A 48468-nucleotide genomic window follows, 5' to 3' on the forward strand; every position below is an offset into this window, starting at 1 on the left:
AATCACGATCTGCATCTCTTGGCTGTGGTTCTTGGTGGTCACGCACCAAAGCGTAAAGATACCCTCACCGAAATACTGAATGCCCCGGATTGTGACACGCTGGTGCATTGGCTGCGCCAACAGCACCTGTGTGTGCATGACTCCGAGCGCAACCTGGTCATGGCCCACGCGGGGCTGCCGCATATCTGGAGTCTTGAGCAGGCCCTGGCTTATGCCCGGGAAGTGGAAGAGGTGATTCGTGGCGACCAGGCTTCGGAATACTTTTCCCTGATGTACGGCAACAAGCCTGAAGGGTGGAATGGAAATCTCACCGGTATGGATCGTTGGCGGGTCATCACCAACTATTTCACCCGTATGCGTTTTATTGCCAGCGATGGCAGGCTTGAGCTCACCGCTAAAGAATCTGTTGGGACCGCACCCAAAGGCTTCGCCCCTTGGTTTGAGTTTCCCCGCAGGGATGACCTGCGAGTGATCTTCGGGCACTGGGCGGCTCTTGAGGGCCAGACTGGTATTGAGCGATTTATCGGCCTGGACACCGGCTGCGTATGGGGTGGTACGCTCACCATGATGAACCTGGATACCGGAGAAAAAATCCACTGTGACTGCTGAATCCGAAAATATGCAGGCACCCGGCCTGATACGCTTCCCTATCATTGTCGGCGCTTTTTTTGCTCTTACGGCTGTGATGGCGGGGGCGTTTGGTGCCCACGGACTGCGTAATCTGGTGAGCGAGCGTAGTTTGGAGGTTTTTCAGACAGCGGTTACCTATCAGATGTACCACGGGATTGCGCTGGTGCTTGTTACGCTGTTGTCTGGCCTTGGCCTTTCAAGGCGTTTGCTGGGATTTTCCGCCGGATTCTTTCTAGTGGGCATTCTGCTGTTCAGTGGCAGTTTATATACACTGGTACTGACAGATATACACTGGGTTGGCCCGATTACGCCCTTGGGCGGCCTATGCTTTATGATTGGCTGGGCATTATTGCTGGTGGCGGGCGCATGCCTGTCAGTGAATAGAAACAGAGGATAAAATGCTATGCAGGTTCAGGTAAATGGTGAAGCTCTTGCGCTTCCTGCCGGGGCCACGGTTGCCGCCTTGGTGGAAAAAATGGCCCTAACGGGTAAGCGGTTGGCGGTGGAGGTTAACGAAGACATAGTGCCCCGAAGCCAGCACCCAACATTTGCCCTAAATGACGGCGATCGAATTGAAGTTGTGCACGCCATCGGCGGCGGCTAATGCCGTTCGGCCAGACAGAAAGTTGGCCGAGATGCACCCGTTTTGAAGCACTTTCATTATCACGTTCTACCAACCGGAAACACCATGACCGAGAAATCAGCGATCCAGTTACCCGAAGACAAACCCCTTGAAATTGCGGGCCGCATTTACCAGTCGCGGCTGCTCGTGGGCACGGGTAAGTACCGCGATCTGATGGAAACCGGCCACGCTGTCGAAATGAGTGGTGCCGAAATTGTGACTGTCGCCGTTCGTCGTACCAATCTGGGGCAGAATCCCGACGAACCCAACCTGCTGGATGTGATCTCACCGGATAGCTACACCATTTTGCCCAACACGGCTGGCTGTTTTACGGCCAAAGACGCCGTGCGCACCTGCAAACTGGCGCGTGAACTGCTCGACGGCCGCGATCTGGTTAAACTGGAAGTGTTGGGCGAAGACAGAACCCTTTACCCAAACATGCTTGAGACCTTGGCCGCCGCCGAAGAGCTGATCAAAGACGGCTTCAAGGTAATGGTTTATTGCTCTGATGATCCCTTGTTGGCCATGCGTCTTGAGGAAATGGGCTGCATTGCGATCATGCCGTTGGGCGCGCCTATTGGCTCCGGCCTGGGTATCCAAAACCGCTACAACATCCGGCAGATTATCGAAAACGCCAAGGTGCCCGTGTTAGTGGATGCCGGTGTTGGCACCGCATCCGATGCCACCATCGCCATGGAATTGGGTTGTGATGGTGTGCTGATGAACAGTGCCATCGCCCACGCCAAAGAACCGATCAGAATGGCCAACGCTATGCGCTTGGCCATTGAAGCAGGGCGTGAATCGTATCTCGCAGGCCGGATGCCCAAAAAGCTCTACGGTAGTGCATCATCGCCCCTAGATGGCACCTTCTTCTGATTCCGATTCTGATAAAGAGCGTTGCAGTCTTGCTATGACGGACCAGAAACCCAGTCGCAGAGAAACCATTCTCCATGCTCTTGTGCAGCTCCTGGAAAACGATCCAGGAGCTCGAATCACTACCGCTGTTCTGGCTAAATCCGTTGGCGTAACAGAGGCTGCGTTGTATCGTCATTTCCCCAGCAAACGGAAGATGTTTGAAGCGCTTCTGGAGTTTGCTGAGGAGGCTGTGTTTTCCCGCTGCCAGGTGATCCTGCAGGAGCGCGAAGATGTGCGAATGCGGTTGCAACAGTTGATGCACTTGGTTTTGGTATTCGCCGAGCGCAACCCAGGGTTGTGTTGTGTGCTTACCGGTGATGCCTTGGTCGGTGAAAACGAGGCATTGCGAAAACGCGCGTCTCAGTTCTTCGAGCGCCTGGAAACCCAGGTGCGGCAAACCCTGAAAGAAGGCGAAATTCGCCAAGGCTTGCGTCCACGCACCAGTGCGACTCGGGGTGCCGATTTTGTTCTGGTGTTCATGGAGGGCCGGATTCAGCGGTTTATTCGCTCTTCCTTTTCGCGGTTACCCTCCACAGACTTTGACGAAAGTTGGGAGTTAGTTGCTGATGCTGTTTGGAGCTGACTGTTTTGCTCTCACTCATACCCAGAAGCAGAGCGGAGAATTTGGCGTATAGGCTCCCAAATAGCAGGCGCTGAAATCAGGATGTCTCGGCCCCAAAGGTCGGCGGGATAACCATCAGGGACTTCGCTGAAGTGGCCAGCAGTCGCACCTGCTTCCAGGGCAATCAGGCGGGCGGCGGCGAAATCCCAAGGGCTGACGTTTTCGTAGTAGATGTCCAATCGACCGCAAGCTACCCAGCAGATATCCAGCGCGGCAGAGCCTATGCGGCGTAGGTCGCGGCACTGGTGGATCATTGCATCCAGGCGGCTCATCAGCGGGGCCAGGTTGTCTTTGGTGTAGGGAAAGCCGGTGGCAAAGAGTGAATCCCGTGGAACCGTTGCACCGCTGTGGCTAATGGCGCTGCCGTTGAGTGTGGCGCCTTCGCCTCGGGTGGCGCGAAACGTTTCACCGGGGAAAGGCGCATGTACTACGCCCGCTTGTACGCGGCCGTTTTCAGCGTAAGCAATGGATACCGCAACCTGCGGGTGACCATAGGCGTAATTTACCGTGCCATCGATGGGGTCGATGATCCACAGAGGTGTGTCCAAATTCTCAGCCTGGCTGAGGTCAGGCATGGTTTCTTCTGACAAGATGCGGTGGTCGGGGAAGCGCTTGCGGATGGCATCGGTGATGAACTCATCAGCCATGATGTCGGCATGGGTGACCAGCTCGGTCTGCTGTTTGTAGTCGGTGCGTAGGGTGTTATTGTCACGCTCCCTGCGAATCAGTTCACCGGCCTCCAAGGCCAGATCTTCAGCGAAATCGGTAATACCCTGCAAGGAAACAGAATCAGACATAGCGCCCCCGTTAAGACTCTAAAGAGTGAGGGCGCTAGTCTACCATGGGGCTGGATTAGAGGCTGTTCAGCCAAGCCTCCATCTTGTCCATGGCTTTCACAAGGCGCGGGCCTGCCTGCGCCACAAAGTCATCAGCCAGTTCCTGGTCGGCATAATCGCCGCCGGCCAGTTGCAAGGCCCGAGCACCGTCGAAATCCACGAATGCCAAGCGCGCGGCCAGGTGATCCGGCACAAAGCCGAAGTCGCTGGCGGGCAGAATCGCAACGCCCGTGTTCTCCAGCAGCGACTGGCAAAACGCTTGGCTGGTTTTGATGTCTTTTCTGAGGAGTTGATCGCGGAAGCTTGAGAAATCCGGGAACAGATAAAATGCGCCTTCGGGCTTTTGTACAACCGCACCCATGTCGTTCAGACGGCGGTGCATGTACTCGCCAATCACTTTAAGCACTCGGCGTGATTGCTTGAGGTACTCGTCTATGTCCTCACCACCGTTAAAGGCTGTGATGCCAGCATGCTGTATGGGTGCGCTGGTGGCCGTATAGGTTTCGCTGGCAATGATCGCCATGGCGTCCTGCAAGGGGCGCAGTTCTTTCGGGAAAATGAAGGTGCCCAACCGCCAGCCGCCGGCACCTGCCCATTTGCTCAAACCGGTGCTGACAATGGTGCCTTCGGGATAGTAGCGAGCGATGGATTTGTGCTTTCCTTCGAAGTGCACTTCGCCGTAGATCTCATCCGAAAGCAGGATCAGCTTGTACTTGCGGGCCACGTTGGCGATGGCGAGCAACTGGTCGTCTGTGTAAGTACAACCGGTAGGGTTGGACGGGTAGTTAAGAATCAGAATGCGCGGGCGGGAAACGTCGTCTCGACACACGATGTCCAGTTCTTCAGCAGTCAACTGCCAGTTGTTATCGGCGTGTGTGGGAAGCCAGTGCACCGAGCGGCCAATAATACGGGCCTGGGGCGCGTAGGAGACCCAGCTTGGGCGCGGAATAAGCAGGTCGCCGTAGTAGGCCAGTTGTAGGATGAACAGCAGTTCCTTGGAGCCAGGACCAATCAGCACGTCTTCCCAAGAGCTCCGCATACGTTCACTGCGGTTGATGTAGCCAGAAATGGATTCGCGCAGGCTTTTAAGGCCCTTAACGGGAAGGTAGTCCTTTTCGTGGGCGTGCTCTTTGAGCGCATCCACCACACGGTCAGGCACAGGGAAAGGTGACTGCCCAAGCCCGAGCTTGATAATGTCTTTGCCTTCGGATTTGAGCTGGTTACTTAGCTCGTTAATGCGCAGGGTGGCGGAGGGCTGAATGCCCCGAACGTTCAGGTTGATCGCAAAGCGTTGGTCGTTTTGGATGTCCATTTTCCCGGTCTGTTGGTTGAGAGTGGCCCGAACAGTATAGGAAACCCAAACATATTTGTGGGCGTTGTGCGGATAGGTGATTGCCGAAGCAGCATCTTCCCTAGTGATCGCGAACCCAGACCTCTACCCGTCCGTTGCGCCTTTGGCCGCTTGTGCCCCCAGCCATGCCAACGGGCATGTACTGACCATATCCGGTGTAACGGACATCATGGACACTAAAATCCGAGAGCGCTTTGCGTACTGATAGCGCGCGTAATTCCGAGATCATCTGGGCTCGTAGCTCGTTGGTTTGTTGATCGGCAAAGCCAATAAGCATCAGATCATCGGCACTGCGTTTTTCCCTGTTGAGATACCCGGCAACCCGCCTCAAATCTCTTTGTGCCTTGTTGTCCAGTTTTGTGCGTCCTTCCGAGAACCGGAAATTGACCGTTAGTCGCTTATAGTTTTGTGTCAGTAGTTTGAAGGTGGGTGGTGTGTTAGCGGCCAAGTCGGGTTTGACGGCCATGGGGTTCTGGGAAACAAACCCCGATTCCGCAACGATGGTTTGGCCCTCCGCATTCAGTACGAATTCTACAAAGTCTTTCGCTACAGCCGTTGTGGCATCGCCAGGCGTATACATGAACAAGCGCCTGGAAAGCGGATAATCTTCACTGGCCACGGTGAGCCGTGATGGTTTCAATGCCGGCGCGTCACCATCTGAAATCGCCAGCACTTTGCTTTTGCGTACCGAAGCCAGGCCAGAGAAGCCAATGCCGCCGGGATCCGAGCTGACATCGTCAGAGAGCCGGTCGTTTGATTCGTAGCGCCTGGAGGAAGCATGCAGGGGGTAATGTTTGCCCAGCACCAGGCTCTTGAACGTGTCCCAGGTGCCAGAGCGATCATCTCGCGCGTACAGATTAATGGGTAAATTGGCGCCGCCGACCACTGACCAGTTTTTGATCTCTCCCGAGAATATCCTGGCCAGCGAGTCGATACTCAGTTGATTGACCCGATTTGCCGGGTGAACCAGTACTGCGAGGCCGTCAATGGCAACCACATGTTCGCTTCCGGGATCTCTCAGATTGGCTCGCCCAGCCATTAGCTGCACTTCTGCGGGTTTGACCGAGCGGGAGGAGGCCCAGATATCGGCATTTTTGGCCGCCAGCGCCTTGAAGCCTGTACTGGAGCCGTGGGCCGCAACCAGAACTTGAAGGGGCGTGTTTCCCAGGCTTCCAATCAGGAGCTTTTCGTTGGGTTTGTCATTGCTAAGGTGTTGGACAGGATCCTTGCCTCGACTTCTGAGAAAGCCCTCGACAAGCATGGGGGCCAGCCTTGCCCCAATCGTATTGGAGCCGTGAATCTCCATTTCTTCGGCGTAGCCAGCAGGTGTATTAAAAATCAAAAGCAGGCAGAGCATCCCCGTTAAAGTGCTCTGCCGAGCCCGGGGTGAGGGGCATTTTTTCATCATAAAGCCTCATGGCAACAAATAATTAACGTTGCGGGAAGAATGAGGCAGAATTATTACAGGAATGTTTCAGTGGCCATTGGTGGTGATAACAACTGGGATCGAGCACCCGAGAGGTCAGGAGAACCGGTGAGGGTCCAGATCCATATGCAGTATTCGAGGGCCTAGCATGATAACCCGGCCGCTGTAGCGCTCTTCGCCGGTGGAGGTGAAATCAAACATGAAGCGACGCCATACGCGTATTTGGCCTTGGTCGTCCCGCTTGAACCAGATGCCCCTTAGGTAGATGGCATCATCAAGCAGCATCACGTCCATGGTTTTGCAGTAGCGGTGTGCGGCTTGGAGCACGGAATCCTTTATGGCCTTGGCGCGCCACCAGTACCAAATGGTAAAGCCTGCAACAAACAGCCAGAACAAGGTTCCCAGAGTCATGATAAAGCTACGATGGCGGCAATCTTCCAATATGAATAGCGGGTCAGGGTGTCAGATTACCCGGATGCCTGCCTGAATGCCAAAAAAACCCGGTTCACCATAAGGTGAACCGGGTTTTTAGTTTACCGGTTGGCCGTTAAGAGTTCGTTGGCGCCGGTGTTTGAGCTTCGATCTGCTTCTCTTTGTGTTCGTGGTGATCGCGAGCCAACAAAATGTAGAACGCTGGCAGAACGAAGACCGTGAACAGAGTGCCTATGCCAAGCCCGGCTGTGATCGTTAGGCCAATGGCAAAGCGGCTCTCGGCACCTGGGCCGGCGGCTATCAGCAGTGGCACCATGGCGAAGATCAACGCCAGCGATGTCATGATGATCGGCCGCAAGCGAATAGCCGCAGCTTCAATAACAGCCTCTACTTTGTTCAACCCTTTGTCTTTTTGCAGTAGGTTGGCAAATTCCACAATCAGTATGCCGTTTTTAGAGACAACCCCAATCAGTGTAATCAGACCTACTTGCGTGTAGATGTTCATAGTGGCGAAGCCAAGCACGATAAACGCCATGGCACCTGCCACCGACATGGGAACCGAGACTAGGATAATGATCGGATCCCTCCAGCTTTCGAACTGCGCTGCAAGCACCAGATAGATAACCAACAGCGACAGGAAGAAGGTGACGATCAGTGCACTGCCCTGGTTTGCCAGCTGCCTGCTCTGGCCAGTGTAGTCGTGGGTGAAACCTTGTGGGAATATTTTCTCCGCGGTTGTTTCGATATATTCCATGGCTGCACCGGCTGATACACCCGGCATAACAACACCTTCCAATGTGAGGGAGTTCTGCTGGTTGAACTGTGTACGATCTGATGGTTCTACACCGTGCTCAAAGCTAACAACGCTACCAAGCGGTACCAAAGTGCCTTTGCTTGTGCGGATGTAGTAATCGTTCAGCGCTTGCTCGTCGAGCCGGAACTTCTGATCTACTTGGGGGATAACCTGATAAGACCGGCCTTCCATACTGAAGCGGTTAATGTAGCCACCGCCAAGCATGCTGGAAAGTGATTGCCCCACGTCCTGCATAGAGAGCCCAAGGTCGGCGACCCGGTCTCTATCAACTTTCACACGTGTAACCGGGCGATCAAAGTTGATCGACTTCTTCAGGAACATGAAGTTACCACTGCCCATGGCCTTGCCAAGCAACTGATCGGCCACTTCGTCGAGTTGCTCATAGCTGCTGCCAGTGGTGATAACGAACTGGAACGGTAAGCCGCCTCCGGAGCCAGGAAGGGCTGGCATCGCGAATGCTGCAGTTTGCAGGCCGGTCACGTGTTTCAGCTCTGCGTCCAGCTGAGGCTGAACCTCAAACTGAGAAATGTCGCGCTTACTCCAGGGTTCCATTTTGAAACCGCCAAACACCGCGTTGGGCGCGGTGATGCCGATAATCATGAAGTCTTCTTGGTAACCTGGCACCGTTGCTATGCGATTTTGAACTTCGCTACCGTGTTCTGTCAGGTAGTCCATAGTTGCCGTTTGTGGCCCAAGCCCCTGATAGAAAAGAATGCCCTGATCTTCCGTGGGGGCCAGTTCGTTCTGGCTCATCATCACCATGAAGTAAATTGAGCCCAAAATGACCAGTGCAAAGAACACGACGACGGATTTGGTTTGCATCAGCGAGCCGAGTACCGCTTTGTAGCCCGAAGAGATATGTTCGAAGGCATTCTCAACCAAGGTTTCAAATTTGCCCGGGTTACCGTGAGGTTTGAGTACCATGCCGGAGAGCATCGGCGAAAGCGTGAGGGCAATGATGCCCGAGACGACAACTGTGCCGGCCAGGGTGAAGGCAAATTCGGTAAACAGCGAGCCCACCAAGCCGCCCATAAAGCCGATGGGTGCATAGACGGCAACCAAGGTTGTGGTCATGGCGATAATCGGCACAGCCATCTCCCGAGCACCGTGTATCGCCGCATCAAGCCGTGATTCGCCTTCCGCAATATGCCGGTGTATGTTCTCCACCATTATGATGGCATCGTCTACCACCAGGCCGATGGCTAGCACCATGGATAAAAGGGTGAGCAGGTTCAGAGAGAACCCGAAAAGCAGCATGATAAAAGCACCGCCAATCAGCGACAGCGGAACCGCAACCGAAGGCACGATGGATGCCCGGATTGAGCCCAAGCACAGGAATACCACTACGAGTACGATCCCCATGGCTTCCAGCAGGGTGCGGATAACCTCGTTGATAGAGTCTTCAATGAAGTCAGACGAGTCGTACGCAAGCCGCACCTTCATTCCCGCAGGCAGCTGGCTTTCTATATCTGGCAGGTCGTCTTTAACCAAGCCCGCGACTGTTAGTGGGTTGGCACCTGGGGCCAGGTCGATCGCCACAAATGTGGCTTGTTTGCCTTTATACAGTGCCAGTTTGTCGTAGGTTTGCGATCCCAGTTCTACGCGTGCAATATCTTGAAGGCGAATCTGAGTACCGTTTTTCTCCTTAACAACAAGATTCCGGAACTCGTCCGGGTCAGACACGTCTGTGTCGCTGGTCATGCTGACTTCGGTATAGGTGCCTTTGGTGTTGCCTACAGCTGCTTGGTAGTTGTTGGCGCGTAGCTTTGCTACCACTTCCTGAGGCGTCATATCGACGGCGGCCAGGCGCTCTGGATCAAGCCAGATTCGCAGCGCAAAGGGGCTGCCCAATATGTTTGCTTTACCAACACCGGCCAAAGCCTGAATTCTAGGCTGCACAACCCGCGTCAGATAATCGGTAATCTGCGGGACCTCGAGGTCGTCGCTGTAGAAGGCAATGTACATCAGTGCCGTGGAGTCACCCGTTGTGGATGTGATAACAGGGTCTTGGGACTCTGCAGGCAGAACGTTGCGCTGGCTGGCCACCTTTGCCTGGATTTCTGCCAGTGCCGCGTTGGCGTCGTAGTTCAGGTTCATCTTGGCTTCAATGGTCGACACACCCTGAGAACTGGTAGACGTCAGGTAGTCGATGCCACTGGCCTCGGCAATCGCCTGTTGCAAGGGTGTGGTGATGAAGCCCTTTATCAGATCGGAACTGGCGCCAGGATAAGCTGTTGTGACTGTAACGGTGGTGCTCTCAAGCTCAGGATACTGCCGGATTTCCATTTCCATGGCAGCCCGGACACCGAGCAACAGAATAAGAAGGCTAACCACCGTCGCCAGTACGGGACGGTGGATGAAAATGTCGGTGAATCGCATTACTCAGATGCCTCCTGCGGCTGCTTTTCTTCGGCCTTGACGTCATCCTGAATGACAACCTTCTGGCCAGCGCGGAGTCTTAGCAATCCTTTGGAAACGACTTGATCGTTTGCTTCAAGGCCGGAAACGATCGCAACCCGGGTATCTCTGGTTTCGCCGGTTTTAACAGACTGGCGGCTGACGATAAGATCACCTTCGTCGTTTTCTTCCACAATAAATACGAAGTCCCCGTAAGTGTTGTAGGAAATCGCGGTGCGTGGAACGGTAACCACCTCATCGTCTTTGGGCTGCTTTGTACGGATGGTTGCAAACATGCCAGGCCGCAACAGTTTGTCTGGGTTGGCGAGGGTGGCGCGAACACGTACGGTGCGGGTCTCCGGATTGATGGAGGTGTTAATAGCGCTAACCTTACCCTCAAACTGCTGGTTAGGAACGGCGGCAACGGTGGCGACAACGGAATAATCTCGGACAACGTTCGCCAGGTTTTTTTCCGACAGGGTGTAGTCCACATAAATCGGGTCGAGCATATTCACTTCAACAATTGGCGTGCCGGTGGCGATGTACTCGCCCTGATCCACCATGCGAATGCCCAAGGTGCCGTCAAAGGGCGCACGGATCACTTTTTTGCTCAATTGAGCATCTGCCTCATTTACACGGGCTTCGGCGGCGTCGAAATTCGCCTTGGATTCGTCGTACTGGGACTGGGATACAGCACGCTTGGGTAGCAGATCGGAAATGCGTTTGAATTCCTGCTCCGCCAAGTGAGCTTCTGCCTTGCGAGTGCGCACAGCCGCTTCATCAATTGCGGTGTTCAGACGGATGAGAATATCGCCTTTTTTAACCGTGTCTCCAGATTCAAAGTTAATGCTCGCAATAACCCCCGGAACCTCATTGGCTACCTCGATGCCATTAACCGCTTTGATGCTGCCCACCGCCTTGATAGAAGGTGTCCAGCTTTCTGTCCGGGCCACCGTGGCTGCAACTTCCGCTGGCGGCTGGGGCTTGGACAGCTTTTCTCCCATCTGGCCAAACTGGTAGAACTTGTAGCCGAAGATGCCGCCAAGCACCACGCCAAGGAAGATGATTGCAATCAGGAAGCGGGAAGCTGTGCGCATAGTTCAGGTCCTGGAAATCTCTGTCTGGTCCGGGGTTTGCGGTGAGCGGGAAGGGAAACGAAGTTGCTCGGTTTCCCCGCCAGGTCGTTGCATAACAACAGACTGTTTGGATGCGGGAATGATTGATTCACGACAAAACGTAGCATTCTACAAAATTTAGGGTGTCGTTGTCACCGGATTGTAGGCATTTATGGCTAGCATTGTTGTTACATTGAGTGCCAGACTTACGATCTTTTTGCAGTAAGGGATCAATCATGCATTGGATACTGGGAATCGCGCTGGCGGCAACCGTCTTTGTGGTTCTGAAACAATGGGGCGGATTGTCGGCGGAAAAGAAGAAAGCTGCAACCTGGAAGCTGATTCTTATTGGCGGCGGCGTCATGCTACTAGTGATGGTTTTGACGGGCCGAGTGCATGTGCTGACTGCCACCATAGCCGCATTGATCCCCCTGCTGCGCAAACTACCGGAGCTTGTAAGGTTCTTCCCAGCGCTGAATCGTATTTTTACTGGCAATGCTAATGCAGAGCCGGGCAGCGGGGCAGGGCCAGATTCGGGGTCGACTGGGCAGGCACAAGGTCATGGCATGACCGAGCGTGAAGCCTGCGAAATACTGGGTGTCACAGCGGCCTGCTCAAAAGAAGACGTTGTTATGGCGCACCGCCGCCTGATACAAAAACTGCACCCGGATAGAGGTGGCAATGATTACTTGGCTGCCAAGATCAACGAAGCCAAGAGTGTACTGATTCGTACCAAGGCGTAGGCTTCAGTGTACTACCTCAACTTTTACCTCAAAGCTCCGGTTGTCCGACCGACTGCTTTTAACACTGTAGGTAATACCTGACTGTTTACTGGTGGATTGAGTTGAGGCGCTGCCTAAAGAGACCCATTGGCCAGGTTCCACTCTGCGAATCGTGACCAGCGCCTGGGTTTCATACCCGTCAAGTTCTGCGGGGTCCGCCTCAAAAGACGTGATGTTCAGCTCTATAGCGCGGTCTGAAATAACCTGCGGGCTGACAACAAACCCGCTGCGAGTTTCCACCTGTTCAAAAATGGCGGCGGGGTTTCTGCCACCACGTACCGCAAAGGGTAGCGTTCGCACTTGGCCCGAGGTGATGTGGGCAGACTGGCCATCCATCACCATCAAGCTGCGCTCCTGGGTGCCACCGGTGCTTGTAACCCGGCGTTCCACCGTTACGCCAAGATTGTTTCGTGTTGTGGTAACCCCTCCACCAGAGCGTTTGCCGCCGATGTCTTCCGTAGATCGCACGGTGATTCGAAGCTGGGCTTGGGCTACGTCGAGGGTTTCAATTAGGGTGCCGATTTCATCCAGCAATTGCTGGTTGCCGCGAATCACAAGTTGCTGGCCCCGGGCAGTGATTGATACAGGTTCGCCTTGATACAGTTCCCGCACTTGGCTCGCCACATCGTCACCTGGCCGGTTGTTGAGCTGGTAGGCACGGGATTCAGCGTGGGCAGAACCGGTACCGGAGATGAGTGCCAGCACGAGCGTAAAGAAGAACAGAACGGCAAAACTCCGTAAGTTCAGTGTCATTTCTGGTTCCCTTGCATCAAAAAATATCCGAAAAATCCAGTCTACGGGTTGCCAAGTTGAAAACCCGGGGTATATATTGTTTAGCATGAAGACGACACAAGCGATCTGTCAATTGAATGTTCTGCAAGCTTTCGGCCAAAAACCGATGGCGGCAGTCGCTGCTGTTTTTTGCTGGTGGTTTGGTTATGGCTTTTATTTTAGCCAGCGCCAGGGCCGCCCATAGCATCTTCAAAAAACGAACAACGAGGATGGCAGCCCGGCGAAAAACCAGGCTGCCGTCGGACTCAGAAAGCCCCGACTGGTAGCCCAGCCGGGGCTTTTTTGATTCTGACGCAGGGAAATGGGAACACAGATATGAACACGCCTTTGAACACAGCCGGAGAACGCCAGATGATGGGCTCCGCGATAACGTATCGGCAGGAAATCGCACTGCCAACGCCGGCTGAATTACGGGCACGTTTGCCTGTCGACGAGGGGTTTGCTGAGCAGATAGATGAGCACCGACAAGCCGTCCGGAGCGTTCTGCATGGTACAGACGAGCGCACGCTGCTGGTGGTTGGGCCTTGCTCCATCCACGATGAGGTTGCAGCACTAGAGTACGGCAAAAAGCTGAAAACCCTGGCGGATGCAGTTAGCGACCGGTTTCTTGTTGTGATGCGCGCTTACTTGGAAAAGCCCAGAACCACGGTGGGCTGGAAGGGGTTGTTGTACGATCCAGAGCGGACAGGGGCGGGCGACCTTAACGAGGGCCTGTTGCGTTCACGCCGCTTGCTTTTGAACTTGACTGAAATGGGCCTGCCATTGGCCACTGAGGCTTTGAGCCCTTTTGCTATGGATTACCTCGGAGACTTGGTGAGCTGGACAGCCATTGGTGCCCGCACCACCGAATCCCAGATTCACCGCGAGATGGTCAGTGGCCTGCCTATGCCGGCGGGGTTCAAAAATGGCACTGATGGTGGCACCGCCGTGGCCATCAATGCCATGAAATCTGCTGCTCACGCACACCATCATATTGGTGTATCCAGTACTGGCACACCGGTTATGGTTAGCTCTCGGGGCAATCCGGATACTCATCTGGTGTTACGTGGTGGCCGGGGGATAACCAATTACGATGCCGCCAGCATTGAACGCGCGGTGCAGAGCCTTTCCGGTGCAGGCACTTGTGCTGCAATTATGGTGGATTGTAGTCATGACAACGCCTGCAAGCAGGCCAAGCGGCAGATCGATATTGCCCGTGAGGTGATGCAGCAAAAAAGGGCTGGCAATAGTCAGATTCGTGGGTTGATGCTGGAAAGCTTCTTGGAGCCGGGCCGGCAAGACGATGGCGACGACCTTCGCTACGGTTGCTCTATTACCGACCCATGTTTGGGCTGGGAACAAACAGAGGTTTTGCTTCGTTCGTTATAAAGAGCAGGAGTCAGTTTTTACACGTACCGCGTAAAGCAATTCCGGGCTCTATACTGAAGCACACACTGTTGAACGATTCACTTGGGTTCTTGGTTTCGGTAACACCAGTCTGGAGACTGTTTTATGGAAAAGCGAGAAGTTGACGTTGCCATTATTGGCGCAGGCACTGCAGGCATGGTGGCCTATCAGCGTGTGCGAAAAGTTACAGATAAGGTTGTGCTGATTGAAGGTGATCAGTACGGAACCACCTGTGCCAGGGTGGGTTGTATGCCTAGTAAACTGCTGATTGCCGCCGCAGATAATGCGTATCAGATGGCGCAGGGGGAATTGTTTGGGGTGTCTGCTGGCGGCATAACCGTGGATGGCAAGCGAGTGATGGAGCGGGTGCGCTCAGAGCGCGATCGTTTTGTAGGTTCGGTTATCCGTTCGGTGGAAAAGTTCCCGGAAGAACACCGCATCATGGGGCACGCCCGATTTACCGGCCCCAATCGCCTGGTTATCGACAACGAAACTGAAATTCATGCTCAGCGGATTATCATCGCAACGGGCTCCCGCCCCAACATTCCCGGATTTTTGAAAGAAGCGAAAGATCGCCTGATTGTTAACGACGATATCTTTGATTGGCAGGATCTCCCCGAATCGGTTGTAGTGTTCGGGCCAGGCGTGATCGGGCTCGAACTGGGTCAGGCACTCAGCCGTTTGGGCGTGCGGGTACGCATGTTCGGTGTAGGCGGCGCAGTTGGGCCAATCCGTGACGATAGCATTCGAGAGTATGCACTCCAGCGCTTTAACGAAGAGTTCCCCCTGGATCCAGATGGTGACGTGAAGTGGGTTGAAAGGGTTGATGGCGGAGTGGCCGTCACGTTTACCGACCGTAGCATCGACGGCGGTGCTGGTGAGAAAACAGAAATATTTGAGTACCTGCTCGCCGCCACCGGGCGTAGGCCCAACGTAGACGGCCTGGATATACAAAATGCGGATATTGAGCTGGATGAAAAAAGCATGCCTGTGTTTGACCCGCATACACTACGCTGTGGGCTGAGCCATATTTTCATTGCCGGTGATGCCAATAACGATTTACCGCTGTTGCACGAAGCCGCCGATGAGGGTCGGATTGCAGGGAATAATGCGGCGTCTTATCCAGAAGTTAGAACGGGTAAGCGGAGCACCCCCCTTGCGGTTGTGTTTACCGACCCCCAAATAGCTAGCGTGGGGCTTACGATTGATGAAGTGGATAAGCATTGCGCGGGCCGCTTCGCCGTAGGCGAGGTATCGTTTGAAGATCAGGGCCGTAGCAGGGTGCTCGGAAAAAACAGTGGTCTGCTTCGGGTTTACGGTGAGCATGGCAGTGGGTTGTTCATGGGTGCGGAAATGTTTGGCCCTGCGGCGGAGCACATAGCGCATTTGCTGGCTTGGTCTGCGCAGCGACGGTTGACGGTCAGTGAAATGTTGGAAATGCCGTTTTATCACCCGGTCATTGAAGAGGGGTTGAGAACCGCCCTGAAAGATCTCAACCAAAATCTCAATATCGGACCGGCTCCAGAGGAAGGCTGCACAGATTGTGGGCCGGGTGTATAGCCGGTTTCTAGTATAGCTTCATGGAGCGATTAGTTCGCTCTATGAGTTGAATTGGATAACTAAACTTCACGGATATACGGAGCCTAGGCTAAGGTAGTGCTAGTTTCGATTTAACAGCCACGAAGGAGGCATGTAATGGGTAAGAATTTTATTGGTCTGGATGCGGAAAAAACAGTAAAACTGGCCGATTCTCTTAACGATCTGCTATCCAACTACCAGATTTTTTACATGAACGTGCGTGGTTATCACTGGAACATCAAAGGTGATAATTTCTTTGAGCTTCATGTGAAATTTGAAGAACTGTATGACGACCTGTTGCTCAAAATTGATGAAGTTGCAGAGCGTGTTCTAACACTAGGACACCGCCCAGCCCATTCATACAGCTCCTATATTGAGCGTTCGGAAGTACCCGAGCAGAAAGATGTTTCTGATGGTAAGCAAGCCATGGAAAATATTCTCGATAGCTTTGCCAAGCTCATTGGCAAGCAGCGGGATCTGCTGAACCTGGCCGGTGATGCGGAAGATGAGGGCACGGCTTCGTTGATGAGTGACTACATCGCTGAGCAGGAAAAAACTGTTTGGATGTATCGCAGCTACCTGGGCCGCTAAGCTCACCGAACGCATGTATCTGGCGGCCAGTGGCCGCCATTTTTTTATCTGTAAAAAATGCTCAGCGTTACGAGTTTGCTGCTAGGGGTGTCACTTCCTGGTGCAGAAACCATTTTTCAGTCACCACCTTGCGGGTAAACCAGTGGGAACGCATCAAAGTGCTCGCCAGTGGCATTTTAATCCAGCTTGGGATCTGAAAACCTTCCTCTGTTGTGGATTCTCTATGGCCAAAACGATTGGCAATGGCATCACCGTATGCCTGCAGGGAGGTAGCAGAGAAATCCGGTGCGCGTCGGATTACATCAGCCGCCAACAATGCGGATTCTACGGCCGGGCGAATACCTTCTCCGCTTTGGGTATAGGCCAGCCCGGCCGCATCGCCAATCAACAGCAGCCCATCGTCTACCAGTGGTCTCCCAGCGTGGTCGTAGAGTAAATAGGCGTGGCCTTTGAAACGGCTGGATAGATCCGCAGGAATACGCCCAGTGGCTTTCATAGTGTCCACGAACTCTTGCAGGTGCGCGGTTAGCTTGTGGTTATCCTCCCGTCCCAAGCCCACGTTCAGGTAATTACCCTTGCGAAAGACCCAGGCGTAGCCTTTGAGATCCCGACAAAACCAAAGTTCCGGAGTGTCCCCTTGGGCTTCACAGGTGCTTGCTTGTTCGTTGGTCATTTCGAATTCTACTTCCTTGGCCGCCACCACGGTTTCATGGCTTCCCGGGCCATCGCCAATTAGCTTGGCAACCGGGCAGAAGTGCCCGCCGGCGCCCACCAATAACGGAGCGACCCAAGTATCATTAATCAGCCAATTGCCGTCTTTTCGGGTAATGCTTTTGACTGGGGTGCCAAGATGTCTGGGTGTGTTTGTGTGCCCCAGCAGATAATTATCAAATTCACAGCGCCGGATGCCATAACTGACCACGCTGCCATGATCATTCTCAACCGCCGATTGCCCCATCATGCCGATTCGGAAGCGGCGGATGGGTTGAAGCGTGCGGCCATTACCGTATTCGACCAAATCAATATTCAGGGTTTCCATAACCGAAGGCGTTACCCACCCAGCGCAGGTTTTATCCCGGGGGAAGTCCTGTTTATCGATTAATAGCGCGCGCTTGCCGCTATCTTCAAGGGCTTTGGCTAAGGTGCTTCCTGCCGGGCCAGCCCCGACGATAATCAGATCGTAAGTTTCCATATCCGGTAACCTCAGATGTGCTCGGGTGTGGCGGGAAAAGTGTAGAGATCCTGCCGGGTTGCCGGCAGTTGGTTGTTGTTGCCGTGGGTAAACACAACCTGAAAAAGTTGCAGTGACCCTGCCCGGAAAGCGGCAATAGAGCCGGCCAGATACATGCGCCAGGCCCGGGTAAAGTGCTCGTCGTACATTTCGCAGACGGTTTCTTCTGCCGCGTTAAAACGTTCCATCCAGGCACTCAGGGTGTTGGCGTAGTGGAGCCGAAGGTTTTCTACATCCAAGACGGAAAAGTCACCATGTTCGCACAGCGCCATGAACTCGCCGATGCTGGGTGGGTAGGCCCCGGGGAATATGCGTTTTTCGATCCAGGCGTTCATCAGCATTGGCCGATTGCGGCCAATGCTGTGAAGGAGCGCTATGCCATTGGGCTTCAATGACCGCTTGATCAGCTCAGACAGGGTGAGATAGTGCTCCTTGCCTACATGCTCCAGCATGCCGATCGAGACGAAGGCGTCGTACTGGCCTTCAATGTTGCGGTAATCTTCTTCAATATAAACAATCAGATTCTCCAGCCCCTGTGTGCGAGCCTGCTCGCGAGCGTAGGCCACTTGCTCCCGGGAGATGTTGTAGGCGTGGACAGTTACCCCGTAGTTCCGCGCCATATAGCGGGCCAGCCCACCCCAGCCGCACCCGGCCTCCACCACGGTCATACCTGGCTTTAGCCTGAGCTTTCGGCACACGTGTTCCAGTTTTGCTAGCTGTGCTTGCTCTAGGCTCAACTCGGGGCGCTCGTAGTAGGCACAGGTGTATTGCATTTCGGCTTGGTCTAGCCAGAGCCGGTAAAAGTCGTTGCCCAGATCGTAATGGTGGTGAATATTCTCCCTTGCTTCAGACAGGCCAGTTGCGCGGGGAGCATGGTTGCGCCACAGGGCCTCTAGCCATCGCGGCCATTTCTGGCGGGCCTGATGAATCGTGCGATAAAGAGTTTCCATCAAATCAGGCAGATCGCCCTCTACACCTAAGCGCCCCGCGCTGTATAGATCGCCAAATGCCAGATTGGGGTTGGCAACTAGTGTGTAAAGCGCCTTTGGGTCTGCGAGGTACACTGTAAACTGGGCGGCTTGTTCTGGAGGTTCAATGACCTCGTTATTCCAAAGCCGGAAGCGAATCGGGGGAGAACCGGCCATGCGAACCAGCTTGGTTACTAGCCATCTTTCATAGGTGTGTGGCGCACGGTCTACATGAGTACCCTGCAAGGGAAGGGTCAGGACATGGGATTTGTCGGCTTGTTCATTGAGCTCGGTGCTCTTGGTGCCTTTTGGGGCACTGTTCTGAACACTATTATGGTTCACGGATATTGTTCCCTTTTTTGCCTTAACATTGCTGTCTTGGCTGGCGGCTATGCGCCAAGGCTTGTCTCGAATACTTGTCTGAGAATTGACGGCTGTGTACTTAGTATAGAAAACGTTTTGGCTTTGTCAGGTGCGAGGAAGGGCGGGGTAGAGAAGGGGGCATGGGATATGAAGCGAGATAGTGAGCTAGCGCAATGTGCGACCGGGTCAGGCGACCCGGTCGCAGGCAGGTCAGTACGAGGAGCTCATGCCGAACCACTCAGGGAAAATCACAATCATCGCCAGCACCAGCACCTGTATGAGGATAAATGGTAATACCCCCTTATAGATGTCGACCGTTCTTACTTGCGGTGGTGCGACGCCTTTAAGGTAGAACAATGCGAACCCGAAAGGTGGGGTCAGGAAGCTGGTTTGCAGGTTCATAGCGATCAAAATGGCAAACCAAAGCATGTTGATGCCCATGGCTTCGGCCACTGGCGCCAGAATGGGCACGATGATGAAAGAGATTTCTACAAAATCGATGAAGAAACCCAGCACCATAATGACCAGCATAGCGAGGATGATAAAGCCCCACTTCTCGCCAGGTAGAGCCAGCATCCACTCTTCCAACAGATAGTCGCCACCGGTGTAGCTAAAGACCATGGAGAAGGCCGTGGCACCGATCAGGATGGCGAACACCATGGCCGTCACTTTCACCGTATCTTTCGACGCGTCCCAAACCATCTCGAATGAGAACTGACGGTAGATGATGGCCAAAACAATCGCGCCGATACCGCCCAGCGCTGAGGATTCTGTAGGTGTGGCAATGCCCGTAAAAATCGAACCAAGCACAATAACAATCAGAGCCAGCGGCGGAATGATGGCCAACAGCGCATTCATAATTTCTTTTTTACGGGAAATGCTGTTGTCCGGCGGCATGGCCGGAGCCGTCTCTGGTTTGAAGCGGGTCATGATCAGGATATAGGCAATATAGAGCCCGATAAGAACCACGCCAGGCCCGACGGCTGCTTTGAATAGATCGCCTACCGGAAGCCCCAGTACGTCGCCCAGAATAATCAGAATGATGGATGGCGGAACTATCTGGCCTAGCGTACCCGCTGCGCAGATGGTGCCGGTTGCCAAGCGTTTGTCGTATTTGTGGGCAAGCATGACAGGCAAAGAGATCAGGCCCATGGCAACCACGCTTGCGCCCACCACGCCGGTGGAAGCCGCGAGTAGAGCACCGACTAAAATGGTAGAAATCGCCAGGCCGCCGGGTAGGCCGCCAAATAGACGGCCCATGGAAGTCAGTAGCTGCTCAGCCAACCGGGTACGCTGCAGGATAACGCCCATGAAGATAAACAGCGGCACAGCCATCAGAACGGTATTCTGCATAACGCTCATGATGCGATAAGGCATGAAGGCGAACAGATCCATGCCTTCTGCAAATATGCCAAAGAATAAGGCGACGCCGCCAAAGGTGAAGGCAACAGGGAAGCCCAGCATCAACATGAAAAGGGCAACGAGGAACATAATCATACCGATCATGCGAGCCCCTCCCCGCCGTTCTCATCTTCGTACTGTTTTTCACCAGACATAACGCGCAAAGCGAACGTTGCCATGTTGAGGCCAGCGATGGCGATAAAAAATGCAGTGATTGGGATAATAGACTTGATGATCCAGCGTTGGGGCAACCCACCAGGGTCGCCACTGCCTTCGCCCATGTTGTAGGAGTCCACTGCAAAATCGTAACCGTACATGCCGATAAGCCAGGCGAATGGCACCACAAATAACAGAGCGCCTGCCAGGTTTACACAGGCTTTGGCTTTGTCGCTCCATTGGGTATAAAACACGTCGACTCGAACATGGCCATCCGTGCGCAGCGCATAGGGAATGCCGAACAGAAACACCACTGAATAAAGGTGCCATTCCATCTCTTGCATGCCTATGGACACTTCATTGAACGCGTAACGGGCAACAACGTCGTAAAAAACGTTTCCGGCCATTAGCAGCATCGCGACACAGGCAACCCAGCCGCAGAACATGGACGCGCGGGCAAGGCCCTCATCCAGTTTAATAATCCACTGCATTCACAATCCTCCGCCAGGGGGCTGGCGATTCTGCTATTGCTATAAACAACAAAACCGGGATCACTTTTAGAGCGAACCCGGCTCCATTACAGCCCCTATATTACTCTACTGTGCCCATGGTGTTTAGATATGCACGCTCAGAAATATCGGTATAAGCGCGGCTCTGCTCCAGATAGTCGTGTTGGGACTCCACAATCCGGGCTGCCTGTTCGTTGCTTTCAGACGCTTCTTTCAGGAGCTTTTTGTTGGCATCAAACATAGCCTGAAAGATGTCCTGTGGGAACTGCTTGATTTGCACATTCGGAAAGTCTTTCTTGATGCTGGCCTAGGCTTTCGCATTTTCGTGCTGTGACATTACCAGCATATCGTAGGAGGCTGTGCGCATGGCAACTCGCATGATTTCCTGCAAGTCAGCTGGCAGTTTTTCCCACACTTTCTTGTTTATTATGAACTGAAGCTCAGTGGCTGGCTCGTGCCATCCGGTGTAATAGTAATCGGCAATCTGCTGGAAACCAAGACGTAGATCCAGAGCCGGGCCTACCCACTCAACCGCATCAATGGTGTTGCGTTCAAGCGCTGTGTACAGCTCGCCTGGTGCAATGTTGGTTGGGTTAACCCCCACTTCTGCAAAGACTTCACCGGCAAAGCCTGGGATGCGCATTTTCAGACCTTTAAGGTCATCCAGCGATTTGATTTCTTCGCGAAACCAGCCGCCCATCTGAACGCCGGTGTTGCCACCTGGGAACGACAGCATGTTGTGGGGCTCATACACTTCTTGCATCAGTTCCATGCCGCCGCCATGGTAGAACCAGGCGTACTGTTCCATGGCGTTCATGCCGAATGGCATGCTGGTGAAGAACAGGGTTTCGGGTACTTTGCCTTTCCAGTAGTAGGACGCAGAGTGGCCCATGTCGTACTGGCCAGCCTTCACCATATCAAACACACCCAGAGGGGCTTTGTGTTTGTTGGCGGAATCTATGCGGATTTTCAGCCGCCCATTCGACATTTTCTCGACGGATTTGGCGAAGTTTTTGGTGGTGTCACCGAAAATCGGGAAGTTTGGGCCCCAGGTCTCTGCAAGCTTGAGGGTGAATGTGTCCTGAGCCAATGTCTGGGTCGAGGCGAAAGTTGCTGCCACGGCGAATACCGCCGCGGAGAAAACGGAACGGATTTTCATTGCTCTTGTGTCCTTTTGTCATTGTTTTGGGTCGAGCTAGGCTTTCTTAAGGGAGCCCTAAAACCAGTTCACATTAGCAAGTATTTTGGCCCGGCGAAATAAAAAACATCTCGGTTACGACCTAGGTCGTAGGCCTTGTTAGAGGTCGTTCATCCGGCCTATTTGGCTGGCCAGTTGCTTGGCTTCATGTTGTTCATGAGCCAGCAGATCTTCCAGCAATGATTTGGCGCCTTCGATCTCCGCTTTGCCTATCAGCGTGTCGTACAGGCTCGTAATCTGGTCGTGGAAAGCGAAGATGCCCTGGGAGATGTCATCGAAACCCATGGAGGCATATCGCCCATCGCAGATCTCGTCGGGTATGACTGGCTTATGTTCGAGGTAGTCGTAGATGCGTGTTTGCAGCACGTTTGGTTCGGCCTGCTTTTCGAATTCACTCACCGCCGTCGCCAGTGCAATTTCGTGACTGGCCACATAATCCATCAGAGCGCAGGCGCGTTCATTGCTGTTTTGCTCGGCAGACTCCCGCAAACATTCTGCAAGGCGCAGGTGCATCTGTCGGGTCCAATCAATGATGTCTTCAAAGGTTTTAATTTCCATGGCCAAGCTCCATTAATCAGGTGCGTGTTCAAACGAATGATCAAAACTTAGTCTAGTCAACAACCTTTACCGGTGCTCCTACTGTCTGAGCGGTTTCCGTGCGGCTGCGCCAAGCACGGAACTGTCGTTGAGCCGGTTTTTCGATGAAGTAGTGGATCAATGAAGCCAGCAGAAGAGCGGTGACAATAGCCAGGCTGACACCTAGCCAGCCTGGCAGGCCGGCGTTGTAGCTTAGGGTGATTACACCGTAGCCAATATTTTGGTGCACTAGGTAAAGACTGTAGGAAAGACTGCCCAGCCACAGCAAGGGCTTGTTTGCCAGCCAGTTCAGGCGACCCGCAACGGCCAGGGCGAACACGGTAAAACAGCCCAGTACGAATAGACTGTATGGGAGTTTGTAAGCAAACAGGCCATGGCAAACAGCAAGCGCAAGTAATATTGCATCACCAGTTGCCGGACGGCCGTATCGGTGAATACGGAAAATCAGCATGCCGCCAATAAACAAGGGGGCGTATTTAACGAACATCAGATCTTTGATCAGAAACTCGAGGCTGTCTGGTATTTGTTTCCACCAGATAACGCCAGCGTAGCTCACCAGCATCCACGCCCAGAAGGCCAGCCGCAATCGTGACCAGCCGCGCAAGGTGTAGAACAGCAAGGCCATCCAGCTGTAGAAGGTCACTTCTATTACCAAGCTCCAATAAGCGCCATCTACATGCTCTGCGCCCAGATATTCGTGCAGCAGAGTTGCGTTGAGTAAGGCGGTTTCAAGACTAACCGCGCGGCTTTCCGGCCCAAAAAGATGCACGGATATGAAGGTAAGGGCAATGCCGGCCCAGAGTGCCGGCATGAGTCGGACCCCCCTGGCCAGCCCAAACCAGGCGGCATTACGGGTGCGCTCAAGGGTCATGAAAATGACAAAGCCGCTGAGAATAAAAAACAGGTGCACACCGTAGCGACCAAACAGCAAGGTGTCTGTGAGTAGCTGAGGCAATTCGAATGAATGACCGAAGAGCTTGTCGTAATAGGGCAGATAATGAAAAAGCACGACCCCAAAAGCGGCGAGGCCTCGCAATGCATCAAGACTGCCCAGCCGTGCTTGGGAAGAGCTCATAGAAGTTTCCGTCAGAATTTCGTCTATAGTAGCCTGGTTTGAGCGGCGACAATACGGATGAGATATACCATTCTCTTGCCGCAGGTATACCATGTGGTAATACATCGAGCAGTCACAGGGACAGAGCCATGAGCACAACGCTGGGGATTATCGAGGGCTTCTACGGACCGGTATGGAGCTGGCAGGAGCGACAACAACTGGTGCGTGCACTGGCGCCACACGGTTACGGCTTTTATCTCTATGCGCCAAAAGCGGATGTTTTTCTGCGCCGGCGGTGGCAAGAACCACACCCGCCGGCGATGGTAGCTGAGTTGTCGGAGTTCGGTCGGTTTTGTCGCAAGCAGGGGCTGCGGTTTGGTGTTGGACTGAGCCCGTTTGAGATCTTTAACCAATTTGATGATGCTGCCCGTACTGCACTTGCTGCGAAGCTTGAGCTGCTTGATCGCATAGGTATTGATGAGTTAGCCATTTTGTTCGACGACATGCGTGCCGATACGCCAGCACTGGCCGAAACTCAGGCGGATATCATGCACTGGATCCGTGAGCGCACACAGGCCAAGTACCTCTCAATTTGTCCCAGCTATTACTCTGATGACCCGGTGTTAGACCGGGTGTTCGGGGAGCGGCCGCCTGGCTACTTAGAAACTCTTGGGCGTCGGCTGGACCATGATATTCAGATATTCTGGACGGGTGAGGAAGTTTGCTCTCGCGAGATTTCCCCCGGGCATTTGAAGCGTGTGGGTGAGCAGCTAGGGCGCAAGCCTGTGCTTTGGGATAACTACCCGGTAAATGACGGCGATCGCATGTCCCGGCACTTGCATTTGCGGGGTTTTACCGGCCGCCCGGCTGCCAATGGCGCGTACTTGGCGGGGCATGGCATTAACCCGGCCTTGCAGCCGGTGTTGACCACGATTCCTGCGATAACGTTGGCAGAATCCTACCGTCAGGGCACGGAATATCAGTACGGGCATGCGTTTTTTAGTGCGGCGAAAGAGGTACTTGGGAGAGAGTTGGCAAAACAACTTCATGCTGATCTGCTGGTGTTGCAGGACGCCGGGCTTGGGCGTATTGGCGAGGAAAAACGGCAAAGCCTGATGCGAACTTACGATGCCTATGATCACCCGGCAGCCAGCGAAGTTCTGCGCTGGCTGGTGGGGGAGTATCAGGTAACTGACGAGATGGTTCAGACCCAGTAATGCCGCACGGTCTTATTGCGAGGCGGCACTTTCGTAAATAGTACTACCGTAAATAGTACTGAACCGTTGAAACCACCCGCACGGTCTTTGCCGGTTGCTGTTGCTCGGAAATCCCCGGCGCCTGGTCTCGGGCAAGTATCTGGAACACGCCTTGATTGGCGCGGCGCAGATCCCCCAGCCCGGTGTTGGCGTCTTTGGCAAACTGGCTGGCTGATTCGCGGGCGGAGGCTGTGGCTTCGGCAATCATCTCTGGTTTGATTTCATTCAATCCATTAAACAGATAGGTGGGGCCGCTTGGTCCATAGTCGGATGACAGCACCACGCCAGAATCAACCAGTTCGCTGACAGCCTGAGCAGCCTGTTGGATTTTTTCGATGTCGTCGCTGCGAACCATCAGGGTTTGGCTGATAATAAATTTTTGTTTGCTATTGTCGTCCTGGTACGGGTTGGCACGGGTATCCGTAACATCCAGCCGCTGGAGTTCCACAGCACCATCGCCGATGGCCTGCAGTTTCAGGAACGCCATGATGGCACTGCGGCTGCTGTTCGCTTTCTCCTGGGCCGCGCTAAGGGTGTCCCCCGTGCCCACAAAACGGATCGGCCACAAAGCAAGATCGGCCGTTACTTCCCGCTCCGCCACGCCTTTCACCGTAACGTACCGGTCGCCGGTGCGCAGATCGGTTAGGCCATCACTAATAAACGAGGCAGAAACAATGGCGGCGATACCCAGAATTAGGGCAGCAATGACTTTCATAGAGAATCTCCTTGGCAGGTCTCTTTAGAGGGTCGATGAAATCGGGCAGACATAGCCTTTTGTTCGCGCGCTTCGTCGCGGAACGCTTTGGGCAGCGGTTGAGTGAAGTAGAGATAGTCGCCCTTATGTCGACTGCTATGCAAGGGCGCTTCGCTTGCGCCGGCCGGCCAGGCTACGGGTGAGATAACCGCAACCGAAATATCCGGAGCCCGTTGCTTGAGTAATGCAACGGTTCCCAAGTGTTCTTCGCTGTGGAATGTGCCGGTGGTGTGAATAACCTGGTGGCCAGGATGAGCTTCGCGGGCAGCCAATATGCGGCTGGCCATAGTGTTGTCCCGCAGTAGCTGGGCTTTGTATGTGTTGTTCATCCGCTCACCCATAGGGTCATCTGCCGCGTGGTGGCTGCGAGCAATAGTCGCAGTGAATTTTTCGCGGTAGGCCGGTGTGTCCATAAACGGGCGGTTCGGTAGCTGTTCCCGCCCGGTTCTGGGCAACTTTTCCAGATAGCCTGCCCCTTCTCGGCCGACGCAACGTACCACCGTTGCGGGCGCATTGGCTGCAATCACTGGGAGACCATGCTGGCGTGCGAATTCTATCAATGGCCGGTAGGAGCCACGGTAGTTGTCCCAGGCACTGCTGTCTTCGATCATTTCAGTCTCGCCAGTTTTATCGTTCAAATAGGCATCCACGGCAGCTTGGTTATCCATGTTGAACTGTTCCATGGACAGCACCTGCAGAGGGTTCTGGCGGAAGAGTGCAGCCTGAAGCTGTGACTGTAAAAGGTGAGAGGCCTGGTGGCCGTGGTATTCGCCAATCACAACGACATCGGTTGAGGCAAGCCTTTGCGCGAGGGCTTTGATATCCAGTTCGGCACCGTTGCTTGCGTTGATCACCCGAGATTCATACAGGGTTTGTGGTCCGGATACGGTGTTGCTGTGGTTATCATGAATCTTGGCTGCACACCCGCTAAGGCTGGCAAACAGGGTCAGTGGCACGGCGATGAATAATTTTTTCATGGCAAAATTATATATGATGTAAAGCCTCGCTACTGCATGCATTCCTAGACACGAGGCCAGTATGCCCCATCGCGCACACCTTTTTTCACTCCGGCTTGCCCACGGATTCCGGGAGGCCTGTATTGATCAGCCATATAACGGTCGCCGTTTTCTGCGCGACCTTATGGCAGGTGTTACCGTGGGTATTATTGCGATCCCACTGGCTATGGCGCTGGCTATCGCAAGTGGTGTTGCGCCCCAATATGGCCTTTATACGGCGTTCATTGCTGGTTTTATTATTGCCCTCACCGGCGGCAGCCGCTTCAGTGTCTCGGGGCCCACGGCGGCCTTTGTGGTTATTCTCTATCCCATCGCTCAAGCCTATGGCCTTGGCGGTTTATTGTTGGCCTCGCTGATGTCTGGCGTGCTGCTAATCATTATGGCGGTTATGCGGCTCGGTCGTTTTATTGAGTACATTCCAGAATCTGTCACGCTCGGGTTTACCGGGGGTATTGCGGTGGTGATCGCCACCTTGCAGGTAAAGGATTTTTTCGGTCTTTCTGTGGAGACCATGCCAGAACATTACTGGGACAAGCTGGCGGTGCTGGTGCAAAGTTTTCCCGCGCTGGATGTCATGAGTACGCTGGTTGCGCTGGTTACGCTTGCGGTGATGCTGCTCTGGCCACGCCTGAAAACCCCGGTTCCGCCACATTTACCAGCGGTGGTGATCGGAAGTCTGCTGGCAATTTGGTTAAACGCGAACGGTGCCGCGGTGGATACCATAGGGTCACGCTTCAGCTATCTGCTGCCCGGCGGCGGCACGGGTGCAGGTATTCCGCCTGTTTTGCCGGAGTTTGCTTGGCCCTGGCAGCAAGCGAATGCTAGTGGTGATCCGATTGGGTTGTCTTGGAGCATGGTGCGAGAACTGCTGCCGGCGGCCTTTGCCATTGCCATGCTTGGCGCCATCGAATCCTTGCTCTGTGCTGTGGTGCTTGATGGCATGACCGGCAAACGCCACAGTGCCAACAGCGAACTGATGGGGCAGGGGCTGGGCAACATTATCGCGCCATTTTTCGGCGGCATTACCGCAACCGCCGCTATTGCCCGTTCTGCTGCCAACTATCGCGCCGGCGCAGAATCGCCCGTCTCGGCGATGATTCATGCCGCCGTGGTGCTTCTGGCGTTGGTGTCTTTGGCCGGTGTGTTAGCTTACTTGCCCATGCCCGCCATGGCGGCTTTGCTGATTATGGTGGCCTGGAATATGAGTGAGGCGCCCAAAGCCGTGCACTTGCTGAAGACAGCGCCGCGCAGCGATGTACTGGTTTTCCTCACCTGCTTTTCGCTCACGGTGGCGCTGGATATGGTGATTGCCATTACGACCGGTGTTTTACTGGCCGCGGTATTGTTTATGCGTGAAATGGCCGAGATGACTAAGGTGACGGATATCACCAGCGGCAAGCGGGTCAACGAAGAGGGTTTGCCGGCTGGCTGGCGGGTGTTCAAAATAAATGGCCCGCTGTTTTTTGCAGCGGCAGACCGTATTTTTGGCGAGCTTGCAGAGCTTTCGCGAAACGTTAGAGGAATCATTTTGTATATGGATGGCGTTACTGTACTGGATGCTGGCGGCCTGTCTGCCCTCAACAAACTGATAGCCACCTGCCAAAATGACGGCACCCGCATTGTGGTTGCTGACTTGCAATCCCAGCCTCAGCGAACGCTTGCACGCGGCGGCGTTGGGCCGGTAGAAGGGGTTTTGCAGTTTACATCCACGTTGCGCGAAGCTTTGGCACTGCCCTTGTTATCCAGAACTCATCAGAACTCAACGCCTTCCAACCTCACCGGGCTAAACGAATGAAAAAAACCGCCATGCTGCCGTTTCGAGTTGTTGATCGTGTGAAGTTTGTTGTTGAGCGACAGCTGGTGAAAGGCGTTGGCTTCCAGTTGCTGGTGGTGGGTGTTTTTATTGGGATCATTTCCCTGATCGGTGGCTTGCTGGTTGTGCCCCAAGGCGGCGACTTTGATGACCCTGGGTCTGCGGTTTGGTGGGCTTTTCTTCGTCTGACCGACCCCGGCTATTTGGGTGACGATGTCGGCACATGGCAACGCCTTGTCTCAACACTGCTGACCATCAGTGGGTACGTGGTGTTTATGGGTACCCTGGTGGCCATCCTGACCCGCTGGCTGATTGCCAAAATGGCGGATCTTGAACGTGGCCTTACCCCCGTTACCCTGAAAAACCACGTGGTGGTACTTGGGTGGGGCAGCCAGACCCTACCGCTGCTTGCCGAACTGTTGGGCTCTTCCGGCCGAATGCGCCGGTTTTTGGCAAGACATGACGTTCAGAAGCTGAATCTGGTGGTGTTATCTGAAGAAGCGTCGGCGGTGCAGGTCCATGAGCTGCGCAATGAGCCAGGCATTGGCAGGCGGGTTCGCCAGATCATCTTGCGCTCGGGGCTGGCTATTCAGCCGGAGGCCTTACAGAGAGTTGCCTGTTTGGATGCCGCAGCGGTGATCGTGCCCAGCGCGGCATACGAAGTTGGCAGTCTGATTACCTCGGATGTGGAAACCGTTAAAGCACTGCTGTCGATTGCGGCGCAGGCAAGGCAATACCATGCGCCTTTGCCCTATGTGGTGGCGGAGATTCAGGATATCCGCAAGTTACCCGTGGTTGAGCGGGCCTACCCAGGTGCGGTTGAGGTGGTGGCCGGCAACGCCACCATCAGCCGTCTGTTGGTGCAAAACGTGTTACACACGGGTTTATCAGAAGTGTACAACGAGCTACTTACGGCCGGTGAAGGTAACGAGATTTACATTCGGGGCGGTGAGTCCGTAGCTGGCCTGACGCTTGGGGAGTTGGCGGCTGAGCGCCCGAGTGTCGTGATTCTTGGTTTGCTTCGTTATCGTGAGCAGGGCTGGGATATCCAGCTGGCGGCGCCGTCGGCTACCCGTATAAACACCGAGGATCGGGTCGTGATGATGGCCCGGGATTACGCTGAAACAGATGTGGATCCGAAAGCGCAGGCTTTGCCCCAGATAAACCGTGGCGAAGCCAAGCGGGCTGCGCGGGGGGAGGGGCTAGAAGGGCGCCGTATTCTGTTGCTTGGCTGGAACCGAAGAGTGCCCAGTCTGATGGCCGAGTTTGCCAGTTATGGCCCTGGGCAGCCCTTGGTGGATGTTGTCTCCGCTGTGCCGATACCTGAGCGTGAGCATGCACTCACTCGTTATGCCGTTGGAACATCTCTCGAAAACTACAGCCATGTCGAAGCTGATTACATGGTTGAGGAGGAATTGCGCCGGATCAATCCTGCCAGTTACGACACTATTATACTCCTCAGTAGTGACCGGCTGGCCTCGGGTGAGGAAGCGGATGCGCGAACCATGGTGGGTTACCTCCAGCTTGAAGACATACTGGCAGAATCGCCTGGCCGGCCGCAGTTGATTATGGAGCTTAGCGATCCGGACAACCGGCACTTGCTCTATGGCCATCAGAGCGAAATGCTCATTAGCCCGATGATCCTCAGCCATATTTTGGCGCAAGTAGCGTTGCGCCGTGAACTTAGAGTGGTGCTGGACGAGCTGTTTACCGTTGGTGGCGCTGAGATTCGATTCCAGAACCCAGAAACCTATCCGTTGCCGGCGAGCGCGGATTTTCACGTGCTGGAAAAGGTACTGGCTGCGAGCGGTGAGGTGGCTCTTGGCGTGCTCCGTGCCACTGCCGATGCTCGTGGCCGGTGCCTTATGTTGAACCCGCCGCGGAGGCAGTACCTGGATTTGCAGCCCGGCGATCAACTGGTTGTGCTCTGCCAGTCCTGAGGCTCGCCGTGGTGAGCAGCCCCCTCTGGATTCATTCATAAGAAAAATGCTGAAAATAGATTATATAAATTTCAATTATAAATATTAAGCCATTAAAGTACTTGGCAACGCAGCTAAATCATCAACCTAAGGATCGAAATCATGCCTTATTCAAGCGACATAGATGCCATTGCTTCCGTACTGAAGCAAAACCCGACCTGGAACGCGATTAACCCTAAGCACGCCGCTCGTATGCGCGCTCAGAACAAGTTTAGAACCGGTCTGGATATTGCCAAGTACACCGCAAAAATCATGCGCGAAGACATGGCTAATTACGACAATGACAAGTCTCAGTACACTCAGTCTCTGGGTTGCTGGCACGGTTTCATTGGTCAGCAGAAGATGATTTCTATCAAGAAGCACTTCAACAGCACCAAGCGTCGTTACCTGTACCTGTCTGGCTGGATGGTTGCTGCCCTGCGTTCCGAGTTCGGCCCGCTGCCTGACCAGTCCATGCACGAGAAAACGGCCGTTTCTGGCCTGATCGAAGAGCTGTACACCTTCCTGCGTCAGGCAGATTCCTGGGAACTGAACCACCTGTTCCGTGATCTGGAAGCCGCTGAAAACGCGGGCGACACTGCCAAGGCAGAAGAGCTGATCAAGCAGATCGACAACCACGAAACCCACGTTGTACCGATCATTGCAGACATCGATGCCGGTTTCGGTAACGACGAAGCGACCTACCTGCTGGCTAAGCAGATGATCGAAGCCGGTGCGTGTGCTATCCAGATCGAGAACCAGGTTTCTGACGAGAAGCAGTGTGGCCATCAGGACGGCAAAGTAACCGTTCCTCACGCCGACTTCCTGTCCAAGATCAACGCTGTTCGTTTGGCGTTCCTGGAGCTGGGTGTAGATGACGGTGTTATCGTTGCCCGTACTGACTCATTGGGTGCTGGCCTGACCAAGCAAATCGCTGTAACGGACGAGCCGGGTGACCTGGGCGACCAGTACAACAGCTTTATCGATGGCGACGTAATCGCAAATGCTGAAGACATCAACAACGGCGACGTTGTGATCAAGCAGGGCGGTAAGCTGGTTAAGCCCAAGCGTTTGGCTTCTGGCCTGTTCCAGTTCAAAGAAGGTTCAGGTGAAGACCGTGTCGTTCTTGACTGCATCACCAGCCTGCAGAACGGCGCTGATATGCTGTGGATCGAGACCGAGAAGCCCCACGTTGGCCAAATCGCTGCCATGGTTAACCGCATCAAGGCAGAAGTTCCAGATGCCAAGCTGGTTTACAACAATAGCCCATCGTTCAACTGGACTCTGAACTTCCGTCAGCAAGTATTCGACGCGTGGACTGAAGAAGGCAAGGACGTAGCAGCATATGATCGTTCTAAGTTGATGAGCGAAGAGTACGACAGCACCGAACTGGGCCAGTTGGCTGACGAATGGACCGCTAACTTCCAACGCGATGCGGCTCGTGAAGCGGGTGTGTTCCACCACTTGATCACTCTGCCGACTTACCACACTGCGGCACTGTCTACGGACAACCTGGCCAAAGGTTACTTCGGCGACCAAGGTATGCTGGCTTACGTTAAAGGTGTGCAGCGTGAAGAGATCCGTCAGGGTATCGCCACTGTTAAGCACCAGGACATGGCTGGTTCTAACATTGGTGACGACCACAAGGAATTCTTCGCAGGTGATGCTGCGCTGAAAGCCGGTGGTGGAGACAACACGATGAACCAGTTCTAAACGAACGGTTTAGTTGTGACTCCCGGGCATGCTCGGGAGTGTGAAAAAGCCTCGCGAATGCGGGGCTTTTTTGTGTGGGATTTTCGGTTTCGACACCTGCTTTCGTAGGCTACATGGCTGAAAAGCCAGCATAAGTATCTAACATCATAGGTTTCCTCTAATCGTGGTGTTTCAGATCTGGAACAGGTTGCTGCATAGAAAGCGGTTTTCTAATCTTATGATATCTATAATTGATGATAAAAATCAGTTGGTTGTGCTTTTCTTTTGAAACTGGCACGGGAATCGCTGTCTCTCTAGTGTGGATCTGAACCCTGATTTATCCAAAAGCTAGTGAGTTGGGTCGAGATCCCTGATAAGCCAACAACCTCAAAGGAATTGACGTTATGAACACCAATAAAAGCATGCTAGCGATTGCAATAGCCTTAAGTATGGGACTCTCAGGAGCGGCATTGGCCGAAGATGACCAAGGCGGGGATGGAAGCCCGAACACTAACGCGGATAATACCTCCAGCGCCTCAACCAACTCCGGCAATGACAGCTCTACATATTCGGACAGCTCAGATAACTCAGATAGCTCGGATAACTCGGATAACTCCGACAACTCGGATGGCAGTACCAACCTGAACGACGCGTTCAAAATTGCCGACAGTGGCAATGATATGTCGGATAACTCCGATAGCTCTGACAATTCAGATAGCTCGGATAATTCTGACAGTTCAGATAACAGCACCAGCTTGAACGACGCGTTCAAAGTTGCCGACAGTGGCAATGACATGTCTGATAATTCAGACAACTCCGATAACTCCGATAACTCGGATAATTCCGACAATTCCGATAACTCCGATAATTCGGACAACTCGGACAACTCGGACAACTCCGATAACTCTGATAACTCGAATAACAGCACCAACGATTCGTTCAATACAGCTGACAGTGGTAACAGCGACAGCTCTAATAGCAGCACCACCGATGTGAGTCTGTCACTGGATGTGTTCATGAACAACGCCGACCTTGATGGCGCTGTGAGTGGCACTACCATCACCTACGGCGATGCGAACGGTAGGAACTCCTACACAGACGCCCGTGTTTCCAACCGCATAGGCGGGGGCTCGGCTAACTTCACTGGCGTTGGCGCCTTTGCCCAGAACGCCGGCGTGGGTAGTGTTACCCAGGCCAACGTGAGTGTTATGTCTAACCTGTCCGCAGGTGGCGGTGGTAGCGAGTAAGCAAAGCGGGCCACACTTCAGGGTGTGGCCCAGCTGCTGTCGGGAGACACGTTATGACTAACGTCATCAGAGGGGTTTTGAAAACCGTGTGTTTGTTCGTTGCTATGGGACTGGCTGGCACAGTGGTAGCCGAAGAATGGATGGCGCTACCCACGATGAGTGCAGATCAGCTAGAGGATACCAGCGGGCGACAGGGGGTTCCCCTCCAGTTGCAACTCAACGAAAACCACCAGAATGGTGTGGTTACCGGAAATACGCTGTCGGGTTCTTCAACGACCGGAGACAACTTGATCTCAGATCAGGCATTCGGAAACATGAGCGGTATTGCCACGGTCATTCAGAACACGGGTAACCAGGTGGTGATTCAGGACAGCACACAGGTAAACATTCACATCAATCGCTGACAGGAGGTGGGCCATGATGAATCGGATGCTTGTACTATTTACAGTGGGAGCTGCGATGCTCTGGTCCACCGCTTTTTCCAGCACCTTTATGCTGCCGGGCGTGGGTGGCCAACTTCAGTTGGGGGTTCAGAGTTTCAAGGAGCAGCGTTTCAGCTCGGTCATGCAGCAGCAGTTCGATTTTAGTTGTGGCTCGGCTGCAATTGCCTCTCTACTTTCTTACCACTACAACCACGATGTCACTGAGCATGACGTTTTTTCTGGAATGTTCGCGCTGGCAGATCCAGAAAAGGTCCGCCTTGAAGGCTTCTCTATGCTGGATATGAAGCACTTTCTGGAGGCCGAAGGCTATCAGGCTGATGGCTTTCGTATGCCGCTATCGGGCATACGAGATAAGGTTCGTTTGCCGGTTATCGTGCTTTTGAACATGAATGGGTTCCGGCATTTTGTTGTTATTAAGGGAATCAGTGAAGACGAGGTGTTTGTTGGCGATCCAGCTCGCGGGCTTCAAGTGTATCCAAGAGCGGAGTTTGAAGATTATTGGAATGGCGCGGCTTTTGTTATTCGCAGCCATATGCAACAGGGACGTAGCACATTTCTGACAAGCGGAGACTGGCCACAAGTTGCTCGGGCACCGCTGTCTAAGGGGCAGGAAGGGCCGTCACTTGGTCACACACTGCCACATTGGCCATCCACGAGGGAGTGGTAACGCCATGGTTAGCATGCAGCGATGTGCACTGATGGGGCTGGCCTTTTTCCTCACAAGTGTGGCTATGCCGGCAGGGGCTGACGGCCTGCTTCTGTCTTCGGCTTTGAGCGACGACGAGCTTGCGTCATACAGGGGGGGCTTTAGTTTGGGCAACTTGGAGATTTCGATTGGGCTGGAGCAGGTGGTTTCGGTTAACGGTGAAGCTCTGGCGATCAACCGACTAACCATCCCTAATCTGAATCAGATGGTGAGTGGGCAGGCGTTACCGCATCGGATAGATACGGTGTTAGGTATCATCAACTCCGGGCAGAATGGACAGGCGCTGGTATCAGCTGCGTCGGGTGCCGGCGGGTGGATGACACTGATTCAGAATGACTTGAATGGGGCGGTCATTCAGAATGCGCGACAATTGAACATCGAACTGAATAATCTGGGGCCTGGTTACCGCATTCCCGATAGCCTGCGTAACCCCATTCTTCAGTTTCTTGGGCGTTGAGCATCGTGCATCGTGCGCACGATGCTCCCAATTTTCTAGAGACTAATAGGCAGTTTCAGTGTGATCTCACTGTTCGGCGCATTTTCCGTTACACCCACGCTAACAGTAAGGCTTAACGTTGTATTGGATGACAATCTCTGAGAAAGCCCGAATGACAATGAGCCAATCTGAATGCTGTCAAAGTTAGCGCCAAAAAGATCAAAGTCGCGCTCATAGGTTGTCTTTCGGATAATCGAGTGATCGTAGCCAAGACTGAATGACGTGCGTTGATTGAAAGCGAACCCCATGCCGAAGCCAAATCGGATGATATCACCCGGGTCAACGGTGTTGCCGTTCTCAAAGCCCTTCTCGTCTTTTAACGTATAAACATAGCTTAGGTTGCCATAGAGCACAGCAGGGTCTGAAGGGTAAATGAATGATACACCAGGCTCGAAGGACCAAAATCCCGAGCCTGTTGGACGTTCTTCAAGTTCTATTCCAATGGCGTTGCCGTTGTTATCCCTAACGACACGCTGATCGACGTCGTATGGGCTATCTCCGGTGGGTGCTTTTGCGCGAAATGAACCGATAACGTAGGGCCAACCTCCCAGGCCATCGTTTAGCTGGTAACGTAATGACACGTCTATGTCTCCCAAGCCTTCGCCAGAAGACTCCCACAGTGTATCCACAGGCGTACCTTCAAACGCTTGACGCTCTCGAAGATCTTCGTGAATGCTCAAGTAGGGTGTACGTATGGCGGCTTCAAAGCGGCTGGTAAACCCGTATTTCAGAGACAGCGCGCCAACAAAAATATCCCGTTGAACCTCTGAAATATTGATCAGGCCTATCAGAAGGGCAGGAATTACCGTATAGCCCTCCACCGCAACCTGGGTTGCGTTGCTGTGGGCGTAAGAAATAGATGGCTCAATGGTGAAGCGGCCCGGGTGAGTGACAATGCCTCGGTCAGAGGTGATTGAAGCGATATCCGAGGCTTGTTCTTGAGATCGTTCGGCTTGGGTGGGTGTTTTCCCGACCTCGTCTTGTTCTGGCTTTGCGGCACTGATTGTAGGAATTATGCACACGCTGAGAGTGAGCAATAGGTGAGATTGGATTTTCATGGCAAGTCTCCCTTTCGGACAGGGTTAGGACGGAGGTTTTGGCTATGAGAGCCAAGTTTGTACTTGTTAAATAGCCGGTAAAGCGAAACCCGCGATATGTTCAGAATCCTCGCAGCTTCTGACATGTTGTAGTTTGCCAATCTGAGGCTGCATAACAGCGCCTGCCGATCAGCCCGGGCGCGGAACTCTTTGAGACTGATGTTGGAGGAGACTTTCGAACCGGAACCGAGGCTGGCCAGACCAAGATCGGAAGCCTCGATGACCAATGCGTTGCTGAGTAACGATCCCTGTTGTAAGCAGTTTTGAAATTCCCGGAAGTTGCCTGGCCAGGAGTGGTTCACCAGGCTGTGAATAGCCTCGTTGCTCAACCGTTTGGGCTTTGTTCCCGGAGAAGACATTGCGAGTAGTGCGCGGGCAAGGGTTGGTATGTCCTCTCGCCTGTTTTTCAGCTCCGGGAGTGTCACTTCTAAGCTGCCAAGGCGATAGTAAGCATCACTACGGAAGCGCCCGAGCGCTATTAGATCGGGTAGTGATTGACTGGTGGTGGTGATAATTCTGCAGTTGATCGGTATTTGTGTGTTGCCACCGACCCGTTCAATATAGCCTTCTTGAAGAAACCGCAAGATGGCAGATTGTTGTTCAAGCTTAAGCTCGTTGATGCCAGAGAATACCAGCGTGCCGCCATTCGCCTGCTCAAGCCGGCCTGGCCGAGAACTCAGGGCGTTGGTAAAGGCTCCCTTTTCATATCCAAACAGCTCGCTCTGGGTAAGAGTCGCAGGCAAGGCCGCGCAGTTAATGGTCACCAGTGGGCCGGTAGCTCGGGTGGAATGCGAATGAATGAATCTGGCGGCAGCGTCCTTCCCAGTGCCGCTTTCTCCGGTAATCAACACTGGCTCTAATGTTGCCGACAGGCGCCTGAGTAGGCTGCGAGCCTGCTGGATGGGTTGAGAGTCTCCCTGCAGTGCCAGCCACTGGTAACGATCGTGTGCAAGGTTGTTGATTGGTTCCAGAATGGTTGCCATGCCCCACAAGTGGCCCAGCACGGTATTGATGCGCTGGAAATCCACGGGCAATGTATGGAAATCGGAACAGTAGAGTGTGATTAGTCTAGCGATATGTGTTCCGCGTACGGGCCGTTGCGGAGCGATAGCGACCCAATATCTCAGGCCGAGCGTCTCAAGCCAGCATTCGGGCAGCGGGGTGTCTTTTTCTGGGAATGTTGGAAGCTCCAGTACACCCACTCTGGCCTCATCGGGAACAGTAGCCAGTAGGGATACAGGCTCATCAAGATTGAAATCGATCAGGTTCCAATTTGTTTCCAGTTCCTTTCGCACGCAGGTTTTGCTGTCTGCCGCTGACAGCCAAACAAGCGGTCTCTTTTCCACCATGGCAAGCCTCCACGGGAGTGGTGCCTTGGAAATTGGACTGCCAGTCGTTCAGAATTATGTTGTTTAACCGGTACGGCGAAAGCTCCGGCACACGGCCCTGTGTGACCCGCCATGGCATGCTGCATGCAGCCATGTATATTGCTTTATATTTCGTTTGGTCAGGCAGATTGTGTGCCAAAGAATATATAGGTAAGGCTATACAGGCGGTTGCGAATTTTGGATGTTTGGCGGGCCGTAAAACTGTAAAGTTGGCTGACATTTCTAGGGTGACTGTTACCCATCCTGAAGCAGGAGATCGCCCTTGAGTATTGAGCAAGGTATTGTATTTTCGGTGCTCGGAATTACCCTTGCCATGTTCGTATGGAACCGCTTGCGTTTTGATGTGGTGGCGATGCTCGCATTGCTGGCGGTAGCCATTACGGGTTTGGTGCCAACTGAAGAGTTGTTTGCGGGTTTTGGTCATCCGGCCGTGATTACCGTGGCGGCTGTTCTGGTTATCAGCCAGGGGCTGGTGAACGGTGGCGTGGTAGACAACATCGCACGCCTGCTGGGTAAGATCAGCCATCGCCCGACGCTTCAGGTGCTGACGCTGACCAGTGTGGTGGCCCTTTGTTCTGGCTTTATTAATAACGTGGGTGCACTTGCGTTGCTGATGCCTGTGGCCATCTGGATGTCACGGGAAGCGGGGCGTTCGCCTTCACTACTGCTGATGCCTCTGGCCTTTGGATCACTGTTGGGCGGCACCATGACGCTGATCGGTACGCCGCCCAATATTATCATTGCATCCTACCGTGAGGGCGGCACCTTCGGATTGTTTGATTTTGCACCTGTCGGCGTGGCGATTACGCTGGCGGGGATAGCTTTCATTACGCTTATTGGCTGGCGTTTTACGCCCCGGCGAGAGGAGAGCTCGACCAATGGAAAGCTGTTCAGCGTTGGTGAGTATGTTACTGAGCTGCGTATTCCCGCTGACTCTCCCCATGCGGGCTCAACGCTGCACAACCTGCTTACCGAATCCGGGGACGAGCCAGACGTTGTCGTTCTTGCGTTGATTCGAGGCGAGCAGCGCCAAGCTGTGCCTTCCACCTACAAAGTCATGCATGAAGGAGATGTGCTGTTGGTGGAGGCCGACACCACCAGCTTGCAGGCATTCCTTGATAACACCGGACTTGAGCTTGCTTACCAGGCTATCGATGATCAGGAAGCAGAAAACGCCAGTGAGAAGAATAACGACAGCACCGTAGCTGCCACCCGAGACGAAGAAAATGAGGAAGACGACAAGGCAGCCTCTGTCCGTATAGCCAAAGGCGAGCTTCACTTGGTGGAGGCGGTGATAGCGCCAGAGTCCTCGCTGGTTGGGCAAACGGCCAACCGGCTGCAGTTACGGGAGCGCTATCAGCTCAATATTGTTGCCGTAGCCCGACTGGGTTATCGCCTCAAGCGACGCTTGGGAGACATACGCTTCAATGCCGGCGATATATTGCTGGTGCAGGGGTTCGAGGATTCTCTGGGCGGCACGTTGGCAGAGTTGGGCTGCCTGCCGCTGGCAGAGCGAGGTCTGAGGTTGGGCTCTCCCCGCAACACCGTCATGGCCTCTGGCATCTTTCTGGCTAGCGTTGTCGCCATTGTTGCCGGCCTGCTTTCAGCCCCGGTCGCGTTGGTAGCGGGAGCGGTTGCTATGGTGGTGGTGAAACTCATGTCTGCAGCGGAAGCTTACAAAGCGATTGATTGGTCGGTAGTTGTATTGTTGGCGGCGATGATTCCGGTCGGCCAGGCGATGGAGACCACTGGTGGCGCTGAGCTGATTGCCGCGCAGATGCTGGTGCTGGGCGAGAATCTGTCAGTTGTCTCGGTGCTGGTGATGATACTGGTGAGCACCACGTTGTTGTCCAACGTCGTAAATAATGCAGCGGCAGCTATTGTGGTTGCGCCTATCGCTCTGAGCCTGGCCAGTGAACTACAAATACCTTCCGATGCAGTGTTGATGGCGGTTGCCGTGGGGGCGTCATGTGCTTTTATGACGCCCATAGGGCATCAGTCCAATGCGCTGGTGATGGAGCCTGGGGGCTACGAATTTGCTGATTACTGGCGCTTGGGTTTGCCGCTCACTGTGGTGGTCACGGTCGTTGCCGTGCCAGTCATCATGCTGGTCTGGACCTGATAGTATGAAAGTGAATCAAGCTTAAGGAGGCATGATGGAAGCAGAGCAGATGCAAAAGGCTGGATTGCTGGTGGAACTTGCCGTGACGCGCAAGCGAACGCGACAGCTCATCACATCATTAGACGAGCAACAGCTTGATATTCCTTACCACCCGGGCGTGAATCCACCGCTTTGGGAAATGGGACATGCCGCTTTTTTCTATGAAGTGTTTGTGTTCAACCTTCTGGATGGCGATACCAGCTTCGACTCTTCCATGGACGAGCTGTGGGATTCGTTCCACATTGATCACCAGGATCGCTGGCGCAGGGATCTTTTTCCCGGCCTTGAAAAAACCCTGGCCTATTTCGACCATGTTTACGACAAAATGGCGGATCGTATCGAACACTCGCCACTGACAGACCGCGAGCTGTACTTGTATCGCTACGCCATCTATCACCAGAACATGCACATAGAATCATTGGTGTGGTGCCGCCAGACTGCTGGTTACGCGCCACCGCCGGGGGCAAGTTGTGGCCGACCAGCGCCTGGCGAGTTACAGGGCGGCTTGCTAGAAGATGATGTTGTGGTTCCTGCCGGCGACTGGTTGATTGGCATGCCTGGGGACTCGGGTCAGTATGCGACGGAGGATTTTGCGTTTGACGCAGAAAAACCTCGGCATGCTGTGAGCCTGCCTGCGTTTGCGATTTCCCGGTACCTGGTTAGCAACCGCCAGTTTATGGCCTTTGTAGAAGACGGTGGTTATCAAAAGCCTGAACTATGGTCATTTGGCGGTCAGAAATGGCTGGGAACAGGCATCGACATGGCGCTGGTGCAAGGGGAAGAGAACCCCCTACTGATACTCCCCCGGCAGCCTTTGTACTGGCGCCAGCATGGGGGCCAGTGGCAGGAAAAACTCTTTGACCAATGGCATCCATTGAATCCCGATGCGCCAGTAACTCACATTAGCTACTGGGAAGCAGAAGCCTATTGCCACTGGACGGGTCGGCGCCTGCCCACTGAGCAGGAATGGGAGGTGGCGGCACTGGGTAACCGGAAGGGTGAACCGTTCCAGAGATATCCCTGGGGGAACGAGCTACCCGACGCTGTGCGGGCGGATATGAGCGCAACCGGTATGGCGCAGAATCCTGTGTTTGATTACCCGGCAGGAGACAGCCCTTTTGGTTGCCGGCAAATGATTGGCTCAGTATGGGAGTGGACCAATAGCCAGTTTTTCCCTTACGACGGCTTTCGCAAAGACATGTATCCGTTCATGTCTACGCTCCAGTTTGGCGACCACAAGGTAAGCCGCGGGGGCAGTTGTGCCACGTCGCTTAGCTTGATTCGTGGCACCTATCGCCAAGCATACCTGCCGCAGCGAAACGATGTTTATACTGGCTTTCGGACATGCGCTTTGTCCACAAAGTAGTCTAAAGCCTCTGGGTACTTTGGCCCTTATGAGGCCAGCTCGGATTTCGTCGGTGCTTGCCGGTCCAGTAGGTGACTCGCAAGCGCCACACCCGTCTCGCTCATGGTTAGGTAGGCGTCATCCGCGCCCGCCTCCTGGATAAGTCTGGCCTCGTCTGGGTACATGGTGTGCGCGACGATGTAGCCGGTAAAGCCAAGCTTTCTCAGCATGCGAGCCGCAATCAGTTTGGCTTCAATATCACTCATGGCAAGAATGACAGCCTCCAACGACGGCATATGCAGACTCTCCCAGAAGGTGTTGTCTTCTGCATCCGCATAGATTACGTTGCGCCCTTCCTTTTGGTGTCTCGCCACTTTTGGGGGGTCTGAATCCAGCGCCATCAACCGTGGCTCTGTTGCTTGCAGCCAATCGTAGGCTGAGGTGCCAGTGCGACCCATGCCCATCACCAAAACACGGGTGTCGCCAAGAGAAATAGGTTGTTCATCTGGGTGCCTTTGAGTGCTCTCAAAGGGAACAAGTCGATGGCTCAACCGCTCATAGAGTGGGTGGGCGAACCGGTTCAGTGGGGCCGAAATCAGGAAGGACAGCGCAACCGTTATTGCCAGAGGAACCAGCCATTCGGGTAGTGCTATGCTGGCTACAATCAGCCCGAACTCACTGTAGTTGGTGAGTGAAAGCGCGGTCAAAAAGCCGCTGCGGGCCCGCAGGCGGAACAGCAGCATCAGGAAGAAAAACAGAATACCCTTTAGCGGCAGAACGAAGGCTGCTACCACGGCAAAGACAATAGCGTTGGTGCCTGGCAGGCCCCCTATTCCGATTTGCAAAAAGAAGCCAACCAGAAAGATCTCTTTTACGCTCCATAGGGATTTGGCTAACTCCTGGCTTCGAGGATGATTTGCCAAAATAGCACCAAATATCAGCGCGCCCAGCTCTGAGCTCAGCCCCACCGTTTCAAAGCCCATACCGCCAAGTACGAGCGCCAACAGCAGGCCTAAAAGCACCAGAAGCTCATCGTGCCCACTGGCATCCAGCAGCTTGAACAACAACGGCCGCAACAGGGGCAGGCCAAATACAATCAACGCCCATTCTGAGGGGGTCTGGCCCGCAGCCAGGCTCATTACCAGTAACGCAATCAAGTCCTGCATGATAAGGATGCCGATGGAGACCCGGCCGTGGAACGCTCTCAGTTCGCGTTTGTTTTCCAACACCTTTGCAGCAAGCACTGTGGATGAGAAAGAGAGGGCAACCGCCAACATAAAGGCGACGTACCAGGTGGTATCCAATAGCAGGTAAAGCCCCGGCGTAAATACAAAGCAGGTGATGGCAAAGTGTAGCAGGCTACCGCCGATAACCTCCGGGCTGATAACCGACTTGAGCTTGAGCTTCAAGCCCACCGTGAAAAGCATCAGCAATACACCCAGATGGGCGATGTGGGCAAGTGCCGCTGTAGGTTCTGGATAGAGGGGAATGGATGGAGTGGCCGCAATAGCGCTGAGAACGAAACCCGCGCCCAGATAACCGATTAACGGCGGCAAGCCAATGGTCTTGATCAGCAGACCAAGACCAAAGGCCAAAGAAATCCAGATAGCTTCAGGCATGAGAGATTCTTTCAGGGGAAACGAATTATATTTCTCATAAGGCTACCTTGTTTTCACTGACCGTTGAAGTGGGGCCTGTCGCAGGGGCTGAGCGTGGGTTTGCTTGCGGCAAAAAAACGCCCGGCCAAAGGCCGGGCAAAATACACAGAATGATCTCGCAAAAGATACAGTTGTGTTCTGAGAAACTAGAAATCGACGCTCATGCCAAGGTAGGCTGTGCGTGGCAGGTTCGGGCGTGCGCCGTAAGGTGAACGGGAAACAATTTTCTGGTCGTCCATCAGGTTGGCAATTTTGGTGAATACCCTTGCACCAGGGGCCACTTGATAGCTGCCAGAGAAGTTGACCACCGTATAAGCTTCGGTTTTGTCAAATTTTGTGCTGCCAGCTCTGTTGCACTCGCCGTTGATGCACATCTCATCCACGTAAGCCAGGTCCACATAGGCATCCCAAAGCTCACCACTGCGAAGGCCGGCGCGAACGTTAAATACCTGCTCCGGCAGGTACGCCAGGTTGTCACCGTCCAGAACGCTGCCGTCATCGCTATCCTTGGTGATTTCTGCATCCGTGTACGTCCACGTGGCTGATAAAGGTGCGGTAAGGCCACCTCCCAGTGGTATTTCGTAGCCCACTAAAGTTTCCAGCCCGGCAATGGTGGATTCGCCTTTGCTGATAGAGCCGGATGTTTGCGAGCCGCAAGGGTTGGCCAGGGAGCAGTACTGAACGGTGTTGCTGTAATCACTGTAGAAAGCGATGGCTTCGCCGAAGAACTCACCCCGATGCAGTCGCACACCGGCTTCGTAGTTAATGCTGATTTCCGGGTCGACGTCGGTGCTGCCAGCACCAGCTGGACGCATGCCACGATGTACGCCGCCTAACAATATAACCTCATCGTTTAAATCGTAAGTCATGCCAATACCGGGTAGTAGCTCAGAGGTGCTGTTTTTAGCACTGCTGCCAGCCTGAATGGTGGTGCGGTCAACATCGGCATAGCGTTTGGCCTGGGTTTCGAAATCTTCGTAGCGAAGTAACGCAGTGACTTCGAGACGATCCGTAACGTCAATTCGGTCAGCAATGTAGGCGCTCCAGGCTTCCGCTTCCTCAATGCGGTTGTCACCGCCTGTGGGCTGCGTTGTACTCACGTAAGTGATAGCTGGTTGGCCATTAAAAATTTCCTGGCGGAAGTTATCCACTGGCTGGAAACGGTCCACTTCGTCTTCGTGATAACGCACGCCAAAGGTGAGGTTGTGATCCATGCCAGCAGCACTGGTCATCCAATCTGCTTTGAAGTCTAACCCTTTGGAGACGTATTCGCGGCTGTTGCTTTTCACTTCAAGGTCGGCTGCGATATTTCCATGCAATTGGCCAATGGCCGTTGGATCACCGCCATTTGCGCTGCTTATGATGCTGCCGAGGCTGGAACCGCCAAGGGAGTTAGCTTTGTACCAGTCGCGTTTGAAAGTGTTGTAGTAAGCGGTAGTGGTCAACGCCAGTTCGGGCGACAGTTCCACCAGGTAGCGGGCCATAAAGCCGTTGCGCTGGTTATCCATGTTGTCCAGTTCTGAAGCGAAGTAGCGCTGATTAGGATCTTCGGCGAAGTCTTCATCAGTCAGCCCCAGATAGGTCTCGTTGCTCAGCTCTTCGCTGTAATCCACTTTCAGATCCAGCTGGTGATAAATGTCTGCATCGGGCGCTGAATTCAACCTGAGTTTCGCAACAAAGTCCTGTTTGTCGAAACCGCTTTCACGATCAGAATATTGAATGTCTTTGAAACCATCGTTTTCCTGCTGGTGGGTTTCGATCATCCAGCCGACCTGGTCTGTGCTGGCCCCATACCAGGCATGGATGCGCTTGCTGCCTTCTTCGCCTATTTCCGCTGTTACGTGGCCCGCGGGGCTGTCAGGAATGGGTGTTGATCTCAGGTTTAACGCGCCACCAACGGTTGCGGGCCCATAGCGCAACAGGTTAGGGCCTTTCAAAACCTCTATACCACTCATGCGGCCAAAGGAAGGGAAGTAATAAGCGGCTGGTCCGGAGTAGGGTGCCGGTGCCATTAATACGCTGTCTTCCATCAAGGTAATGCCAGATGAGCGGCTGGACCCGGATCCACGGATGCCTATGTTCGGGCGGAGACCGTAGCCTTCTTCTTCGCGCAGATAGGTACCAGGAACCTGCCGAATAGCTTGATTTATATCGGTATATTTCATTTGCTCCAGTTGCTCGCTGGACACCACGTGAGCAGAGCCGGGCAAAGCCGATGCTGTTTCAGCATCGCCAATGATGACCAGTTCTTCGAGGTTCTGCTCTTGCGCTGTGGTGGCCAGTGAGGCCGAGGCTATAGCTATTGCGAGAAGACTGCGAGAAACACGGTATTGCATTAGACACTCCGGTTACATTGGGTTAACAATTTGGCCATGATACCTAAATGATACCTAATTGCAAATGCATCTCATTTATATTCATTTTTAAGTTTAGATTTTGTTTTAGATTTAAATTGCCAGTTTGTGTGCACCAGTCGTTATCCAGACTTTTTCCTCTATGCTCATGCTTTAGTTAGCTTTTTAAGGTTCTATGAGGAGTTTCGGGAGGGGAGGCGAGTAGACGCCTGCGGGGCTTCGGAGGTTCTCAGGTAAACAATGTTGAACGAGCAGGTCCTGATATTGCCGGGTTACCCAATGTAAAAAGCCCGGTCAATGACCGGGCTTTAATTCGAAAAGCGTGGCTGGGATCAAGACCCTTCCCGGGCAATAGCCCGATAGGCAATGTCGTTGCGGTAAAACACGCCATCCCAGCGTATTTTTTCGGCGAGTGCGTATGCCCGTTGCTGGGCTTCAGTCACCGTGTTACCCAATGCAGTTGCACAGAGTACCCGGCCGCCACTGGTGACCACTTGGTCGCCATCAAGCGTGGTGCCTGCATGGAACGCCTTCTCCCCCTCGGTTTCCGTTTCTGGCAAGCCAGAAATAGCGTCGCCTTTGCTGTAGCTGCCAGGGTAGCCTCCCGCTGCCAGAACAATGCCCACGGCGGCGCGCTCGTCCCAGTCAGAACTGCACTGATCCAGTTGGCCGTCGATGGCTGCCTGGCAAAGCTCTACGATATCTGACTTCATGCGCAGCAGGATCGGCTGTGTTTCGGGATCACCAAAGCGGCAGTTGAACTCGATCACCTTGGGCGCTCCAGCACCGTCGATCATCAGGCCGGCGTAAAGAAAGCCCTTGTACGGGTGGCCTTCTGCTGCCATGCCGCGCACAGTTGGATAGATCACTTCATCCATGATCCGCTGGTGCACGTCGGCGGTTACCACTGGTGCCGGGGAGTAGGCTCCCATGCCACCGGTATTCGGGCCGGTATCACCGTCGCCCACGCGTTTGTGGTCCTGAGAGGTGGCCATAGGCAAAACATGCTCGCCATCGACCATTACAATGAAGCTGGCTTCTTCACCGTCCAGGAATTCCTCAATAACAACACGGCTGCCGGCGTCGCCAAAGGCATTGCCAGCGAGCATGTCACGGATAGCGTTTTCGGCTTCCTCAAGGGTCATGGCGACGATAACGCCTTTGCCAGCAGCAAGGCCGTCTGCTTTGACGACAATGGGGGCGCCCTGTTCACGAACATAGGCCAGGGCTTCGTCTACGTCGGTGAAGTTGCCATAACCCGCTGTGGGAATATTCTGGCGGGCGAGGAAGTCTTTGGTGAACGCTTTGGAGCCTTCCAGTTGTGCCGCTCCAGCGCTGGGACCAAAGACGCGCAGGCCGCGCTCTTCAAAGAGGTCTACAATGCCGGCAACGAGAGGCGCTTCTGGGCCAACGATGGTCAGGCCTACTTTGTTATCGGTGGCAAATCCTGCCAGGCCTTCAAGGTCAAGAACGTCAATATCGACGTTCTCAACACCCGGCTCGTGGGCGGTGCCGGCGTTGCCAGGTGCGACAAAAACCGTGTCCGCATCCGGCGACTGGGCTGCTTTCCAGGCCAGTGCATGTTCACGACCGCCGCTGCCGATAACCAGAATATTCATATCTCGTTGCCCCGTGCTTTTTAAAAGAGTTAGTGCAAAGTGTTGTCATAAGTCTTATGACAACGCAGGGCGGAGTTTTGCCCCTGCCCCGTTTTTCATCAGTGCCGGAAATGGCGCATACCAGTGAATACCATAGCAATGCCATGCTCGTTGGCGGCATCGATCACTTCCTGGTCGCGCATGGAGCCACCAGGCTGTATGACGGCCGTAATGCCAGCTTCGGCGGCGGCGTCAATGCCATCCCGGAACGGGAAGAAGGCATCAGAGGCCATAACGGAACCTTTGACTTCCAGATTCTCATCGGCTGCTTTGATACCGGCAATCCGGGCGCTGTAAACACGGCTCATCTGGCCTGCGCCAACACCAATCGTGCGGCCAGCGCGGGCATAAACAATGGCATTGGATTTAACGTATTTCGCTACTTCCCAGGCAAACAGAAGGTCATTGAGCTCCTGTTCAGTTGGCTGGCGGTTGGTTACCACTTTCACGTCGCTCATGGCCACCATGCCCAAATCACGGTCCTGGACCAGCAAGCCGCCGGTTACGCGTTTATAGTCCATTGACTGGGCGCGCTCACCGCTGAGGTCGCCACAAGCCAGCAGCCTTACGTTCTTTTTGGCTGCGACCAGTTCTACAGCCTCGGGTGCGATGGTGGGGGCAATAATAACTTCGACAAACTGGCGCTCAATAATCGCCTTGGCCGTTTCCGCGTCCAACTCCCGGTTGAAGGCAATAATGCCACCGAATGCCGACGTGGGGTCTGTCGCAAAGGCCAGATCATATGCCTGGAGAATGTCGGCACCGATTGCCACGCCGCAGGGATTGGCATGTTTTACAATCACACAAGCTGGGTCTGCAAACGGCTTCACGCATTCCAGAGCGGCGTCAGTATCTGCGACATTATTGTAGGATAGCTCTTTACCCTGTAGCTGCTTTGCTGTGGCAACACTGGCTTCCTTCGGGTTGCGCTCGGCGTAGAAGGCTGCACGTTGGTGCGGGTTTTCACCGTAGCGCATGTCCTGCACTTTCACGTACTGACTGTTGAAGGTGCGCGGGAAATCTGCGTTTTCGTTGTCGGCTGTGCGGCCACCCAAGTAGTTGGCAATGGCGCCGTCGTAACCTGCGGTATGTTCGAAAGCTTTTACCGCCAGATCGAAGCGAGTGCTGTGGGGCAGCTGGTTGTCGTTGTCGTCCAGCTCTGCCAGAACCCGGCTGTAATCCGAAGCGCTTACTACAATGGCCACGTCGTTGTGGTTTTTGGCTGCTGCGCGAACCATGGTAGGGCCGCCGATATCGATGTTCTCGATGGCTGTGGCAAGGTCGCAATCCGGGTTGGCAACCGTGGACTCAAATGGGTAAAGGTTCACTACCACCATATCAATCGGGTCAATGCCGTGTTCGCCCATAATGGCATCGTCTGTACCACGACGGCCCAAAATGCCCCCGTGAATTTTTGGGTGCAGGGTTTTCACCCGGCCGTCCATCATTTCCGGAAAACCGGTGTAGTCAGACACTTCGGTAACAGGAACGCTGTTTTCTTTCAGAAGGCGAAAGGTGCCTCCGGTAGAGAGCAGTTCGATACCTCGGTCGGTGAGGGCGCGCCCGAACTCAACGATGCCGGATTTATCACTCACGCTGATTAGCGCGCGACGGACGGGGGTATTAGCCTGGTTTGCCATGGGGTCACATTCTTCACTTG

40 protein-coding genes and 1 pseudogene (1 of these 41 only partly in view) are annotated in these 48468 nt (G+C 54.0%); 19 read left to right on the forward strand and 22 right to left on the reverse strand.

Annotated features, from left to right (window positions below; genetic code table 11):
- The 5 genes from ACTH3S_RS00805 to slmA form a co-directional block, all read left to right on the forward strand.
- Window positions 1-609 carry the 3' portion of a symmetrical bis(5'-nucleosyl)-tetraphosphatase gene (locus ACTH3S_RS00805; protein WP_441807113.1) on the forward strand. It extends 192 nt beyond the left edge of the window, so 609 of the gene's 801 nt are visible here — the last part of the coding sequence; its start codon lies beyond the left edge, outside the window; the stop codon is at window positions 607-609.
- 10 nt (window positions 610-619) lie between these two features.
- The gene (locus ACTH3S_RS00810; protein ID WP_441807150.1) at window positions 620-1027 is read left to right on the forward strand and encodes a DUF423 domain-containing protein; all 408 of its coding nucleotides are present in this window, start codon (window positions 620-622) and stop codon (window positions 1025-1027) included.
- A 6-nt stretch (window positions 1028-1033) separates the two neighbouring features.
- Complete coding sequence (gene thiS, locus ACTH3S_RS00815) at window positions 1034-1234, forward strand: sulfur carrier protein ThiS (protein WP_441807114.1); 201 nt, start codon at window positions 1034-1036, stop codon at window positions 1232-1234.
- An 84-nt stretch (window positions 1235-1318) separates the two neighbouring features.
- The gene (locus tag ACTH3S_RS00820) at window positions 1319-2128 is read left to right on the forward strand and encodes a thiazole synthase (RefSeq protein ID WP_441807115.1); all 810 of its coding nucleotides are present in this window, start codon (window positions 1319-1321) and stop codon (window positions 2126-2128) included.
- A 34-nt stretch (window positions 2129-2162) separates the two neighbouring features.
- A complete protein-coding gene (gene slmA / locus ACTH3S_RS00825; RefSeq protein ID WP_441807116.1) occupies window positions 2163-2750 on the forward strand; it encodes a nucleoid occlusion factor SlmA in 588 nt (195 codons plus the stop codon).
- 11 nt (window positions 2751-2761) lie between these two features.
- Here slmA and ACTH3S_RS00830 read toward each other — a convergent pair whose 3' ends face one another.
- From ACTH3S_RS00830 to ACTH3S_RS00855, 6 genes are all read right to left on the reverse strand, one after another.
- Window positions 2762-3586 carry an inositol monophosphatase family protein gene (locus ACTH3S_RS00830; protein ID WP_441807117.1) on the reverse strand — a complete coding sequence of 275 codons (825 nt, stop codon included), beginning with the start codon at window positions 3584-3586 and terminating at the stop codon, window positions 2762-2764.
- Window positions 3587-3641: 55 nt separating this feature from the next.
- A complete protein-coding gene (locus ACTH3S_RS00835; RefSeq protein WP_441807118.1) occupies window positions 3642-4937 on the reverse strand; it encodes a pyridoxal phosphate-dependent aminotransferase in 1296 nt (431 codons plus the stop codon).
- 100 nt (window positions 4938-5037) lie between these two features.
- Window positions 5038-6384 carry a substrate-binding domain-containing protein gene (locus tag ACTH3S_RS00840; protein ID WP_441807119.1) on the reverse strand — a complete coding sequence of 449 codons (1347 nt, stop codon included), beginning with the start codon at window positions 6382-6384 and terminating at the stop codon, window positions 5038-5040.
- Window positions 6385-6498: 114 nt separating this feature from the next.
- Window positions 6499-6813 carry a DUF3301 domain-containing protein gene (locus tag ACTH3S_RS00845; protein WP_441807120.1) on the reverse strand — a complete coding sequence of 105 codons (315 nt, stop codon included), beginning with the start codon at window positions 6811-6813 and terminating at the stop codon, window positions 6499-6501.
- Window positions 6814-6949: 136 nt separating this feature from the next.
- Window positions 6950-10027, reverse strand: a complete 3078-nt coding sequence (locus ACTH3S_RS00850) for an efflux RND transporter permease subunit (RefSeq protein WP_441807121.1) — start codon at window positions 10025-10027, stop codon at window positions 6950-6952.
- On the reverse strand, window positions 10027-11142 hold the full coding sequence (locus tag ACTH3S_RS00855) for an efflux RND transporter periplasmic adaptor subunit (protein WP_441807122.1): 1116 nt from the start codon (window positions 11140-11142) through the stop codon (window positions 10027-10029). The genes ACTH3S_RS00850 and ACTH3S_RS00855 overlap by 1 nt, the downstream gene beginning before the upstream one ends.
- A gap of 254 nt (window positions 11143-11396) precedes the next feature.
- Here ACTH3S_RS00855 and ACTH3S_RS00860 point away from each other — a divergent pair, with 254 nt between their 5' ends.
- Complete coding sequence (locus ACTH3S_RS00860) at window positions 11397-11903, forward strand: molecular chaperone DnaJ (protein ID WP_441807123.1); 507 nt, start codon at window positions 11397-11399, stop codon at window positions 11901-11903.
- Between the two features lie 3 nt (window positions 11904-11906).
- On the opposite strand, the gene ACTH3S_RS00865 is transcribed toward ACTH3S_RS00860, so the two are convergent.
- Entirely contained in the window at window positions 11907-12695 is a 789-nt protein-coding gene (locus ACTH3S_RS00865) for a secretin N-terminal domain-containing protein (RefSeq protein WP_441807124.1), read from the reverse strand.
- A 354-nt stretch (window positions 12696-13049) separates the two neighbouring features.
- On the opposite strand from ACTH3S_RS00865, the gene ACTH3S_RS00870 reads away from it, so the two are divergent.
- From ACTH3S_RS00870 to ACTH3S_RS00880, 3 genes are all read left to right on the forward strand, one after another.
- Window positions 13050-14102 (forward strand): 3-deoxy-7-phosphoheptulonate synthase, encoded by a 1053-nt coding sequence (locus ACTH3S_RS00870; protein ID WP_441807125.1) that lies wholly within the window; start codon window positions 13050-13052, stop codon window positions 14100-14102.
- A gap of 123 nt (window positions 14103-14225) precedes the next feature.
- Complete coding sequence (locus ACTH3S_RS00875) at window positions 14226-15680, forward strand: dihydrolipoyl dehydrogenase (protein WP_441807126.1); 1455 nt, start codon at window positions 14226-14228, stop codon at window positions 15678-15680.
- Between the two features lie 135 nt (window positions 15681-15815).
- On the forward strand, window positions 15816-16289 hold the full coding sequence (locus ACTH3S_RS00880; RefSeq protein WP_441807127.1) for a Dps family protein: 474 nt from the start codon (window positions 15816-15818) through the stop codon (window positions 16287-16289).
- 67 nt (window positions 16290-16356) lie between these two features.
- Here the strand turns inward: ACTH3S_RS00880 and ACTH3S_RS00885 are convergent, their stop codons facing one another.
- The 7 genes and pseudogenes from ACTH3S_RS00885 to ACTH3S_RS00915 form a co-directional block, all read right to left on the reverse strand.
- Window positions 16357-17481 (reverse strand): NAD(P)/FAD-dependent oxidoreductase, encoded by a 1125-nt coding sequence (locus ACTH3S_RS00885; protein WP_441807128.1) that lies wholly within the window; start codon window positions 17479-17481, stop codon window positions 16357-16359.
- Window positions 17482-17492: 11 nt separating this feature from the next.
- Entirely contained in the window at window positions 17493-18746 is a 1254-nt protein-coding gene (locus ACTH3S_RS00890; protein ID WP_441807151.1) for a class I SAM-dependent methyltransferase, read from the reverse strand.
- Window positions 18747-19061: 315 nt separating this feature from the next.
- On the reverse strand, window positions 19062-20357 hold the full coding sequence (locus tag ACTH3S_RS00895) for a TRAP transporter large permease (RefSeq protein WP_441807129.1): 1296 nt from the start codon (window positions 20355-20357) through the stop codon (window positions 19062-19064).
- Window positions 20354-20899 (reverse strand): TRAP transporter small permease subunit, encoded by a 546-nt coding sequence (locus tag ACTH3S_RS00900; protein ID WP_441807130.1) that lies wholly within the window; start codon window positions 20897-20899, stop codon window positions 20354-20356. The genes ACTH3S_RS00895 and ACTH3S_RS00900 overlap by 4 nt, the downstream gene beginning before the upstream one ends.
- A 100-nt stretch (window positions 20900-20999) precedes the next feature.
- Window positions 21000-22076 (reverse strand): annotated as a pseudogene (locus ACTH3S_RS00905) (TRAP transporter substrate-binding protein).
- Window positions 22077-22214: 138 nt separating this feature from the next.
- Window positions 22215-22673 carry an ATPase gene (locus tag ACTH3S_RS00910; protein WP_441807131.1) on the reverse strand — a complete coding sequence of 153 codons (459 nt, stop codon included), beginning with the start codon at window positions 22671-22673 and terminating at the stop codon, window positions 22215-22217.
- A gap of 52 nt (window positions 22674-22725) precedes the next feature.
- The gene (locus tag ACTH3S_RS00915; protein ID WP_441807132.1) at window positions 22726-23787 is read right to left on the reverse strand and encodes an acyltransferase family protein; all 1062 of its coding nucleotides are present in this window, start codon (window positions 23785-23787) and stop codon (window positions 22726-22728) included.
- A 128-nt stretch (window positions 23788-23915) separates the two neighbouring features.
- Between ACTH3S_RS00915 and ACTH3S_RS00920 the strand changes: the two genes are divergently transcribed.
- On the forward strand, window positions 23916-24983 hold the full coding sequence (locus ACTH3S_RS00920; RefSeq protein WP_441807133.1) for a beta-N-acetylglucosaminidase domain-containing protein: 1068 nt from the start codon (window positions 23916-23918) through the stop codon (window positions 24981-24983).
- 43 nt (window positions 24984-25026) lie between these two features.
- On the opposite strand, the gene ACTH3S_RS00925 is transcribed toward ACTH3S_RS00920, so the two are convergent.
- Together ACTH3S_RS00925 and ACTH3S_RS00930 are read right to left on the reverse strand one after the other, a co-directional pair.
- Window positions 25027-25737: an SIMPL domain-containing protein gene (locus ACTH3S_RS00925; protein WP_441807134.1), complete on the reverse strand. Its 711-nt coding sequence runs from the start codon at window positions 25735-25737 to the stop codon at window positions 25027-25029.
- Window positions 25734-26753 carry a ChaN family lipoprotein gene (locus ACTH3S_RS00930; RefSeq protein ID WP_441807135.1) on the reverse strand — a complete coding sequence of 340 codons (1020 nt, stop codon included), beginning with the start codon at window positions 26751-26753 and terminating at the stop codon, window positions 25734-25736. The genes ACTH3S_RS00925 and ACTH3S_RS00930 overlap by 4 nt, the downstream gene beginning before the upstream one ends.
- Window positions 26754-26814: 61 nt before the next feature.
- Between ACTH3S_RS00930 and dauA the strand changes: the two genes are divergently transcribed.
- The 7 genes from dauA to ACTH3S_RS00965 all read left to right on the forward strand — a co-directional run bounded on the left by dauA (window position 26815) and on the right by ACTH3S_RS00965 (window position 35108).
- Window positions 26815-28587 carry a C4-dicarboxylic acid transporter DauA gene (gene dauA, locus ACTH3S_RS00935; protein WP_441807136.1) on the forward strand — a complete coding sequence of 591 codons (1773 nt, stop codon included), beginning with the start codon at window positions 26815-26817 and terminating at the stop codon, window positions 28585-28587.
- Between the two features lie 11 nt (window positions 28588-28598).
- A complete protein-coding gene (locus ACTH3S_RS00940; RefSeq protein ID WP_441807152.1) occupies window positions 28599-30545 on the forward strand; it encodes a CASTOR/POLLUX-related putative ion channel in 1947 nt (648 codons plus the stop codon).
- 141 nt (window positions 30546-30686) lie between these two features.
- Entirely contained in the window at window positions 30687-32276 is a 1590-nt protein-coding gene (locus ACTH3S_RS00945; RefSeq protein ID WP_441807137.1) for an isocitrate lyase, read from the forward strand.
- 383 nt (window positions 32277-32659) lie between these two features.
- Window positions 32660-33502 carry a dentin sialophosphoprotein gene (locus ACTH3S_RS00950; RefSeq protein ID WP_441807138.1) on the forward strand — a complete coding sequence of 281 codons (843 nt, stop codon included), beginning with the start codon at window positions 32660-32662 and terminating at the stop codon, window positions 33500-33502.
- A gap of 53 nt (window positions 33503-33555) precedes the next feature.
- On the forward strand, window positions 33556-33906 hold the full coding sequence (locus tag ACTH3S_RS00955) for a hypothetical protein (protein WP_441807139.1): 351 nt from the start codon (window positions 33556-33558) through the stop codon (window positions 33904-33906).
- Between the two features lie 13 nt (window positions 33907-33919).
- Complete coding sequence (locus tag ACTH3S_RS00960) at window positions 33920-34612, forward strand: C39 family peptidase (protein WP_441807140.1); 693 nt, start codon at window positions 33920-33922, stop codon at window positions 34610-34612.
- A 4-nt stretch (window positions 34613-34616) separates the two neighbouring features.
- Window positions 34617-35108, forward strand: coding sequence for a hypothetical protein (locus tag ACTH3S_RS00965; RefSeq protein WP_441807141.1), 492 nt, complete (start codon window positions 34617-34619; stop codon window positions 35106-35108).
- A 35-nt stretch (window positions 35109-35143) separates the two neighbouring features.
- Here ACTH3S_RS00965 and ACTH3S_RS00970 read toward each other — a convergent pair whose 3' ends face one another.
- Window positions 35144-36205 carry a transporter gene (locus ACTH3S_RS00970; RefSeq protein ID WP_441807142.1) on the reverse strand — a complete coding sequence of 354 codons (1062 nt, stop codon included), beginning with the start codon at window positions 36203-36205 and terminating at the stop codon, window positions 35144-35146.
- Window positions 36202-37593 carry a sigma 54-interacting transcriptional regulator gene (locus tag ACTH3S_RS00975; protein ID WP_441807143.1) on the reverse strand — a complete coding sequence of 464 codons (1392 nt, stop codon included), beginning with the start codon at window positions 37591-37593 and terminating at the stop codon, window positions 36202-36204. Before ACTH3S_RS00975 ends, ACTH3S_RS00970 begins: the two co-directional genes overlap by 4 nt.
- Window positions 37594-37894: 301 nt before the next feature.
- Between ACTH3S_RS00975 and ACTH3S_RS00980 the strand changes: the two genes are divergently transcribed.
- Entirely contained in the window at window positions 37895-39754 is a 1860-nt protein-coding gene (locus ACTH3S_RS00980; RefSeq protein ID WP_441807144.1) for an SLC13 family permease, read from the forward strand.
- Between the two features lie 34 nt (window positions 39755-39788).
- Window positions 39789-41159 (forward strand): selenoneine synthase SenA, encoded by a 1371-nt coding sequence (gene senA, locus ACTH3S_RS00985; protein ID WP_441807145.1) that lies wholly within the window; start codon window positions 39789-39791, stop codon window positions 41157-41159.
- 26 nt (window positions 41160-41185) lie between these two features.
- On the opposite strand, the gene ACTH3S_RS00990 is transcribed toward senA, so the two are convergent.
- The 4 genes from ACTH3S_RS00990 to purH form a co-directional block, all read right to left on the reverse strand.
- On the reverse strand, window positions 41186-42757 hold the full coding sequence (locus ACTH3S_RS00990; protein WP_441807146.1) for a cation:proton antiporter domain-containing protein: 1572 nt from the start codon (window positions 42755-42757) through the stop codon (window positions 41186-41188).
- Window positions 42758-42942: 185 nt separating this feature from the next.
- Window positions 42943-45132 (reverse strand): TonB-dependent receptor family protein, encoded by a 2190-nt coding sequence (locus ACTH3S_RS00995; RefSeq protein WP_441807147.1) that lies wholly within the window; start codon window positions 45130-45132, stop codon window positions 42943-42945.
- Window positions 45133-45482: 350 nt separating this feature from the next.
- Window positions 45483-46769, reverse strand: a complete 1287-nt coding sequence (gene purD / locus ACTH3S_RS01000; RefSeq protein WP_441807148.1) for a phosphoribosylamine--glycine ligase — start codon at window positions 46767-46769, stop codon at window positions 45483-45485.
- Window positions 46770-46867: 98 nt separating this feature from the next.
- On the reverse strand, window positions 46868-48448 hold the full coding sequence (purH, locus tag ACTH3S_RS01005) for a bifunctional phosphoribosylaminoimidazolecarboxamide formyltransferase/IMP cyclohydrolase (RefSeq protein ID WP_441807153.1): 1581 nt from the start codon (window positions 48446-48448) through the stop codon (window positions 46868-46870).
- Window positions 48449-48468 lie beyond the last annotated feature (20 nt).

Source organism: Marinobacter sp. (assembly GCF_052094685.1).
GTDB lineage: Bacteria > Pseudomonadota > Gammaproteobacteria > Pseudomonadales > Oleiphilaceae > Marinobacter.

Coding starts and splice junctions, on each gene's coding strand:
- ACTH3S_RS00810 (WP_441807150.1), top strand. CDS start 620: ATGCAGGCACCCGGCCTGATACGCTTCCCTATCATTGTCGGCGCTTTT.
- thiS (WP_441807114.1), top strand. CDS start 1,034: ATGCAGGTTCAGGTAAATGGTGAAGCTCTTGCGCTTCCTGCCGGGGCC.
- ACTH3S_RS00820 (WP_441807115.1), top strand. CDS start 1,319: ATGACCGAGAAATCAGCGATCCAGTTACCCGAAGACAAACCCCTTGAA.
- slmA (WP_441807116.1), top strand. CDS start 2,163: ATGACGGACCAGAAACCCAGTCGCAGAGAAACCATTCTCCATGCTCTT.
- ACTH3S_RS00830 (WP_441807117.1), bottom strand. CDS start 3,586: ATGTCTGATTCTGTTTCCTTGCAGGGTATTACCGATTTCGCTGAAGAT.
- ACTH3S_RS00835 (WP_441807118.1), bottom strand. CDS start 4,937: ATGGACATCCAAAACGACCAACGCTTTGCGATCAACCTGAACGTTCGG.
- ACTH3S_RS00840 (WP_441807119.1), bottom strand. CDS start 6,384: ATGATGAAAAAATGCCCCTCACCCCGGGCTCGGCAGAGCACTTTAACG.
- ACTH3S_RS00845 (WP_441807120.1), bottom strand. CDS start 6,813: ATGACTCTGGGAACCTTGTTCTGGCTGTTTGTTGCAGGCTTTACCATT.
- ACTH3S_RS00850 (WP_441807121.1), bottom strand. CDS start 10,027: ATGCGATTCACCGACATTTTCATCCACCGTCCCGTACTGGCGACGGTG.
- ACTH3S_RS00855 (WP_441807122.1), bottom strand. CDS start 11,142: ATGCGCACAGCTTCCCGCTTCCTGATTGCAATCATCTTCCTTGGCGTG.
- ACTH3S_RS00860 (WP_441807123.1), top strand. CDS start 11,397: ATGCATTGGATACTGGGAATCGCGCTGGCGGCAACCGTCTTTGTGGTT.
- ACTH3S_RS00865 (WP_441807124.1), bottom strand. CDS start 12,695: ATGACACTGAACTTACGGAGTTTTGCCGTTCTGTTCTTCTTTACGCTC.
- ACTH3S_RS00870 (WP_441807125.1), top strand. CDS start 13,050: ATGAACACGCCTTTGAACACAGCCGGAGAACGCCAGATGATGGGCTCC.
- ACTH3S_RS00875 (WP_441807126.1), top strand. CDS start 14,226: ATGGAAAAGCGAGAAGTTGACGTTGCCATTATTGGCGCAGGCACTGCA.
- ACTH3S_RS00880 (WP_441807127.1), top strand. CDS start 15,816: ATGGGTAAGAATTTTATTGGTCTGGATGCGGAAAAAACAGTAAAACTG.
- ACTH3S_RS00885 (WP_441807128.1), bottom strand. CDS start 17,481: ATGGAAACTTACGATCTGATTATCGTCGGGGCTGGCCCGGCAGGAAGC.
- ACTH3S_RS00895 (WP_441807129.1), bottom strand. CDS start 20,357: ATGATCGGTATGATTATGTTCCTCGTTGCCCTTTTCATGTTGATGCTG.
- ACTH3S_RS00900 (WP_441807130.1), bottom strand. CDS start 20,899: ATGCAGTGGATTATTAAACTGGATGAGGGCCTTGCCCGCGCGTCCATG.
- ACTH3S_RS00910 (WP_441807131.1), bottom strand. CDS start 22,673: ATGGAAATTAAAACCTTTGAAGACATCATTGATTGGACCCGACAGATG.
- ACTH3S_RS00915 (WP_441807132.1), bottom strand. CDS start 23,787: ATGAGCTCTTCCCAAGCACGGCTGGGCAGTCTTGATGCATTGCGAGGC.
- ACTH3S_RS00920 (WP_441807133.1), top strand. CDS start 23,916: ATGAGCACAACGCTGGGGATTATCGAGGGCTTCTACGGACCGGTATGG.
- ACTH3S_RS00925 (WP_441807134.1), bottom strand. CDS start 25,737: ATGAAAGTCATTGCTGCCCTAATTCTGGGTATCGCCGCCATTGTTTCT.
- ACTH3S_RS00930 (WP_441807135.1), bottom strand. CDS start 26,753: ATGAAAAAATTATTCATCGCCGTGCCACTGACCCTGTTTGCCAGCCTT.
- dauA (WP_441807136.1), top strand. CDS start 26,815: ATGCCCCATCGCGCACACCTTTTTTCACTCCGGCTTGCCCACGGATTC.
- ACTH3S_RS00940 (WP_441807152.1), top strand. CDS start 28,599: ATGCTGCCGTTTCGAGTTGTTGATCGTGTGAAGTTTGTTGTTGAGCGA.
- ACTH3S_RS00945 (WP_441807137.1), top strand. CDS start 30,687: ATGCCTTATTCAAGCGACATAGATGCCATTGCTTCCGTACTGAAGCAA.
- ACTH3S_RS00950 (WP_441807138.1), top strand. CDS start 32,660: ATGAACACCAATAAAAGCATGCTAGCGATTGCAATAGCCTTAAGTATG.
- ACTH3S_RS00955 (WP_441807139.1), top strand. CDS start 33,556: ATGACTAACGTCATCAGAGGGGTTTTGAAAACCGTGTGTTTGTTCGTT.
- ACTH3S_RS00960 (WP_441807140.1), top strand. CDS start 33,920: ATGATGAATCGGATGCTTGTACTATTTACAGTGGGAGCTGCGATGCTC.
- ACTH3S_RS00965 (WP_441807141.1), top strand. CDS start 34,617: ATGGTTAGCATGCAGCGATGTGCACTGATGGGGCTGGCCTTTTTCCTC.
- ACTH3S_RS00970 (WP_441807142.1), bottom strand. CDS start 36,205: ATGAAAATCCAATCTCACCTATTGCTCACTCTCAGCGTGTGCATAATT.
- ACTH3S_RS00975 (WP_441807143.1), bottom strand. CDS start 37,593: ATGGTGGAAAAGAGACCGCTTGTTTGGCTGTCAGCGGCAGACAGCAAA.
- senA (WP_441807145.1), top strand. CDS start 39,789: ATGGAAGCAGAGCAGATGCAAAAGGCTGGATTGCTGGTGGAACTTGCC.
- ACTH3S_RS00990 (WP_441807146.1), bottom strand. CDS start 42,757: ATGCCTGAAGCTATCTGGATTTCTTTGGCCTTTGGTCTTGGTCTGCTG.
- ACTH3S_RS00995 (WP_441807147.1), bottom strand. CDS start 45,132: ATGCAATACCGTGTTTCTCGCAGTCTTCTCGCAATAGCTATAGCCTCG.
- purD (WP_441807148.1), bottom strand. CDS start 46,769: ATGAATATTCTGGTTATCGGCAGCGGCGGTCGTGAACATGCACTGGCC.
- purH (WP_441807153.1), bottom strand. CDS start 48,448: ATGGCAAACCAGGCTAATACCCCCGTCCGTCGCGCGCTAATCAGCGTG.